Annotated in this window: 34 protein-coding genes and 1 pseudogene (1 of these 35 running past the window's edge); 17 read left to right on the top strand and 18 right to left on the bottom strand. The window is 43.8% G+C overall.

Annotated features, from left to right (window positions below; translation table 11 throughout):
* Positions 1 to 7 precede the first annotated feature (7 nt).
* Positions 8 to 316: pseudogene (locus MSG35_RS24020) on the top strand (hypothetical protein); the annotation flags it as partial.
* A gap of 33 nt (positions 317 to 349) precedes the next feature.
* The gene (locus tag MSG35_RS05415; RefSeq protein ID WP_348983481.1) at positions 350 to 9,805 is read left to right on the top strand and encodes a cadherin-like domain-containing protein; all 9,456 of its coding nucleotides are present in this window, start codon (positions 350 to 352) and stop codon (positions 9,803 to 9,805) included.
* Between the two features lie 75 nt (positions 9,806 to 9,880).
* Here the strand turns inward: MSG35_RS05415 and MSG35_RS05420 are convergent, their stop codons facing one another.
* From MSG35_RS05420 to MSG35_RS05440, 5 genes are all read right to left on the bottom strand, one after another.
* Positions 9,881 to 10,645: a transporter substrate-binding domain-containing protein gene (locus tag MSG35_RS05420; protein WP_248383265.1), complete on the bottom strand. Its 765-nt coding sequence runs from the start codon at positions 10,643 to 10,645 to the stop codon at positions 9,881 to 9,883.
* A gap of 247 nt (positions 10,646 to 10,892) precedes the next feature.
* Complete coding sequence (locus MSG35_RS05425; protein ID WP_048613936.1) at positions 10,893 to 12,659, bottom strand: transporter; 1,767 nt, start codon at positions 12,657 to 12,659, stop codon at positions 10,893 to 10,895.
* Between the two features lie 847 nt (positions 12,660 to 13,506).
* On the bottom strand, positions 13,507 to 14,133 hold the full coding sequence (locus MSG35_RS05430; RefSeq protein ID WP_017069898.1) for a bifunctional 4-hydroxy-2-oxoglutarate aldolase/2-dehydro-3-deoxy-phosphogluconate aldolase: 627 nt from the start codon (positions 14,131 to 14,133) through the stop codon (positions 13,507 to 13,509).
* Positions 14,134 to 14,206: 73 nt separating this feature from the next.
* Positions 14,207 to 15,139, bottom strand: a complete 933-nt coding sequence (locus MSG35_RS05435) for a sugar kinase (protein ID WP_017061485.1) — start codon at positions 15,137 to 15,139, stop codon at positions 14,207 to 14,209.
* A gap of 34 nt (positions 15,140 to 15,173) precedes the next feature.
* The gene (locus MSG35_RS05440; protein ID WP_048607082.1) at positions 15,174 to 15,509 is read right to left on the bottom strand and encodes a cupin domain-containing protein; all 336 of its coding nucleotides are present in this window, start codon (positions 15,507 to 15,509) and stop codon (positions 15,174 to 15,176) included.
* A gap of 333 nt (positions 15,510 to 15,842) precedes the next feature.
* Here MSG35_RS05440 and MSG35_RS05445 point away from each other — a divergent pair, with 333 nt between their 5' ends.
* The 3 genes from MSG35_RS05445 to MSG35_RS05455 all read left to right on the top strand — a co-directional run bounded on the left by MSG35_RS05445 (position 15,843) and on the right by MSG35_RS05455 (position 21,474).
* Complete coding sequence (locus MSG35_RS05445; protein WP_248383267.1) at positions 15,843 to 18,032, top strand: heparinase II/III family protein; 2,190 nt, start codon at positions 15,843 to 15,845, stop codon at positions 18,030 to 18,032.
* A 2-nt stretch (positions 18,033 to 18,034) separates the two neighbouring features.
* Positions 18,035 to 20,188 (top strand): heparinase II/III family protein, encoded by a 2,154-nt coding sequence (locus MSG35_RS05450; RefSeq protein WP_248383268.1) that lies wholly within the window; start codon positions 18,035 to 18,037, stop codon positions 20,186 to 20,188.
* A 488-nt stretch (positions 20,189 to 20,676) separates the two neighbouring features.
* Positions 20,677 to 21,474 (top strand): fumarylacetoacetate hydrolase family protein, encoded by a 798-nt coding sequence (locus tag MSG35_RS05455; protein ID WP_248383897.1) that lies wholly within the window; start codon positions 20,677 to 20,679, stop codon positions 21,472 to 21,474.
* Between the two features lie 104 nt (positions 21,475 to 21,578).
* Here the strand turns inward: MSG35_RS05455 and phnE (MSG35_RS05460) are convergent, their stop codons facing one another.
* The 4 genes from phnE (MSG35_RS05460) to phnD form a co-directional block, all read right to left on the bottom strand.
* Positions 21,579 to 22,409: a phosphonate ABC transporter, permease protein PhnE gene (gene phnE / locus MSG35_RS05460; RefSeq protein WP_048616507.1), complete on the bottom strand. Its 831-nt coding sequence runs from the start codon at positions 22,407 to 22,409 to the stop codon at positions 21,579 to 21,581.
* A gap of 10 nt (positions 22,410 to 22,419) precedes the next feature.
* Positions 22,420 to 23,274, bottom strand: coding sequence for a phosphonate ABC transporter, permease protein PhnE (gene phnE / locus MSG35_RS05465; protein ID WP_052878558.1), 855 nt, complete (start codon positions 23,272 to 23,274; stop codon positions 22,420 to 22,422).
* Positions 23,271 to 24,089: a phosphonate ABC transporter ATP-binding protein gene (gene phnC, locus MSG35_RS05470; RefSeq protein ID WP_248383270.1), complete on the bottom strand. Its 819-nt coding sequence runs from the start codon at positions 24,087 to 24,089 to the stop codon at positions 23,271 to 23,273. Before phnC ends, phnE (MSG35_RS05465) begins: the two co-directional genes overlap by 4 nt.
* A gap of 143 nt (positions 24,090 to 24,232) precedes the next feature.
* Positions 24,233 to 25,189 (bottom strand): phosphate/phosphite/phosphonate ABC transporter substrate-binding protein, encoded by a 957-nt coding sequence (phnD, locus tag MSG35_RS05475; protein ID WP_048607068.1) that lies wholly within the window; start codon positions 25,187 to 25,189, stop codon positions 24,233 to 24,235.
* Between the two features lie 266 nt (positions 25,190 to 25,455).
* Here phnD and MSG35_RS05480 point away from each other — a divergent pair, with 266 nt between their 5' ends.
* From MSG35_RS05480 to MSG35_RS05510, 7 genes are all read left to right on the top strand, one after another.
* Positions 25,456 to 26,175, top strand: coding sequence for a FadR/GntR family transcriptional regulator (locus tag MSG35_RS05480; protein ID WP_248383271.1), 720 nt, complete (start codon positions 25,456 to 25,458; stop codon positions 26,173 to 26,175).
* A gap of 729 nt (positions 26,176 to 26,904) precedes the next feature.
* Complete coding sequence (locus tag MSG35_RS05485) at positions 26,905 to 28,683, top strand: transporter (protein WP_248383273.1); 1,779 nt, start codon at positions 26,905 to 26,907, stop codon at positions 28,681 to 28,683.
* 220 nt (positions 28,684 to 28,903) lie between these two features.
* Positions 28,904 to 30,982: a DUF4962 domain-containing protein gene (locus MSG35_RS05490; protein ID WP_102394655.1), complete on the top strand. Its 2,079-nt coding sequence runs from the start codon at positions 28,904 to 28,906 to the stop codon at positions 30,980 to 30,982.
* Between the two features lie 654 nt (positions 30,983 to 31,636).
* Positions 31,637 to 32,518 carry an NAD(P)-dependent oxidoreductase gene (locus MSG35_RS05495; protein ID WP_048607064.1) on the top strand — a complete coding sequence of 294 codons (882 nt, stop codon included), beginning with the start codon at positions 31,637 to 31,639 and terminating at the stop codon, positions 32,516 to 32,518.
* A 1,052-nt stretch (positions 32,519 to 33,570) separates the two neighbouring features.
* Positions 33,571 to 35,442, top strand: coding sequence for a methyl-accepting chemotaxis protein (locus tag MSG35_RS05500; protein WP_248383898.1), 1,872 nt, complete (start codon positions 33,571 to 33,573; stop codon positions 35,440 to 35,442).
* A gap of 235 nt (positions 35,443 to 35,677) precedes the next feature.
* Complete coding sequence (locus MSG35_RS05505; protein WP_248383275.1) at positions 35,678 to 37,435, top strand: polysaccharide lyase family 7 protein; 1,758 nt, start codon at positions 35,678 to 35,680, stop codon at positions 37,433 to 37,435.
* Positions 37,436 to 37,856: 421 nt separating this feature from the next.
* Positions 37,857 to 39,425 (top strand): polysaccharide lyase family 7 protein, encoded by a 1,569-nt coding sequence (locus tag MSG35_RS05510; protein ID WP_248383277.1) that lies wholly within the window; start codon positions 37,857 to 37,859, stop codon positions 39,423 to 39,425.
* 731 nt (positions 39,426 to 40,156) lie between these two features.
* Here MSG35_RS05510 and MSG35_RS05515 read toward each other — a convergent pair.
* Both MSG35_RS05515 and MSG35_RS05520 read right to left on the bottom strand, forming a co-directional pair.
* Positions 40,157 to 42,028, bottom strand: a complete 1,872-nt coding sequence (locus tag MSG35_RS05515) for a hypothetical protein (protein WP_248383278.1) — start codon at positions 42,026 to 42,028, stop codon at positions 40,157 to 40,159.
* A 190-nt stretch (positions 42,029 to 42,218) separates the two neighbouring features.
* On the bottom strand, positions 42,219 to 43,079 hold the full coding sequence (locus tag MSG35_RS05520) for an oligogalacturonate-specific porin KdgM family protein (RefSeq protein ID WP_248383279.1): 861 nt from the start codon (positions 43,077 to 43,079) through the stop codon (positions 42,219 to 42,221).
* A 538-nt stretch (positions 43,080 to 43,617) separates the two neighbouring features.
* Here MSG35_RS05520 and MSG35_RS05525 point away from each other — a divergent pair.
* Positions 43,618 to 44,655 carry a polysaccharide lyase family 7 protein gene (locus MSG35_RS05525; RefSeq protein WP_243583487.1) on the top strand — a complete coding sequence of 346 codons (1,038 nt, stop codon included), beginning with the start codon at positions 43,618 to 43,620 and terminating at the stop codon, positions 44,653 to 44,655.
* A 109-nt stretch (positions 44,656 to 44,764) separates the two neighbouring features.
* Here MSG35_RS05525 and MSG35_RS05530 read toward each other — a convergent pair whose 3' ends face one another.
* From MSG35_RS05530 to MSG35_RS05545, 4 genes are all read right to left on the bottom strand, one after another.
* Complete coding sequence (locus MSG35_RS05530; RefSeq protein WP_081229686.1) at positions 44,765 to 45,421, bottom strand: nitroreductase family protein; 657 nt, start codon at positions 45,419 to 45,421, stop codon at positions 44,765 to 44,767.
* Positions 45,422 to 45,643: 222 nt separating this feature from the next.
* Positions 45,644 to 47,011 carry an MATE family efflux transporter gene (locus tag MSG35_RS05535; protein ID WP_081090258.1) on the bottom strand — a complete coding sequence of 456 codons (1,368 nt, stop codon included), beginning with the start codon at positions 47,009 to 47,011 and terminating at the stop codon, positions 45,644 to 45,646.
* Between the two features lie 147 nt (positions 47,012 to 47,158).
* Positions 47,159 to 47,881 carry a FadR/GntR family transcriptional regulator gene (locus MSG35_RS05540; protein ID WP_048613964.1) on the bottom strand — a complete coding sequence of 241 codons (723 nt, stop codon included), beginning with the start codon at positions 47,879 to 47,881 and terminating at the stop codon, positions 47,159 to 47,161.
* A 174-nt stretch (positions 47,882 to 48,055) separates the two neighbouring features.
* Complete coding sequence (locus MSG35_RS05545) at positions 48,056 to 48,832, bottom strand: SDR family NAD(P)-dependent oxidoreductase (protein ID WP_248383281.1); 777 nt, start codon at positions 48,830 to 48,832, stop codon at positions 48,056 to 48,058.
* 342 nt (positions 48,833 to 49,174) lie between these two features.
* Here MSG35_RS05545 and MSG35_RS05550 point away from each other — a divergent pair, with 342 nt between their 5' ends.
* The 3 genes from MSG35_RS05550 to MSG35_RS05560 all read left to right on the top strand — a co-directional run bounded on the left by MSG35_RS05550 (position 49,175) and on the right by MSG35_RS05560 (position 52,756).
* Entirely contained in the window at positions 49,175 to 49,894 is a 720-nt protein-coding gene (locus tag MSG35_RS05550; protein ID WP_017072471.1) for a FadR/GntR family transcriptional regulator, read from the top strand.
* 283 nt (positions 49,895 to 50,177) lie between these two features.
* Positions 50,178 to 52,040 (top strand): DUF294 nucleotidyltransferase-like domain-containing protein, encoded by a 1,863-nt coding sequence (locus MSG35_RS05555; RefSeq protein ID WP_017069961.1) that lies wholly within the window; start codon positions 50,178 to 50,180, stop codon positions 52,038 to 52,040.
* Positions 52,040 to 52,756 carry a 3'-5' exonuclease gene (locus MSG35_RS05560; protein ID WP_081229684.1) on the top strand — a complete coding sequence of 239 codons (717 nt, stop codon included), beginning with the start codon at positions 52,040 to 52,042 and terminating at the stop codon, positions 52,754 to 52,756. The genes MSG35_RS05555 and MSG35_RS05560 overlap by 1 nt, the downstream gene beginning before the upstream one ends.
* Positions 52,757 to 52,893: 137 nt before the next feature.
* Here MSG35_RS05560 and MSG35_RS05565 read toward each other — a convergent pair whose 3' ends face one another.
* From MSG35_RS05565 to MSG35_RS05575, 3 genes are all read right to left on the bottom strand, one after another.
* A complete protein-coding gene (locus tag MSG35_RS05565; protein WP_052878547.1) occupies positions 52,894 to 53,619 on the bottom strand; it encodes an oligogalacturonate-specific porin KdgM family protein in 726 nt (241 codons plus the stop codon).
* Between the two features lie 850 nt (positions 53,620 to 54,469).
* Positions 54,470 to 56,023: a methyl-accepting chemotaxis protein gene (locus MSG35_RS05570; RefSeq protein ID WP_248383283.1), complete on the bottom strand. Its 1,554-nt coding sequence runs from the start codon at positions 56,021 to 56,023 to the stop codon at positions 54,470 to 54,472.
* A 430-nt stretch (positions 56,024 to 56,453) separates the two neighbouring features.
* A complete protein-coding gene (locus tag MSG35_RS05575) occupies positions 56,454 to 57,065 on the bottom strand; it encodes a toxin-antitoxin system YwqK family antitoxin (protein ID WP_248383284.1) in 612 nt (203 codons plus the stop codon).
* A gap of 508 nt (positions 57,066 to 57,573) precedes the next feature.
* On the opposite strand from MSG35_RS05575, the gene MSG35_RS05580 reads away from it, so the two are divergent.
* Positions 57,574 to 57,671, top strand: partial view of a transporter gene (locus MSG35_RS05580; protein WP_017061461.1) — the 5' end (the start) only. 1,675 nt of this gene lie beyond the right edge of the window; only the first 98 of its 1,773 coding nucleotides appear in the window; the start codon lies at positions 57,574 to 57,576; its stop codon lies off the right edge, out of view.

The raw sequence follows: 57,671 nt of genomic DNA on the forward strand, positions 1-57,671 counted from the left end.
TACAGAAATCACAGGGGCGGCTAACACAACGACCTATCAAGGTACGACGACAAGTGGAACGCCAATCTTCACGTTGGGATTAGGTGATGATGGCTCTTATAGCTTTACGTTGTTAGGTCCTCTGAACCATCCAACAAGCCCGAACTCCAATACCTTAACGATTCCATTCGATGTCGTTGCCGTTGATGGTGATGGCGATGATTCTAACCAATATGTATTGCCAATCGAGGTGATCGATGACACGCCAGTAATGACGGCGCCAACGGGTGAAGCGGTTGTCGATGAAGACGATCTGACTGGTATTGGTTCAGATCAATCTGAAGACACCATTATTAATGGACTATTCACGATTGATGAAGGTGCCGATGGCGTTGTGAAGTATGAGTTGGTTAATGAAAATTTAGTGATTGCGGGCTTAACCTCTGATGGAGAAAGCTTAGAGTGGCAAGCTGTGTCGCAAAGCGGCACAACATTTACTTACGTTGCTCAAACAGCAGCGAGTAATGAAGCGGTGTTCGAAATTATTTTCGATACCTCAGATAACAGCTATCAATTCGAATTGTTTAAACCACTTAAGCACCTTGATGGCGCGGGTGAAAACGCGATTAACCTTAACTTCTCTGTTGTAGCTGAAGATTTCGACCAAGATAAATCGAATGCGATCGATCTGAAGATCACGGTGACGGATGATGTGCCAACCATCACTGATATTACTGTTGCGAGTACGTTTGTCGTTGATGAAGGCGATTTAGGCTCTATTGTCGCTCAGGCGGCAGGCTCGTTTGTTACCACGGAAGGTGCAGACCAAGTAGAGGTTTACGAACTACGCAATATCTCAACGCTGGAAGCGACGCTATCGTCGGGCAATGAAGGTATTAAGATCACTGAGATCACAGGTGCCGCTAACACGACTACCTACCAAGGGGCAACGGACCCAGGTGGAACGCCAATTTTTACACTAGTACTGACTGATGACGGTGCTTATACGTTTACCTTGCTTGGCCCTCTCAATCACGCTACGACACCAAATAACCTCGATACATTAACAATACCGTTTGATGTTGTTGCTGTTGATGGTGATGGCGATGATTCTAACCAATATGTATTGCCAATTGAGGTGCTCGATGATGCGCCAACGATCACTGATACGACGGTTGCGAGTACATTTGTCGTTGATGAAGACGATTTAGGTTCTGTTGTCGCTCAGGCGACAGGTGCATTTGTTACGACTGAAGGTGCAGACAAAGTTGAGGTTTACGAACTACGCAATATCTCAACTCTAGAAGCGACGCTATCGTCTGGCAATGAAGGTATTAAGATCACCGAGATCACAGGTGCTGCTAACACGACCACCTACCAAGGTGCAACTGACCCAGGCGGAACGCCAATTTTCACATTAGTGCTGACTGATGATGGTACTTACACGTTTACCTTGCTTGGACCTCTCAATCACGCCACGACACCGAGCAACCTCGATACACTAACAATACCGTTTGATGTTGTTGCTGTTGATGGTGATGGTGATGATTCTAACCAATATGTATTGCCAATCGAGGTGCTAGACGATGCGCCAGTAATGAGTGCGCCAACCGGTGAAACGGTTGTCGATGAAGACGATCTTACTGGTATTGGTTCCGATCAATCTGAAGACACCATTATTAATGGACTGTTCTCGGTCGATGAAGGTGCCGATGGCGTTGTTAAGTATGAACTGGTTGATGAAGATTTGGTTCTGACGGGCTTAACCTCCGATGGAGAAAGCTTAGAATGGTTACCTGTTTCTGTATCTGGCAGTACGTTTACTTACGTTGCTCAGACAGGCACAGGTCAAGTGCCTGTTTTCGAGATTATTTTTGATACGTCAAACAACAGCTATCAGTTTGAACTGTTTAAACCTCTCAAGCACCCTGATGGTGCCGATGAAAACAACATCGAACTTGATTTTTCAATCATTGCTGAAGATTTTGACCAAGACCAATCAAACGCAATCGATCTGAAAATCACAGTAACCGATGATGTTCCGTTAGTGACAACTCAGTCTATCACTCGTATTGAAGGTCAGAATTACAATGGTTCTAAAGTCGATATGTTTGCCAATGCGACCGATGTGGGGGCTGATGGCGCGGTACTGAGTCGAATTGAAGGTATCTCAAGTAACGGGGCTGATATTGTTTTTCAACGAGGTAACAATACAGGCTTTAGCGATGGCTTGAATGTTCAAAGTGGACGTCGAACTATCCGTGTTTATGAGCAGACCGATGATGGCAATGGTGGTACTCAGGAAAGGCAGCTGGGTACTTTGCGTATCAACTCAAATGGCGAAATAGAATTTAGAGCTACCAATTATCTCGATCATGATGGTGACTCCATCGACTTCTCGATCAATGTGATTGCGACAGACAGTGATTTGGATACGTCATCTACGCCTTTGAACATCACGATTACGGATGAAGAGTCTTCAGCAATCTCGCTCAAGGTGACTACGTTTGAGGATGCGGGTAGAGACTCTACAATCCCTTACGCAACGGGCGATGCTCCAAACTTAGAGAATACCCAAGATAATCAAAGTGGGTTGCCTGATGCCCCTGCACAAGTTGCGTTACAGGTTAACCTGAAGGACCAAGATAACAACGAGTCCATCGGCCAACTGACGATCCAGAGTAGCAATCACAGAGGGACGTTCTATTACTTTGATGGCGTGGACTATCACAAACTAGTGGCAGAACCAAACGGTGATATCTTGTTTGGTCCTCCTGAAATGCAGCAGAGCTTTGCTCCAAGTACGAATCAACCATTAGACACCATCGCGACAATCGACAACTTGTTCTTTGTCCCAGACCAGAATTTTGGTTCTGGTGAAAATGGGGTTCGAATCAATTATGAGCTCGAAATTGATAATAATGGTTCACTAGACCATACCGTAAACTCAAACTTTAGAATTGAAATTGAAGCGGTTGCCGACATTGCGACTTGGGATGATGCGAATAGCACTTATCAATATCAAGTGAATGAAGATGAGGACAATGTGACGCTGCAGCTGAACGCAGAGTCTCAAGATAACAGCCGTACTGAAACCATTACTTATGAACTTGAGGCGATTCAGGGTGATGGGAAGTTTGAGCTGTTGGATCAAAATGGCAACCTGTTAACGCCCGTTAATGGTGTTTATGTCATCGCATCTGCAGATATCAATAGCACTGAAGTTAACCCAATCGACAACTTCTCTGGACAAATTGAGTTCAAAGCAACGGCAATTACGGAAGAAACACGCAACCCATATGATGATTCAGCCAACGGTGGGGTAGACAAAACGACCGCTCGCTCTGTAGAGCAAAACATCATTATCGATGTGACTGCTGACGCCGACCCTGGAAAACTCAGTGTGAGTCGCATTAGGATCAACGAAGACAACATTGATGATCCTGATTATCTAGGTCCTCTTGATAATAAGGACGCATTCACGTTAGACGAAGTTATCACCATGACGGGATCCGTTGATACTGATGGATCTGAAGAACTCTTCGTTCGTATTAACAATATTACTGAAGGCGCGGTGCTTAGTAGTACTGATAGCAATGTAACCATCAACACAGTGACTATCAATGGCATCGTTTACCAAGAGATTGCTTATGCTGACTTAGCGAAAATTGAAGTTACTCCGACTAAACACAGCAATGTTGATTTTACCTTTGACGTAACCGGTGTGGTTAAAGATACCGCGAACCTATCTACAGGGGCGCAAGTTGATGAAGAAATCCTAGGAACTAAAACGGTTAACGTTGAGGTTAAAGGTGTTGCAGATATTCCTTATGGCGGTACAAACGGTACGGCTTGGACAGCAATCACCGATGGCACAACATCTGGTGTTCAAACCACGATCCAAGAGAGCCAGAATGGAGACAACTATGCCGAGCTTGATTTCACCGTGTTGTCGGGAGAGAGAAGACCTGATCCGGCAGCTGTAGATCAAACCCCATTGCCTGACGACGGTTCAGAATCCATAACTGTTATCCTCTCGGGTATTCCTGATGGCGTTATTCTGGAAGACGGTGACGGTGCCGTTATTGACCTTAACTTTGTCGGTTACGAAACCGGTCCGGGTGGTAGCCCTGATCTGTCTAAACCTATCTACGAAGCTAACATCACTGACGCAGGTAAAACCTCAGGAATTCGCATCAGACCTGTCGATTCTTCAACTGAGAATATTCATATTCAGGGTAAAGTGATCGTGACTGAGAATGACGGTCATACGCTTACGTTTGACCAAGAAGTGCGCGTGCTTGTTATACCTAGAATCGACACATCAGCAACTTATGTCAATACGACTAACGGTGATGAAGATACGGCTATCAACATTGATTGGCACCCCGAAGGTGCAGACTATATTGATTCTGATGAGCATTTCACTTCGATTACGATTTCCGGTATTCCATCGGGTGTCACACCTACCGTAAATGGTGATGTTACTGTTGTAAATGATGGTGCAGGTACGTTAACTATTACTCCTAAAGACGCTAGTCAAACACCGGAGCAATTTACTCAAATTGCATTAGCGAATAACTTCATTCAAATGACGCCTCCGGCTGATTCTAGTGCAGATTTTACGTTGACCACCGAACTTAAAATGGAAGAGCGAGATCATGAGTATACGCCTAGCGGCTTAGAGGATGAAGATGGTGGTTATGTCGAAGCCGATCCAGATATAACCGGAATCATTAACGTTCAAGTGCGACCTGTGGTTGAGCCTGAAGATGCGAGCAACAAGCTTATCGTCGATGATGTGCTGGGTACTGGAGCACTAGCAACCATAGTTGCTGATGCAAACACTGGCGTGCTTAAGTTCACTACCAATAGCGATAATACATCGGTTACGGATGAGTTCGTCATTCGATATCAAGAAACAGATGCTTCGTCCGTTATCGAAGAAGTGGATCAGTTAGTTATTCAATTAACAAATGTGGACGACTCGGCTCTATCAGATGCTGTACTCAATCAACTGCTCGTTATTGGCGCTGCTTATGAAGGCAATGGGCGCTGGGTTGTAACGAATGAAGACATATTTAGCATAAGTGCACCGAACGGCCTTGTTCTTCCTTCAGGAAACAGCGGGCCTGGAGGGTTCAATGACATTAAGATGGACATCTTTAGTACGGTGATAGACCGAGGTGATGGTGCTGAGGTTGAGTCATCTACGGCCGCTCGTAGGGACGGAGAAGTCACTCTGTCATTCCCTCAGGTGGTGGCAGGGAGCAACAAGGTTGCTGCCGATATTGCGATTGTGCAAGACAGTGTGATAGACGCGGTTGAAGATACTCAACTTGATCTCGGCGCGGCACTAAATGGCATTTTGAGCTTTACGGGTCGCGATGATTCTACTGACCAAGTGACGGTGATCATTGATGGTGTTTTGGTTATTGATGCTACTACATCATTCCCCATTAGCCTTTCGGGAAGAAGTGATGTTGACTTTGTGAATGGAAAGTATGTTTATGAGACGACCGTTGAACAGGGTGTAGCTGTCGATTCATCGGGTTTGTTATTGAACCTGCCGCCAAACTACTCAGGTGATTTTAGATTGCCAATGACCATTGTGACCAAAGACATACTCTCAGGTGATGAGAAAACTTTAGTGACCGAAGTCGTCATCAAAGTCGCGCCAGATGCGGAGACGGACCCAACGATTGAGGTGAATGTCGTGGGTTCTCTTGATGATGCCTTTAATCCTGTTGATACCGACGGTCAGGCAGGGCAAGATCCGGTGGGTTATGAAGACACCTATATTCAGCTCGATTTCAATTCGACCATTTCGGATCAGGTTTCCGGTGTCGAAGGTGGCCAAGAAGTGTTTACGTCCATTACTTTGACGTTGGACGAGCCTTCTATAGGTGCATTTTATGACAACACGGGTACTTCATTAGGCACATCAGTTACGTTTAATCAGGCTGAAATCGCGGCGGGGGCGCTCGATAATGTGTTCTTTAGGGCGATAGAAAATTACCCAACGGGTAATGATATTAACCAAGTGCAGGTTAATGTTAGCGGTACAGTCACAGATACTGCAACCTATAACGATTCAGCCTCTCCGGTAGGCACGGCAAGTGACTCCGATACCTTTAATACCAGCGTCAGCTTTGAAGTGATTCCAGTCGTGGACGATGTGCTCGTAACAGGACCGGGTAGCGATCCTGATGTTATCGAGATTACGGGCACTGAAGACCAGCTCATTTCTTTGTCGGGCACAGGACCTGTATCGATTGCACTGACTGACCTTGATGGATCAGAACAGTTTGTGTCGATTAAGTTTACAGATGTCCCTGATGGCTTCCAAATGCGTGCAGACGCAACCTCGGCATACACAGTCAAGAACAACGGTAATGGTGAGTGGAGTGTTCAGCTACCTCAAGCATCAGGGTTATCGTTCGACCTGAGTGAGATTTCGATTTTACCGCCTAAGGACTTCAGTGGTACGGCTGAATTTGGTGTTGCCGTATTTACGCAAGAGTCCTTATTAGGTGTGCCTACCGCAGCCTCAAATCTGCCAAGCTTCAAACTGCATGTGGTACCAGCAGGTGATGATGTCGATACTAACCCAACAGATTCTGTGACAGGTAACGAGGGTCAAAACATTGATATCGAAATTAATGCGACGATTTTGGATAAAGAGCTATCGGCAACGGGCAGCGGTACTTATACCGAGAATGCGCCAGAGACACTTCGAGTAGAAGTTGCTGGTGTGCCTCAAGATGCCTCTATCTACTACCCAGACGGCACGACCTTGGCTAGTTACGATTCAGTTACGCAGATCTGGACACTGGATGTTGCTGCGCAGTCACTTGATAAGATCGTATTCAATTCAGGTGAACACAATAGCGATACGGGTAATGTATTAGGCATCAATGGCCCGCTGCAGATTACCGTTCGCTCTGTGGATACTGACGCCGATAACACCGAATATTTGGGTACGCCAACCAGCTTCGATGTTGATTTGGTGATCGACCCGATCAACGACCAGCCGACGTTTGTGAATGTCACCAACATTGAAACGCAAGAAGACTCAAGTGGTGTGGCGATTGACAACTTTAGTATCTACGATATAGACGCAAGTTTTGATAATCCGGATGCACCGTATACGCTGACGTTGGAAATTGACCAATTATTGCCGGGAGCACAAGGTGTATTTGAGTTTACAAGTTCTCCTGATGTGACGTTTGCATTACAACCTGACGGCTCATTGGTGATTACGGGTAAAGAAGCGGACATTAATACTGCATTGACCAATGGAGCAGTGACGTTCAAGCCAGATCCAGACCAGAACTACCTCAACCAGAGTGGTTTAGTCACGATCAATGCAACGCTCGATGATGGTGGTAATAACGGTCTGATTGATGCTGGAGATCCGAATACTGCTCAAACCAATCAAACGACCTTTACCATTAAGGTGACGGAAGTTAATGATGCGCCTGTCGCGACAGACGTTGATTTAGGCTCGATTGCGGAAGACGGCCAAATCGTGATTGTGGAAGGTGACTTAATTGCGGCAAGTTCTGATATCGAGAATCATAATCTGACCGTAACGGGTGTCACTCTAACTCAAGGGCAAGGTCAACTGCAGCGCTTTGAGAATGCTGGTGGAGCAGACAATGCTACGATTACAGGGCCGTTCTGGCTGTTCGTTGCAGACAGTGATTTCAACGGTGACGTTAAATTCAATTACTCCATTATCGATGATGGTACAACTAATGGTGTGGATGATTTTAAAACCGATAGCGCTGAAATCAGCCTTGTCGTGACAGAAGTGAATGACCAACCCGTTGCGACAGACGTTGATTTAGGTTCGATTGCTGAAGATGGCCAAATCGTCATTGCTGAAGGTGATTTGATTGCAGCAAGCTCAGATCCAGAAAACCACAACTTAACGGTAACAGGTGTAACTCTGACTCAGGGACAAGGCCAACTAACGCGCTTTGAAAATGCAGGAGGCTCCGATAACGCGGCGATTACCGGACCATTCTGGCTATTTGTAGCGGACAACGATTTTAACGGTGACGTTAAATTCAATTACTCAATTACTGATGACGGTACAACTAATGGCGTGGATGATTTCCTAACCGACAGTGCTGAAATTAGTCTTGAAGTAACCGAAATGAATGATCAGCCGGTGGCAACGGACATCGACTTAGGCAACATCCTAGAAGAAGGTCAGCTAATCATCAAAGAGGAAGATCTGATTGGCGCAACGAGTGACCCAGAGAACGACACGATTACCGTGACGAACTTGGTGCTCGATCAAGGACAAGGCACATTACAACGCTTTGAAAACGTGGCCGGTGCGGATGACAACTCGATCACTGGCCCGTACTGGATATTTACGGCGGCTGATGAATACAATGGCAACGTTAAGTTCACCTATACCGTAGAGGATGATGGTACCACCAATGGTGCTAATGACTTCTTGACGGATAGTGCTGAAATCAGTGCTGTAGTCCAAGGTGTCAACGATACGCCTGTTGTTAATGGTGACGGTGTCACTTCTCTTGTCGACGAGGGTGCTGGTCAGCTATTGAGTGGTATCAATGTCAGTGACCCAGATTATGTGGATGCATTTTCGAATGACCTAATGACAGTCACACTGACGGTGGATTACGGCACATTGAACGTAGCACTCCCGGCAGGGACGACGGTGATGGTTAACGGCAACAACACCGGTTCGGTCATCTTAGTCGGTACTCTGAGCGATTTGAACGCACTGATCGATACGCCAACCAGTCCAAATGGTGTTTACCTCGATGCGAGCTTGTCTCCAACCAATAGTATTGGATTAGAAGTTACCGCCAAAGACAGCGGTAACCCTTCTGGTATTGCGATTGAAACTGCGCCAGTGGTTTATAACATCGCAGTGACACCAGTGGCTAACGCGCCAACGTTATCGATTGACCCTGCATCTAACTACGTGAGAAACATTACTGCGAGCCAGTCAGTGAGTGCGAGTGGTATTCCTTTGGTTGGAATTATCGCGGCATTAACAGACATCACAGAAGAGCTAACGCTGCACATCAGTGATGTACCGGCAGGCGCTCAAATCACCAGCGACGTTGGTTCTGTGACTGATCTCGGTGGTGGTGTTTGGGTGGCAACGGCGGATGCGATTGATAGCTTACAGGCGGTCGGCCTTTCTCAAACTCCGGGTAACTACACGCTTAAAGTGGAGGCTGTTTCTGAAGAGACAAACAACGATACGGCGACATCGGCGTCGATTGACCTGAATTTGAACATCGTGTCTGACGCGGTCGATATTAACCTGGCTGCGGAAACCGATGATGTTCAGCTGTTTGCTGGCACCAATGCGACAGACCTAACTGCAGGCTCTGGAAATGACCGACTTGTAGGTGGAGCTGGTGACGATACGCTGGTTGGCGGTGACGGTAACGACACCCTGATTGGCGGCGGAGGCTCAGACATTCTGACTGGTGGTGATGGTATGGACTCGTTCGTATGGCTTAACATCGAAGATGGTGTTGAAGATACGATTACCGACTTTGATTTGTCGGAAGGGGACAGCATTGACTTGAGAGAAGTGTTGCCGGAGCTTAAAAATACATCTCCAGACATGACCGCGTTGCTACAACAGATAGACGCGAAAGTGGACGGGGATGATATTGAGCTTACGATCAACCCGGATGGCTTAGGCACTACGGAACAGGTGATTGTGGTTGAAGACCTTGCGCCACAGCTCACCTTAAGTAGCACCATGCCTTCGGACATTCTGGATGCATTGGTACAGCAGAATGTGATAACTCACGGTTAAAGCGAACCATTGAACCATAACGAAAGAGGCCAGCATTGCTGGCCTCTTTTTTGTTACGGTATAAATTGAAAAGAGTTACTTAAGGGAGTTGTGGATCAGGAACTCTTCTTCAACACCTTTCAATTTCATCTCATCCATAATGAAGTTTACCGTGTTCAACAAACGTTGTTCACCTTTAGGAATAAGATAGCCGAACTGACTGTTGGTGAATGGAGTTTCGCAGCGTGCCGCTTCAAGACGTTCGTCAGTTACTTGATAGAATAGACCTTCAGGCGTTTCTGTCACCATCACATCAACTTTGCCTTCTGCTACTGCTTTCGGTACGTCGAGATTGTTCTCGTAGCGTGTGAAGCTTGCATTCTGCAAGTTCGAGTCGGCAAAGATCTCGTTAGTACCGCCAATGTTCACGCCCACACGAACAGAAGAGAGGTTCACTTTCTCAATGCTGTCGTACTGTTCTGCGGTGCCTTTCGCAACCAAGAAACACTTACCAAAGGTCATGTAGCCTTGAGTTTGTTCCGCGTTTAACTGACGCTGCATTTTACGTGTAATGCCGCCCATTGCGATGTCGTACTTATCGTCGTCTAGATCGGCCAGTAGATCTTTCCATGTGGTACGAACAATCTTCAATTCAACGCCTAATTGCTCCGCGATGTGCTGTGCAACGTCGATATCGTAGCCAGAGTAGCTTTTACCATCGAAGTAAGAGAAAGGCTTGTAGTCGCCAGTAGTACCAACACGAAGCGTGCCTGATTTTTGAATGTCTTCTAGCTGGTCAGCGTGTGCGACGCCAGAAAGTGCCAGAGCAATGGAAGCAAATAATAGTGATGTTTTTTTCATTGTAATTGTCTGTTGTGTTTGTGTTGTCATTCAAAGTAACAGAAACAATCAGAGAAAGAGATCAAACCATTGGAAAGGTTGGAAAAGAAGATGAAACGAGGGCAGGAGATAGGTATTTCTATAGCTTGTGAGCATTGATCGAGATGCGTTTCATATTCCGTCTTGATAAACCGAAGACAAACAAAAAGCCCATGTTATCGAATAACATGGGCTTCATTTTGGTTTAACTTGTTAGCTGCTTATTTAGCTATTTGGCAACAGACTCGTTGTTCATCTTAGCCGGAGCTTTAGATGCGTTAACCAGTAGGATGCCAACGGTTAGTACCATCGAACCACATAGTAGGAACAATAAGCGTCCTGTTGGTTCGTTTGGAATCAGAGCCATTGCTAGGATACCGAAACCTGCTGTGCTGATAAGCTTACCAAGCATTGAACGCTGTTTAGTATCTAGGTTTTGTTGCTCTTCACCTTCCGCTACAAGCGGCGTGTTCCAGTTAGTGAATAGTTGGTCAACTTCTTTCTCACGCTCTGGCGATAGGCCTTTGTAGAAGCGAGAAGTCATGATGAAGTAACCACCTGTGAACACTACGTGAGCAGCTAAGCTAAGACCGACTTTCAAGTCGCTCCATTCACGGCCTGTAAGGGCTGTTTCTAGACCAAATAGGTTCTCGATGTCTTCTGCCTGTAGAGAGATACCGAAGATGTAAGAAACGAAACCACCAACCACTAGAGTAGACCAACCAGCCCAGTCAGGAGTCTTACGAATCCACATACCTAGTAGTACAGGGATAAGCATTGGGAAGCCAATCAACGCACCTACGTTCATTACGATATCGAACAAGCTTAAGTGACGCAGAGAGTTAATGAATAGACCAATCGCGATGATGATAATACCCATCATGATAGTCGTTAGCTTACTTACAATAACCAGCTCTTTCTGAGTCGCATTTTGACGAAGAATCGGGCTGTAGAAGTTCATTACAAAGATACCAGCGTTACGGTTCAAACCTGAATCCATAGAAGACATCGTTGCAGCGAACATTGCTGACATAAGAAGACCAACCATACCTGCTGGCATTACGTTTTGTACGAATGCTAGGTAAGCAGCATCACCGGCTTTGTCGCCCATTGATGTGTATTGCTCAGCGAACTCAGGCATGAATGCACTAACGTACCAAGGTGGTAGGAACCAAATTAGTGGACCAACAACCATAAGGATACATGCTAGGCCTGCCGCTTTACGTGCGTTTTCACTGTCTTTTGCACATAGGTAACGGTAAGCGTTGATGCTGTTGTTCATTACACCGAACTGCTTCACGAAGATGAATACAACCCAAAGGATGAAGATGCTCATGTAGTTTAGGTTGTTACCTAACATGAAGTCGCCGTCGAAGTTAGCAACGATGTTAGTTAAGCCGCCACCGTGGAAGTAAGCTGCTACCGCACAAGTGATTGTCACGGCCATGATTACAAGCATTTGCATGAAGTCAGAAGCAACAACCGCCCAAGAGCCGCCCGTTACTGCCATCAATACTAGAACCATACCCGTTACCACAATGGTAGCTTCCATTGGGATGTTGAATACTGCTGCTACAAAGATCGCTAGACCGTTTAGCCAGATGCCTGCAGAGATAAGGCTGTCCGGCATACCTGCCCATGTGAAGAACTGTTCAGACGTTTTACCAAAGCGCTGACGAATAGCTTCGATCGCCGTTACCACACGAAGTTGGCGGAACTTTGGAGCGAAGTACATATAGTTCATGAAGTAGCCAAAAGCATTGGCTAAGAATAGGATTACAATAACGAAACCGTCATTGAACGCGCGTCCTGCGGCACCTGTAAACGTCCATGCTGAAAATTGTGTCATGAAGGCAGTTGCACCAACCATCCACCACAACATTTTGCCGCCCCCTCTGAAGTAATCACTTGTAGAGGTGGTGAACTTACGGAACATCCAACCAATCGCGATTAAAAAGAAGAAGTAGGCGAGAACAACAAAAGTATCAATAGTCATCTTTTCAGCCTTTTAAATATCATAATTAACTGGGCTTAGATTAACGCGTCCCAAGGTTTATTTGTACTACAATATGTCTTTAGTATGATCTGGGTCGCATTGATTTTTCGGGCTCTAATGTGTTTTAATGTAAGTATTTGTTTTTATTGAATTTAAATGTGCGTGTATTTTGTTTGAGATTTAAAATAAATTGAGGCTTAAATGTTTATATGTATTACAATATAAACAAAAGCACTTACTTTGCCGTATCTATAAGATTTTAATTATAACCGTAACAAATGTGCTACAAATTGGTGTGTTGTGCGACGACATTCACGTTAATTTGGAACCCTATACTGAAAACTTTTGTATTGAGATTTCAAGTGTAGCTCATTGTTTTCACTTCGCTATTTTCTGTTTATCTACGGCTATGAAGCCTTTCTATGCTATTTATTCATTTTTTCGTGCCATAGAGGTGCGTATTTGGAATTTTTGTCACTGAGTGGGCGTTAAACTGGGCGACGAGACACATTTTGCGGCTCACTTTGTCTATTGTGGTCTTCAGTGCATGCGATGAGAGATGCTTGATGACGTATCGAAAAGGAACATTGCTGGATAAGAAGCTGGATAGGCGACAGGGGGCACCAGTAACGCTTCGTTAGATGCGTGCTGAAGTCGATTGAAAGCTTACATTACTTGTTATTGCCTGTCTTAGTCGCGGAGCTGTGCGAACCCATAGAGAGAAAGGCGATAAGGTGTGGGGAAACAGAACGTTGATTGAGCGTGTTTTACGGTTAGTCAGCGCAATAAACGCCAGATAACAAAAAGCCCCACCGAGGTGAGGCTTCATCACTAAATCTAAAATAGATTAAGCGTTAACGTGATCAACTGCGTCACGAACCAGCTTGCCTAGCTCGTCCCACTTACCTTCGTCGATAAGGTTAGTTGGAACCATCCAAGTACCGCCACACGCAAGTACAGAAGGGATCGATAGGTATTCATCAACATTCTTCAAGCTTACGCCACCAGTAGGCATAAATTTAACAGGGTAAACCGCTGTTAGTGCTTTAAGCATGCCAGTACCGCCAGAAGGCTCAGCAGGGAAGAACTTCAACGTGCGAAGGCCCATTTCCATTGCTTGCTCAACTAGGCTTGGGTTGTTAACACCCGGTACGATTGCAACACCCTTATCGATACAGTATTGAACAGTGCGCGGGTTGAAACCTGGGCTTACGATGAAATCAACGCCAGCTTCGATAGATGCGTCAACTTGCTCGTTAGTCAGTACAGTACCTGAACCGATTAGCATGTCTGGAAATTCTTTACGCATGATGCGAATCGCTTCGATTGCACATTCTGTACGTAGCGTGATTTCTGCACATGGCATGCCGTTTTCAACAAGTGCTTTACCTAGAGGGATAGCGTCTTCAGCACGGTTGATAGCGATTACAGGAATTACTTTTAGGTTTGCTAGTTGTTCATTTAATGTAGTCATGAATTCTTTCTCACGTTAAATGTGGGCTTGCTTTCAACTAAGCAAACCCTTGATTAATAGTTAAAGTGCGTAATTATAGAGACAGATCAGGCGTCGCTTCTAGAGGAATGATAGCACCTGGATGCTGAATCACAGTCCCTGCCACAATATGACCAGCTAACGCTGCATCACGTGCATTGCCACCGCTTAAGCGCTTAGCTAGGAAGCCCGCGCTGAACGAGTCGCCAGCCGCTGTAGTATCAACAATGTTGTCTACTGGGTTTGGAGCAACGTACTGAGCGCTTTGGCTCTCAACCACTAGGCAGTCTTTAGCACCACGTTTAATGATGATCTCTTTCACACCAGATTCAGACGTACGTGCAATACACTGTTCAATGCTTTCGTCGCCATACAACTCTTGCTCGTCATCGAACGTCAGTAGAGCCGTGTCTGTGTACTTAAGCATCTTCAAGTACCAAGAGATCGCTTCTTGTTGGCTTTCCCAAAGTTTTGGACGGAAGTTATTGTCGAAGAATACTTGGCCGCCTTGCGCTTTAAATTTGTCTAAGAAGTTGAATAGCTGCGTGCGTCCATTCTCTGTCAAGATAGCAAGCGTAATACCACTTAGGTAAACCGCATCAAAAGAGAATAACTTATCAAGTAGAGCAGGCGTGTCTTCCTGGTCAAACATGAACTTTGCTGCAGCATCATTACGCCAGTAGTGGAAACTGCGTTCACCAGTTTCATCGGTCTCGATGTAGTAAAGCCCTGGTTGTTTGTGATCAAGCTGAGCAATTAAGCTAGTGTCGATACCTTCCGCTTGCCACTTTTCTAACATGTCGGTACTGAATGGGTCAGTGCCTAGTGCTGTTACGTAGCTCGTGTTGATATCTTGCTCTTTTGTTAAGCGAGACAAGTAAAGTGCAGTATTTAGTGTATCGCCACCGAAACTTTGCTTAAGCCCGTCTTGTTTCTTTTGTAGCTCAACCATGCACTCGCCAATGACCGCGATGTTTAATGATTTCATATGCTTACCTTAGCAACTGAGGTTGCGCTAGTTATTATTTTAGGAAATCTTCACGCGCAGGGTTGAAGATATCAAGAAGGATGCTGTCTTGCTCTAGTGCAACAGCACCGTGCATCATGTGTTTACGAGCGAAGTAAGCATCGCCTTCTTTAAGGACTCTCTTTTCGCCTTCAATCTCAGCTTCGAAGCTGCCACGAACTACGTAACCGATTTGGTCATGGATTTCGTGAGTATGAGGGTGGCCAATCGCGCCCTTGTCAAAACATAGGTGTACTGCCATTAGATCGTCAGTGTAAGCAACGATTTTACGCTTAATGCCGCCACCAAGTTCTTCCCATGGGTTTTCATCTAGGATAAAGAAAGAGTTCATTGTGTATCTCCTAATCTGTTTAAATCTTTTAAGTGTTACTTAACTTGCATCCATCATAAGGGAATGAGCCTAATTGTAATACAATATATCTAAATTTGTGTGATATTGATCAAGCGATACTTTATATAGCGCAAATAAATCAACAACTTAATAAATGGCCAATATTTACCATTAGTCAGCTACATCAATGACTTATGGCTAATTGTGTGACTCTACTCATCATTTAGCGACGAATAGGTATGATTAAAGTTCATATTGTATTACTTTATATGGAGTTTGAAAATTTAATCAAAGTTTAAGCAGATAAACTCTTTATTGAGGGTGACAAAGAATATGACGACTAAACCAGTATTGTTGACTGAAGCAGAAATCGAGCAGCTTCATCTTGAAGTGGGCCGTTCTAGCTTAATGGGAAAAACCATTGCAGCGAACGCGAAAGATCTAGAAGCATTCATGCGTTTACCTATTGATGTCCCAGGTCATGGTGAAGCTGGGGGTTACGAACACAACCGCCATAAGCAAAATTACACGTACATGAATCTAGCTGGTCGCATGTTCTTGATCACTAAAGAGCAAAAGTACGCTGACTTTGTTACAGAATTACTAGAAGAGTACGCAGACAAATACCTAACGTTTGATTACCACGTACAGAAAAACACTAACCCTACCGGTCGTTTGTTCCACCAAATCCTGAACGAACACTGCTGGTTAATGTTCTCAAGCTTGGCTTACTCTTGTGTTGCTTCAACTCTGACACAAGAACAACGCGACAATATTGAGTCTCGCATTTTTGAACCAATGCTAGAAATGTTCACGGTTAAATACGCACACGACTTCGACCGAATTCACAATCACGGTATTTGGGCAGTAGCAGCTGTCGGTATTTGTGGTCTTGCTCTTGGCAAGCGTGAGTACCTTGAGATGTCTGTGTACGGCATTGACCGTAACGACACTGGCGGCTTCCTAGCGCAAGTTTCTCAGCTGTTTGCACCTTCTGGCTACTACATGGAAGGTCCTTATTACCACCGTTATGCGATTCGTCCAACGTGTGTGTTCGCTGAAGTGATCCACCGTCATATGCCTGAAGTTGATATCTACAACTACAAAGGCGGCGTGATTGGTAACACAGTACAAGCGATGCTTGCGACGGCTTACCCGAACGGTGAGTTCCCGGCTTTGAATGATGCTTCTCGTACTATGGGTATCACAGACATGGGTGTTCAGGTTGCGGTAAGTGTTTACAGCAAACATTACTCTTCTGAAAACGGCGTAGACCAAAATATTCTTGGTATGGCGAAGATTCAAGACGCGGTATGGATGCATCCATGTGGTCTTGAGCTATCTAAAGCCTACGAAGCAGCTTCTGCTGAGAAAGAAATCGGCATGCCTTTCTGGCCAAGTGTTGAGTTGAACGAAGGCCCTCAAGGTCACAACGGCGCGCAAGGCTTTATCCGTATGCAGGATAAGAAAGGCGACGTTTCTCAACTTGTTATGAACTACGGCCAACACGGCATGGGTCATGGCAACTTTGATACGCTGGGTATTTCTTTCTTCAACCGCGGTCAAGAAGTACTGCGTGAATACGGCTTCTGTCGTTGGGTTAACGTTGAGCCTAAATTCGGCGGCCGTTACCTAGACGAAAACAAATCTTACGCCCGTCAAACAATTGCACACAACGCAGTAACGATTGATGAAAAATGTCAGAACTACTTTGACGTTGAGCGCGCGGATGCAGTACACGGCTTACCACACTTCTTCAAAGTAGAAGACGAGCAAATCAATGGCATGAGCGCATTTGCTAACGATCATTACGAAGGTTTTGACATGCAACGCAGCGTGTTCATGCTAAACCTTGAAGAATTAGAATCTCCGCTACTATTAGACCTTTACCGTTTAGATTCTGAGAAAGGCGGCGAAGGTGAGCATCAGTACGACTACTCACACCAATATCAAGGTCAGATTGTTCGCACTAACTTTGAATACCAAGCAAACAAAGAGCTGAACACGCTAGGTGAAGACTTCGGTTACCAACATCTATGGAACGTGGCAAGCGGTGATGTGAAGGGCACAGCACTGGTTAGCTGGCTACAGAACAACACCTACTACACGTGGCTAGGTGCAACGTCTAACGACAATGCTGAAGTTATCTTTACTCGCACTGGCGCTAACGACCCAAGCTTCAACCTACGTTCTGAGCCTGCGTTCATTCTACGTAGCAAAGATGAAACAACATTGTTTGCTTCTGTTGTTGAAACGCACGGTTACTTCAACGAAGAATTCGAGCAATCAGTTAATGCTCGTGGTGTTGTGAAAGACATCAAAGTAGTGGCTCACACGGATATCGGTTCGGTAGTTGAGATCACCACAGAGAAATCAAACGTGACAGTGATGATCAGCAACCAACTTGGCGCGACTGACAGCACTGAACACAAAGTAGAGCTGAACGGCAAAGTATACAGCTGGACAGGCTTCTACTCAGTAGAAACAACTTTAAACCCAGAATTAGCAGAGCAGGGGAAATAATAATGAGCTATCAACCACTTTTACTTAACTTTGATGAAGCAGCAGAGCTTCGTAAAGAACTTGGCAAGGATAGCCTTTTAGGTAACGCACTGACTCGCGACATTAAACAAACTGACGCTTACATGGCGGAAGTTGGCATTGAAGTACCGGGTCACGGTGAAGGCGGCGGTTACGAGCACAACCGTCACAAGCAAAACTACATCCATATGGATCTAGCGGGTCGTTTGTTCCTTATCACTGAGGAAACAAAGTACCGTGATTACATCGTTGATATGCTAACAGCGTACGCGACGGTATACCCAACACTTGAAAGCAACGTGAGCCGTGACTCTAACCCTCCGGGTAAGCTGTTCCACCAAACGTTGAACGAGAACATGTGGATGCTTTACGCTTCTTGTGCGTACAGCTGCATTTACCACACTATCTCTGAAGAGCAGAAGCGCCTTATCGAAGACGATCTTCTTAAGCAAATGATCGAAATGTTCGTTGTTACTTACGCACACGACTTCGATATCGTACACAACCACGGCCTATGGGCAGTGGCAGCGGTAGGTATCTGTGGTTATGCGATCAACGATCAAGAGTCTGTAGATAAAGCACTTTACGGCCTGAAATTGGACAAAGTAAGCGGCGGTTTCTTAGCACAACTTGACCAACTGTTTTCGCCAGACGGCTACTACATGGAAGGTCCTTACTACCACCGTTTCTCGCTACGTCCAATCTACCTGTTCGCAGAAGCAATTGAACGTCGTCAGCCTGAAGTTGGTATCTATGAATTCAACGACTCAGTGATCAAGACAACGTCGTACTCTGTATTCAAAACAGCATTCCCAGACGGCACATTGCCAGCTCTGAACGATTCATCGAAGACAATCTCTATCAACGATGAAGGCGTTATCATGGCAACGTCTGTGTGTTACCACCGTTACGAGCAGACAGAAACTCTGCTTGGCATGGCTGATCACCAACAAAACGTTTGGGTTCATGCTTCAGGTAAAACACTGTCTGATGCGGTTGATGCAGCAGATGACATCAAAGCATTCAACTGGGGTAGCCTGTTTGTAACGGACGGCCCTGAAGGCGAAAAAGGCGGCGTAAGCATCCTTCGTCACCGTGACGAGCAAGACGACGACACAATGGCGTTGATCTGGTTTGGTCAGCACGGCTCTGACCACCAGTATCACTCTGCGCTAGACCACGGTCACTACGATGGCTTACACCTAAGCGTATTCAACCGTGGCCACGAAGTGCTGCACGATTACGGCTTCGGTCGTTGGGTAAACGTGGAGCCTAAGTTTGGCGGTCGTTACATCCCAGAGAACAAGTCTTACTGTAAGCAGACGGTTGCTCACAACACAGTAACAGTTGATCAGAAAACGCAGAACAACTTCAACACAGCATTGGCTGAGTCTAAGTTTGGTCAGAAGCACTTCTTCGTAGCAGGCGACCAGTCTCTGCAAGGTATGAGCGGCACGATTTCTGAGTACTACACTGGCGTAGACATGCAGCGCAGCGTGATTCTTGCTGAGCTTCCTGAGTTCGAGAAGCCACTAGTGATTGATGTTTACCGCATCGAAGCTGACGCAGAGCATCAGTACGACTTACCTGTTCACCACTCAGGTCAAATCATTCGTACTGACTTCGATTACGACATGGAAAAAACGCTTAAGCCATTAGGTGAAGATAACGGTTACCAACACCTATGGAACGTGGCTTCAGGTAAAGTGAACGAAGAAGGTTCTCTAGTAAGTTGGCTACATGACAGCAGCTACTACAGCCTAGTAACCAGCGCTAATGCGGGCAGCGAAGTTATCTTTGTTCGCACTGGTGCTAACGATCCAGACTTCAACCTTAAGAGTGAGCCTGCGTTCATCTTACGTCAGTCTGGTCAAAACCACGTGTTTGCTTCTGTATTGGAAACTCATGGTTACTTTAACGAGTCTATCGAAGCCTCTGTAGGCGCTCGTGGTCTGGTTAAATCAGTGTCTGTTGTGGGCCATAACAGTGTCGGGACTGTTGTTCGCATTCAGACTACTTCTGGTAACACTTACCACTACGGTATCTCAAACCAAGCTGAAGACACGCAGCAAGAAACTCACACTGTTGAGTTCGCGGGCGAGACATACTCGTGGGAAGGATCATTTGCTCAACTGTAAATGATTAATACCAATCACAGTAAGTAAGTGAGCAGAAATAGCGCAGGAAAAAAGCTTGAGAACAAGGCAGAATTTTTCGATAAGTAGTTATTCTACAATCAAAAATTCTAACGAAGTTATCGAGCTTTTTAACAAGCTAGGGTGGCCAGTTATTTACTACGATTGGTATCACACGCAAGTTATTTAACGATGGCTTGTATTGATGTGGTGCTTTGCGGGAACGAAGCATCACATTGAATTCAGTCGTGATTGCAAAATCGTTCGTTGAAACCAACAACGACTGAATACATCGGGAATAAGTCAAACCGAGTAACTCACTGCGAGTTGCTCGGTTTTTTTTATGCGTGCTGCTTTTATAAGAAGTGGGAGAGAGGATGGGGCAACGGAGCTTCCCTTTTCCTTCGAATCTTACAGAGTGGGCTAAAGTATAATTTAGGATTTAAAAATGAAGGGATTCAAGGATGAAATGGTTATTGGCAATAGTTGCGATGTCTGGCGTCGCATTGGCGGCAGAAAATAACAGTGTTGAGGTAAGCAGTGAGCATTTTGTCCGTTATCAATACCAAGATAAAGTCAGCTATGGAAAGCTAGACAATGACGTTGTGTTACCGATCAGCGGCGATATCTTTGGCGAATATTCGATAGCGAAAACTTCGATCCCGTTAGAGTCGGTTGAGATGTTACTGCCGACAAAACCAGAGAAAGTCTTCGCCGTCGGCATGAACTTCGTTAGCCACTTAGCCTCACCTGCCGATGCACCACCGCCGATGTTTCTTAAACTTCCTTCTTCTTTGATTCTCACGGGCGAAGTGATTCAAGTGCCACCAAAAGCAAGAAATGTTCATTTTGAAGGCGAGCTGGTGGTTGTGATTGGTAAAGAGCTCAGCCAAGCCAGTGAAGAAGAAGCCGAGCAAGCGATTTTTGGTGTCACAGTGGGCAACGATATTACGGAAAGAAGTTGGCAAGGCGCCGATTTACAGTGGCTCCGAGCGAAAGCTTCCGATGGTTTTGGCCCGGTTGGCAACACAATTGTGCGCGGCATTGATTACAACAATGTTGAATTAACGACTCGTGTTAACGGTAAAGTGGTTCAACAAGAAAATACTTCGTTCATGATTCACAAGCCACGAAAAGTCGTGAGCTATTTGAGCCACTATTTTACCCTCAAGCCGGGCGACCTTATTTTCATGGGCACGCCAGGTAGAACCTATGCTCTGTCCGACAAAGATCAAGTGAGTGTCACGATTGAAGGGGTAGGGACTGTGGTCAACGAAGTGCGGTTCTGATGGTGAAAAATGTTTATTACGTTTCAACAAACGAAAAGCCTACTCAGTGAGTAGGCTTTGATCTTATTACTAGCTAACCGTCTATTTGACGTTGTTTTTAGTATTTAGATAAGTGCTTTTCTTGCTTTCGCAGCCAACCATTCAGAGAAGATGACCGTTACTAGAATCGCACAGAAAATCACAGTCACTTGAGGCCATGCCAGCATCGCCATCGACTCTTGCAGTTTCAAACCAATACCGCCGGCGCCTACTAATCCTAATACTGTAGATTCACGAATATTGATATCCCAGCGGAACAAGCTCGTGCCGATGAAACTTGGCATCACCTGCGGAAGAATGCCGTAGTTCAATACTTGCAGCGGAGAAGCTCCGGTCGATTGGATTGCAGACATCTGTGTTGCATTCACTTCTTCAATCGCTTCATACATTAACTTCGCCACGAAGCCAATTGAACGTAGAGCGATCGCAATGATACCGGCCAACAAGCCTGGGCCGATGATTGCTACCAACAATAAAGCCCAAATTAGCGAGTTAATTGAACGACTTGCCGCGATGATGAACAGCGCGATAGGTCTGATAAACGTCATGCTTGGCGTTGTATTACGTGCAGCTAAGAACGCAACTGGAAACGCGAGTACGATCCCTAACAGTGTGCCAAGTGTCGCGATGTTAATGGTGTCCCACAACGGACTCCAAAGAGACTCTAAGTAGCTCCATCTTGGTGGCCACATACGTGAAGAGATATCAGCAAATTGATTCGGTGAGTCAGTCACAAAGTACCAAATCGTATCTTTGTTCATGACTTGCCATGCGAATACTGTCAAAGCAACAAAGCAAAGCCAGCCTAGCCAAAGCATGAGGCTCTGTTTACTGTCGTAACGCTGCCATTGGGTACGATTGATGGCGCTTGTCGGTGTTTCATTTAGCGTGCTCATTGGTCGTTCCTTACTGCACATGCTTACGGATGATGGTTGATAGGTATTCACACAACATCACAATCACGATAATAATCAATAGAATAGCGGCTGCTGCGCTGTATTCGTAACGGTCCATTGCTGTGTTTAACGTTGCGCCGATACCACCTGCGCCAACAATGCCAATCACAGCAGACTCACGGAAGTTGATGTCGAGTCGGTACATCGAAAGTCCGATAAAGCGCGGCATTACCTGCGCTTGAATCGCGTAATTCACCTGTTGTAACCAACTCGCGCCCGTTGCACGCATTGCGGTCAGTGGTGCTGGGTCAATGGCTTCAATTTCATCGGCAAACAGTTTTGCGAGAAAGCCGATGGTCGCGAAGGTGAGCGTGACAAAGCCCGCAAACGTACCAAAGCCAAATAGAGCGACACACAGAATCGCTACGATGATTTCTTGTAAGCTACGCGCAACCGAAATAAACGCACGACAGAACAGGTAAACAGGCGTAGGGGCAAGGTTTTTCGCTGCGCCTAATCCGAATGGAATTGAAAGAAGGACACCCGCCACGGTCGATGTCAGGGTCATGGTTAAACTCTCAATCAAACCTTGTGAGATGTTGTTCCAACGGCCACCAAAATCTGGGTTCATGAAAGCCAAAATGAACTGCCAGCCGCGTTCGCTGCCTTCGTAAATTCGAGTCCAGTTGACGTGTACCGATTGAGTCGCAAGGTACAAGTAAACCGCGACAATGATGATTAAGCTCCAGCGTAGCCATGGGCTAGAAATCAGTGGCGGCTTTGTCCACTGTGTCGGGTATTGTTTGGAATTCTGTTTTCCTGACTTTAAATGCTGCTGAACTTGATTTGGATATGGTTGAGTCATATTGTTGCCTCAGACAGGCGAGGGCTTGTGATGATAAGGTCATCGGCCTCTTCTTCTGCTTGTTGACTCCAGTCTTCTTCACCGTAGATTTGCGTTAAAACATCTTCAGTGAGCAGGTTTGGTTTGTCATCAAATACGACACAACCTGCATTCAAGCCGACAACACGGTCAACAAACTGCTTTGCTAATTGAACATCGTGAATATTGATGATGGCAGGGAGCTGTTGCTCGGAACAAATCTCACTGATCAGTCGCATGATCTGGCGCGCAGTACGTGGATCAAGTGCGGCCGTTGGTTCATCAATCAACAGTAATTTCGGTTTCTGAGCAAGTGCACGTGCAATACCAACACGTTGACGCTGACCACCCGACAGAGCATCGGCCCTTTTATTGGCGTGTTCTAACAATCCAACACGGTCGAGTAGCGCATAAGCGGCTTGGAGATCCGATTCCGGGAAACGACGAGTAAAGCTTTGCCAGAAATTCACGTAACCCAAACGTCCTGAAAGTACGTTTTCCATCACCGTCAAACGCTCAATCAGCGCGTACTCTTGGAAAATCATCCCGATTTCACGGCGTGATTGTCTCAATTGTCGCTTAGACAGCGTTTCTAGATTGGTATTGGAAAAGATCACTTCGCCGCTGGTGGGTTCGGTGAGCCGATTAATACAACGGATAAGCGTTGATTTACCCGCACCAGATGGACCAATTAAACCAACCACTTCACCGGCATTGACCGACAAGCTAACGTTGGTAAGGGCTTTATCAGAACTGGAGTAGTGCTTGGTAAGCCCTTTAAGGGTAAGAGTAGACATAGAATTCCTATAAGAGCGGTGTACTAAGAGTTCGCCTGAGACAGGCATGGAAAGTAAACCGGAAAGAGTGGTGAATAACTGCAGGCGATTACACCTGCAGTTAGTTTTATCGGTGTGTGATTGGCTTTTTAGTTCGGTTGAACTTAGCTACACGTGTAAGAGACTTTGTTTGCCGTATCGATAGTGCGGATCACTTCCCAGTGCTCTTTGTAAGTAATAGGAACGAACTGCGCTTCGCCGTTACGTTCAAATTCTTCTTGAAGCTTTGTGCCTTCCCAATCGAAAGTGAAGAACGCTTTTTGAATCTTCTCTTGCAGCTCTGGCGTCAGGTTGTGCGCTGTGCCGTAAGCGGTAGTCGGGAAGGTTTGAGATTTGTAGATGCTCTTGATTTGGTCTTCTTTCACAACATCGCGTGAAAGCATGCGGTTCAATACTGAGTTAGCGACTGCCGCAGCATCGTAATCTTTGTGCGCCACACCCAAAATAGAGTTGTCGTGTGCGCCAGAGAATGCTGGTTTGAAATCTCGGTCAGGTTGAAGTTGGTATTCAGCGTCCAAAATCGCAGAAGGTGCTTTGAAGCCAGAGTTAGACGTTTGTGATGTGAACGCTAGGTTCTTATCTTTTAGGTCTTCTACTTTCTCAATGCCAGAACCTGGGTAAGTGATGATTTCCATTTCATAGCCGAAAGAGCCATCTTCTGCAGCCATCATTGTGAATGGGGCAAAGCCTGCACAGTTAACCGCTAGTGGTGTAGAACCTGTGTTGAAACCTGCGATATGTAGGCGACCTGAACGCATTGCTTCGATTTGAGCAGCGTTATTTTGAACAGGGAAGAAACGAACCGTCTTTTCCGTTGTTTTTTCAAGGTGGCTCAAAAACTCGCTCCACACATCAGCGTATACTGCAGGATCTTCAACTGGCGTATAAGCAAAAATTAGCGTGTTTGGGTCAACCCATTGTGATTCATCTTGAGGAACATCAGCAACCAAGTTGCCAGAGCGATCTTCGTATCGTGTATCCATTGCTAATGCAGAACCAGAAAAAATCAGCGCAGCAGTAATAGCGCTCTTAAGCGTGAGATTTGTTTTTGTCGGTTTCATTATTTCAGTCCAATTGAGTGATGTCTTGGGAAGGGAGTATAGAAATCGAGGATGACAGAACCGATGCGTTGTGATGACGGATTTATGAATGGTGTAACATAATATTTCTAGCTGTGCGGAATTGGATGCTTTGTAAGTGTTTGATTCATTGAATAAATTAATAGAGCACGACTGGTTGCTATTTTACTCAATTGGCGCAAGGTTGAAATCCTGTTATAGTAATCCTTAAATAATACATAAACATAACATATAAAATAAGTGAACTTATGGTTAGCACTTTTAATTCAATCTCGGGCTCGAAGCGCAGCCTGCACGTGCAAGTAGCGCGTGAAATCGCTCGTGGAATCTTGTCTGGTGAACTGCCGCAAGGTTCTATTATTCCTGGTGAAATGGCGCTGTGTGAACAGTTTGGTATCAGCCGTACGGCACTTCGTGAAGCAGTTAAACTACTGACTTCTAAAGGTCTGTTAGAGTCCCGCCCGAAAATCGGTACTCGTGTAGTGGATCGCGCATACTGGAACTTTCTTGATCCTCAACTGATTGAATGGATGGATGGTCTAACCGACATAGACCAATTCTGTTCTCAGTTTTTAGGCCTTCGCCGTGCGATTGAGCCCGAAGCATGTGCACTAGCAGCAAGATTTGCAACGGCAGAGCAACGTATCGAGCTTTCAGAGATCTTCCAAAAGATGGTTGAAGTGGATGATGCAGAAGTGTTTGATCAAGAACGTTGGACAGACATCGATATTCGTTTCCATAGCTTGATCTTTAATGCGACAGGCAACGACTTCTACCTGCCATTTGGCAATATTCTGACTACCATGTTCGTTAACTTCATCGTGCACTCTTCTGAAGAGGGCAGCACATGTATCAATGAACACCGCAGAATCTATGAAGCGATTATGGCTGGCGACAGTGAAAAAGCACGCACAATGTCAGCGGCTCACTTGCAAGACGCTAACCACCGTTTAGCCACTGCAAGCTAAACACGGTTTTCAACTTCATTTGAACCAGTCAAAAAGGTATGCCAAGTGCATGCCTTTTTTTGTTTTTAGAAAGCGTGTTGCACCATGTGTGGCACTGTTTTGGTTCACCCCCGCTTAACCCTTTCTTAAGTTAATTCCTTCTTGTATACGATCTAGCGATCGTTCTCTTTACCATCATAATAAAAACAATATTACGCTCGATATTCGTTTTTAAGACATTCGAGCTCCCCCAAATAATTATGCGTCATCCATGATTTTTCATTTTTGTATATTTTGAATCTACCATCGTTTGAACTGGATATGCCTCTTCTATATTGATTAATTTAAGTAGAATTCTAATGAAATTATCCACTCTCAATAGATAAAAACACTGGTTATTGTGTGATAAATGAGGGCGATTTAGCTCTGATTTGGCTTTTATTATTTTTGAGGATTTTATATTTATATGTGTTTGGTTGTATTTGTTAATAAGTGTGCAAAGTCTCACTTTTTTGTAAGTCTTTGATTTTAATGGGTGTGATGTTCTTTGGCCTTGGTTTTTTGAGTTTTTACCTCAAACACCAGTAATTGCCTTAATGGATTGGCCATATTCCATCCTATGTCATATATATAATTAACTTAATCAATCAAAATAAGATCGCCATCACTTATTTGGATTATTGTACTACAAATAAAGTTTGAGATTTCCTATAGTCCTCGTAACAAAATACAACGGACAAAGGATACACGATGGAACTCAACACGATTATTGTCGGCATTTATTTCCTATTCTTGATTGCGATAGGTTGGATGTTTAGAACATTTACAAGTACCACCAGTGACTACTTCCGCGGGGGCGGTAACATGTTGTGGTGGATGGTTGGTGCAACCGCCTTTATGACCCAGTTTAGTGCATGGACATTCACCGGTGCGGCAGGTAAAGCGTATAACGATGGTTTTGCAGTAGCGGTTATCTTCATAGCTAACGCATTTGGTTACTTCATGAACTTCGCATACTTTGCTCCAAAGTTCCGTCAACTACGTGTAGTAACGGTAATCGAAGCAATTCGTATGCGTTTCGGTGCGACTAACGAACAAGTATTCACTTGGTCTTCAATGCCAAACAGTGTTGTTTCTGCCGGTGTATGGTTAAACGCACTAGCAATCATCGCTTCTGGTATCTTCGGTTTCGACATGACAGCAACTATCTGGATTACCGGTTTGGTTGTATTGGCAATGTCTGTAACGGGTGGCTCATGGGCGGTAATCGCATCTGACTTTATGCAGATGGTTATCATCATGGCAGTAACCGTGACATGTGCTGTTGTTGCTGTTGTTCAAGGTGGCGGTGTTGGTGAAATCGTGAATAACTTCCCAGTAGCGGAAGGCGGTTCTTTCCTTTCTGGTAACAACATTAACTACTTAAGCATCTTCAGCATTTGGGCATTCTTCATCTTCGTGAAGCAGTTCTCTATTACTAACAACATGCTTAACTCTTACCGTTACCTAGCGGCTAAAGACTCAAAGAACGCGAAGAAAGCGGCGCTACTAGCGTGTGTGCTAATGCTTTGTGGTGTATTCATCTGGTTCATGCCTTCTTGGTACATTGCAGGTCAAGGTGTCGACCTAGCAGCAGCTTACCCAGAAGCAGGTAAGAAAGCGGGTGACTTTGCTTACCTATACTTTGTACAAGAGTACATGCCAGCAGGTATGGTTGGCCTTCTAGTTGCGGCGATGTTTGCAGCGACAATGTCTTCAATGGACTCTGGCCTAAACCGTAACTCAGGTATCTTTGTTAAGAACTTCTATGAACCAATCGTTCGTAAAGGTACGGCTAGCGAAAAAGAACTAGTAACGGTTTCTAAGATTACTTCTGCTGTGTTTGGTATTGCTATCATCCTTATTGCACAGTTCATCAACTCGCTTAAAGGTTTGAGCCTGTTCGATACCATGATGTATGTAGGCGCACTTATCGGCTTCCCAATGACAATTCCTGCATTCCTTGGCTTCTTTATTAAGAAGACTCCGGACTGGGCTGGTTGGGGTACGCTAGTGGTTGGTGGTATGGTTTCTTACTACGTAGGTTTCGTTGTTAACGCTGAAATGGTGTCTTCAGTCTTCGGTCTAGAAGAGCTAACAAGCCGTGAATGGTCTGATGTTAAGGTAGCTATCGGTCTGATTGCTCACATTACGCTGACAGGTGGTTTCTTCATCCTATCAACTCTGTTCTACAAGCCATTAACTGAGAAGCGTCAAGCAGACGTTGATAAGTTCTTCGGTAACCTGTCTACTCCATTAGTTGCGGAGTCAGCAGAACAGAAAGTACTGGATAACAAACAGCGTGAAATGCTTGGTAAACTGATTGCGGTAGCGGGTGTCGGTATCATGCTAATGGCTCTACTCACTAACCCAATGTGGGGGCGCCTAGTCTTCATCCTTTGTGGTGTGATTGTTGGTGGTGTTGGTGTGCTATTGGTTAAAGCGGTCGATGACGGCGGCAAGCAAGCGAAAGCAGTAACTGAAAGCTAATACATAGAAAACGATTATAATAGAATGCGACGACTCGAAAGGGCGTCGCATTTTTTTTGCTCTGCGAAACGGAAAAACTGTCAGGTGGAAGATATCTGACCTAAATCACGAAAACTGTACAAAATGGTTCAATCGAACCGAAATAGATTCAATTGTACTACAATAAGACGTATATTGTTGCTAATTCCTTTCAATCAACTTGAAAAATAAGTGAGTTAGAATGAGCGACCAAAAATCTCTTGATGCAATCAGGAAGATGAAGCTGGAGAATGATACTTCAGCAGGTAATCTTGTAGACCTACTCCCTATCGAAGTCCAAACACGTGACTTCGACCTATCATTCCTAGACAACTTGAGCGAAGCACGTCCACGTCTTCTTGTTCAAGCAGATCAGTTAGAAGAATTCAAAGCGAAAGTGAAAGCTGATGAAGCTCACTGCATGTTTGATGATTTCTACAATAACTCGACAGTTAAGTTCCTTGAGACTGCTCCTTTCGAAGAGCCTCAAGCGTACCCAGCTGAGACGGTAGGTAAGGCTTCTCTATGGCGTCCTTACTGGCGTCAAATGTACGTTGATTGCCAAATGGCACTGAACGCGACACGTAACCTAGCAATTGCTGGTGTTGTGAAAGAAGACGAAGCGCTAATTGCTAAAGCAAAAGCTTGGACTCTAAAACTGTCTACGTACGATCCAGAAGGTGTGACTTCTCGTGGCTATAACGATGAAGCAGCTTTCCGTGTTATCGCGGCTATGGCTTGGGGTTACGACTGGCTACACGGCTACTTCACAGATGAAGAACGTCAGCAAGTTCAAGATGCTTTGATTGAGCGTCTAGACGAAATCATGCACCACCTGAAAGTGACGGTTGATCTATTGAACAACCCACTGAACAGCCACGGTGTTCGTTCTATCTCTTCTGCTATCATCCCAACGTGTATCGCGCTTTACCACGATCACCCGAAAGCAGGCGAGTACATTGCATACGCTCTAGAATACTACGCAGTACACTACCCACCATGGGGCGGTGTAGACGGCGGTTGGGCTGAAGGTCCGGACTACTGGAACACTCAAACTGCATTCCTAGGCGAAGCATTCGATCTATTGAAAGCATACTGTGGCGTAGACATGTTTAACAAAACATTCTACGAAAACACAGGTGATTTCCCGCTTTACTGCATGCCTGTTCACTCTAAGCGCGCGAGCTTCTGTGACCAGTCTTCAATCGGTGATTTCCCAGGTCTAAAACTGGCTTACAACATCAAGCACTACGCAGGTGTTAACCAGAAGCCTGAGTATGTTTGGTACTACAACCAACTGAAAGGCCGTGATACTGAAGCACACACCAAATTCTACAACTTCGGTTGGTGGGACTTCGGTTACGACGATCTTCGCTTTAACTTCCTTTGGGATGCACCTGAAGAGAAAGCACCATCGAATGATCCACTGTTGAAAGTATTCCCAATCACGGGTTGGGCTGCATTCCACAACAAGATGACTGAGCGTGATAACCATATTCACATGGTATTCAAATGTTCTCCGTTTGGCTCAATCAGCCACTCTCACGGTGACCAAAACGCATTCACCTTGCATGCATTCGGTGAAACGTTAGCGTCAATCACTGGCTACTACGGTGGTTTCGGTGTTGATATGCACACGAAATGGCGTCGTCAAACGTTCTCTAAGAACCTTCCACTATTTGGCGGTAAAGGTCAGTACGGCGAGAACAAGAACACAGGCTACGAAAACCACCAAGATCGCTTCTGTATCGAAGCGGGCGGGAACATCTCTGATTTCGACACTGAATCTGATGTGAAGATGGTTGAAGGTGATGCAACAGCGTCTTACAAGTACTTCGTTCCTGAAATTGAATCTTACAAGCGTAAGGTCTGGTTTGTTCAAGGTAAAGTATTCGTAATGCAAGACAAGGCAACGCTTTCTGAAGAGAAAGACATGACTTGGCTAATGCACACAACTTTCGCAAACGACGTGGCAGACAAGTCTTTCACTATCCGTGGCGAAGTTGCGCACCTAGACGTAAACTTCATCAACGAGTCTGCTGACAACATCACTTCAGTTAAGAATGTTGAAGGTTTTGGCGAAGTTGACCCATACGAGTTCAAAGATCTTGAAATCCACCGTCACGTTGAAGTGGAATTCAAGCCATCGAAAGAGCACAACATCCTTACGCTTCTTGTTCCTAATAAGAACGAAGGCGAGCAAGTTGAAGTGTCTCACAAACTTGAAGGCAACACGCTAATGCTAAATGTCGACGGTGAAACGGTTTCAATCGAACTGTAATTCGCTGAAGCAACAGAAGCTAGATATTAAAAACTCCGAGTGAAAGCTCGGAGTTTTTTTGTTTGGCTAGTTAGTAAGTTGTATTAGTCAGTTAAGTTGTATTAGTTGGCAAAGTTGGAAACCCGGCAGGTTGAAACGAAACTAATTGGCCCAGAGAGCAAATCGCTTCTCGATGCCAAGTCAGTAGATCGAGGGCTAAACCTGGAAGTTGATACACACAAAGACTGTGTATGTACTTAGCCACGATGTTCAATGAAAGGTGCAGGAGTAGTATACGAGACCTACATTTATCACTCTGTTAAAAGAATAGGGCGCCAACCCCTTTTTCGTAAAAACTGATATGACTTACTTCTGCGTGAACAGTCTAATCACTGGCTGAGTAGGGGAGTCGTGAACTATACATAGGTAAAGGCGTAGCTTGTGCTTACTAATCGTATGACATTTAACGTATGTTATTTCATCAATAGACGGTTTTTAAAGTGGCAAATAGTTCCTGTAAGTACAAAGCGTGACCCATATTTTCTCGTAAAGTGAACCCCCGTCACAACTTACGTCTAACCATTAAATCAATGCCCTAAAACTATTGCGTAACGAGAAAGACGTAGTTATTATAATGAGCATATAATCATACAATACTATATTTGGAGTTTGAACATGACTAAACCTGTAATCGGTTTCATTGGCCTAGGTCTTATGGGCGGCAACATGGTTGAAAACCTGCAAAAGCGCGGCTACCACGTAAACGTAATGGATCTAAGCGCTGAAGCTGTTGCTCGCGTTACAGATCGCGGCAACGCAACTGCATTCACTTCTGCTAAAGAACTAGCTGCTGCAAGTGATATCGTTCAGTTTTGTCTTACAACTTCTGCTGTTGTTGAAAAAATCGTTTACGGCGAAGACGGCGTTCTAGCGGGCATCAAAGAAGGTGCAGTACTAGTAGACTTCGGTACTTCTATCCCTGCTTCTACTAAGCAAATCGGCGCAGCTCTTGCTGAAAAAGGCGCGGGCATGATCGACGCACCTCTAGGTCGTACTCCTGCACACGCTAAAGATGGTCTTCTGAACATCATGGCTGCTGGCGACATGGAAACTTTCAACAAAGTTAAACCTGTTCTTGAAGAGCAAGGCGAAAACGTATTCCACCTAGGCGCTCTAGGTTCTGGTCACGTGACTAAGCTTGTAAACAACTTCATGGGTATGACAACTGTTGCGACTATGTCTCAAGCTTTCGCTGTTGCTCAACGCGCTGGTGTTGATGGCCAACAACTGTTTGACATTATGTCTGCAGGTCCATCTAACTCTCCGTTCATGCAATTCTGTAAGTTCTACGCAGTAGACGGCGAAGAGAAGCTAGGTTTCTCTGTTGCTAACGCAAACAAAGACCTTGGTTACTTCCTTGCTCTTTGTGAAGAGCTAGGTACTGAGTCTCTAATCGCTCAAGGTACTGCAACAAGCCTACAAGCTGCTGTTGATGCAGGCATGGGTAACAACGACGTACCAGTAATCTTCGACTACTTCGCTAAACTAGAGAAGTAATCGACGTACGACCTCGCTAGGGTATTGCCTGTCCTTTTAGGCGGCGATACCTCAGCGAGGTTCGTTTTTATCTGCCATACCCAACCCTTTGTTTCCTCGTTAAACTCTTCTACTTCTACTTCTACTTCTACTTCTACTTCCTCAGCTACACCTACTCAAAACTCTGTTTGACTATTTTACTGCCTCAATTCCTATTTTTTCTATATCTACTTGTAAATTCAAAGCCGTCTAGCATCCACTCGTTCACTTACTTTTCTACGTAAACTTAAAACCAGTGCACTTACAGGATTGTTGGTGATGACTTAACACCGCTCGTGTATCGGGCCTGAAAAGAAAGTAAAAAAAAGCCCACACAGCTGGTGACTGTATGGGCATGTTCGGACGAGCCGTCTGGAAAAACAAATGATCAGTAGCAAGTGAAAAAACGAATAACGAGATCCCCCGACAGTTTCTACGTTAAACGCGTTCAATGACCTTAAAGCGGCTGCTTCAATTATCACTTTGAACTGAACAAAAGCATCCAAAAAGAACTTAAGTTATGATTCAAATACACCATAACTTAAGGCTTATTGTATTACAAATAAATTTTAAGATTGAATGCCTTTAGTGAATGGTTAGTTGGTGGAAGTGTGAGTTAAGACTCATTTTTTACTCTACTGGGTGAGGAGAAGAAGAAGAGTTTCCGAAAAGGTATTATCGGAGAAATGATGAGCTAATTATCCAAAAATCGATCTATTTGAATGCGTTATGCGTCAATGTTTAACTTCGAACAAAATCCAAACTCATAAATGATACCTATGTCACAGGGCGGTTTTAGCCAGTTTTAATATATCAAGATCGCTCACAGAATGGTCGGTCAATTAAACATACAATATTAATTAAATTGATGGTTGTGACGATGGATCGGCATGAACAAGTTTCGCTTTCCGTATCTTCGAGAATGTAAAAAACGACCATTTCATTCGGATGAAAATAATAGACATAGGTTGATATGGATGATGAGTTTTATGAATTCAAAATTGTCTCTAGGGTTTAAAGGAAAATTGATTTTAATGGTAGCGATTGTCAGTTCCAGTGCTTTGGCATTTACGAACTGGTTTACGCTTAACTTGGCCACTGAACAGGTAAACCAAACGATTTATAACGAGATTGATCACTCACTTACGATAGAAATTAATCAAATAGAAAATACCGTTCAGCGCACTATCGATACCGTTAACTCTGTTGCACAAGAGTTCATGAAATCCCCATACCAAGTGCCGAATGAAGCACTCATGCATTATGCTGCAAAGCTCGGTGGCATTGACAAGATTGTGGTGGGTTTTGACGACGGCCGTTCTTATACTTCTCGCCCTTCAGAGTCTTTCCCTAACGGTGTTGGGATAAAAGAAAAGTACAATCCAACCACTCGACCTTGGTATCAACAAGCGAAATTGAAATCAGGCTTATCTTTTAGTGACCTGTTTTTCACTAAGAGTACTCAAGTGCCTATGATCGGCGTGACCTACTCATACCAAGATCGTGTCATCATGGCCGACATACGTTTTGATGATTTGGAAACTCAGCTTGAACAGCTGGACAGCATCTACGAAGCCAAAGGCATTATCATCGACGAGAAGGGGATGGTGGTCGCTTCAACAATCGAAAACGTGCTTCCGCAAACCAATATATCTTCTGCAGATACTCAAATGAAACTCAACAGTGCCATTGAACAGCCTGATCAATTCATTGAGGGTGTGATTGATGGCAACCAGAGAATTTTGATGGCCAAGAAAGTGGATATTGGCAGCCAGAAAGAGTGGTACATGATCTCTAGTATTGACCCTGAACTCGCGCTCAATCAGTTGAATGGCGTGATGTCGAGTGCGCGCATTCTTATTGTGGCTTGTGTACTTGGCTCGGTGATATTGATGATTTTACTTCTAAATCGCTTCTACCGCCCAATCGTGTCACTGCGCAAAATCGTCCACGATCTATCTCAAGGTAACGGAGACCTGACTCAAAGGCTTGCTGAGAAGGGGAATGATGACTTAGGGCATATCGCCAAAGACATCAACTTGTTCATTATCGGCTTACAAGAGATGGTTAAGGACGTCAAATTTAAGAACTCGGATCTCGATAGTAAGGTACTGAGTATTCGTGAAGGTTGTAAAGAAACCAGCGATGTACTGAAAGTTCACACTGATGAAACGGTTCAAGTGGTCTCTGCAATTAACGGCTTGTCTGAAGCATCAAACGAAGTCGAGAAGAGCTCTCAGTCGGCGGCACAAGCAGCAAGAGAGGCCGCTGTGTTCAGTGATGAGACGAAACAGATTAACACGGTGACGGAAACCTATATCAGTGATCTTGAGAAGCAAGTCTGTACCACTTCTGATGACATTCGCTCAATGGCCAATGAAACGCAGAGCATCCAGTCTATCGTGTCTGTGATTGGCGGAATTGCGGAACAAACTAATTTGTTGGCATTGAATGCGTCAATTGAAGCGGCGAGAGCGGGTGAGCATGGTCGAGGTTTCGCGGTAGTTGCTGATGAAGTCCGTGCGTTAGCCAACCGAACTCAAATCAGTACCTCTGAAATTGATGAAGCGCTGTCTGGCTTGCAGTCTAAATCAGATGGTTTGGTTAAATCGATTGAGTTGACCAAAAGCAACTGTGAAATGACGCGTGCTCAAGTGGTTCAAGCGGTAAATATGTTGGCGAAGCTAACGGAACAGATGGAAACTGTGAGTCGTTTTAACAATGACATTTCGGGTTCGTCTGTTGAGCAAAACGCTTTAATTCAAAGCATCGCTAAGAACATGCATAAGATTGAAAGCTTTGTTGAGGAGCTTAATAAGCTAAGCCAAGATCAGTTGACTGAATCAGCAGAAATCAAAACACTTAATGGCAGCGTTAGTGAGTTGATGGGCAGCTTTAAGGTTTAATTTTTCTAATATTTATATAAAAATCAACACACTAAGTTTAGTTGTTGATCTGAGAGCCACTCAATAACTTGCGAGTTTAGAGTGGCCTTTCTGCGTTGTCTTTGAGTCTAACTCTACGTAATATCCGTTCATTCCTCTTCATTTGCCGCATCTCACATTCTGATAAATAGACAATTGACATAAAATAGTACAAATATACATTGTCACTCAACTCTTATGGATAAGTGAGATAAATGTGAATAAGCCAATCTTCATCGTAGTACTTGCTTCGCTTACGTATGGCTGCGGTGGAAGCAGCTCCAGTGACTCAAGTGACAGTAGTGACCCTTCTGATAGCAATAACCCAGGAACGTCTTATGGTGTTGTTGCTCCCTATGATATTGCCAAGTATCAAAACATCCTTTCCAGTTCAGATCTTCAGGTCTCTGATCCTAATGGAGTGGAGGGCAATAAAACCTCTGAAGTCAAAGATGGTAACTTCGATGGTTATGTCAGTGATTATTTTTATGCTGACGAAGAGACGGAGAATCTTATCTTCAAAATGGCGAACTACAAGATGCGCTCTGAAGTTCGTGAGGGAGAAAACTTCGATATAAATGAAGCTGGCGTAAGACGCAGTCTACATGCGGAAACAAGCCTGCCTGATATTGAGCATGCCATGGCGAGTTCTCCCGCTGATCACGATGAAGTGACCGTGCTACAGATCCACAATAAAGGTACGGACGAGAGTGGTACGGGTTATATCCCTCATCCACTATTGCGTGTGGTTTGGGAGCAAGAACGAGATGGCCTCACAGGTCACTATTGGGCAGTCATGAAAAACAATGCCATTGACTGTAGCAGTGCCGCTGACTCTTCAGATTGTTATGCTACTTCATATAATCGCTACGATTTGGGAGAGGCGGATCTCGATAGCTTCACCAAGTTTGATCTTTCTGTTTATGAAAACACCCTTTCGATCAAAGTGAACGATGAAGTTAAAGTCGACGAAGACATCACCTACTGGCAGCACCTACTGAGTTACTTTAAAGCGGGTATCTATAATCAATTTGAAAATGGTGAAGCCACGGCCCACTTTCAGGCACTGCGATACACCACCACACAGGTCAACGGCTCAAACGATTGGGATATTAACGATTGGAAGTTGACGATTCCGGCGAGCAAAGACACTTGGTATGGAAGTGGCGGTGACAGTGCTGCTGAACTAGAACCTGAGCGATGCGAATCGAGCAAAGACCTTCTCGCCAACGACAGTGATGTCTACGACAGCGATATTGGTCTTTCTTATTTCAATACCGATGAAGGAAGAATGCACTTTAGAGCTGATATGGGTTATGGCACTAGTACACAAAACTCTAACTATATTCGCTCTGAGTTAAGGGAGTTGTATCAAAGCAGTACTCAACCGGACTGCAGCACCAGCGATGAAGATACAAGTTGGTACTTGAACGACACACGAACCAATAAAACCAACCATCAGCTCACCGCTACCTTGCGAGTTGAAGATTACCCGAACATCAGCAATCAAGATCCAAAAGTGGTACTTGGACAAATCCATGGTTGGAAGATCAATCAAGCATTGGTGAAACTATTATGGGAAGGCGAGAGTAAGCCAGTAAGAGTGATACTTAACTCTGATTTTGAGCGCAACAACCAAGACTGTAATCATTGTGACCCGTTCAGTGTCGAGTTAGGTACTTATTCGGCAAGTGAGGAGTGGCGATATACGATTCGTGTCAATCAAGACGGTGTCTACTTAGCGACTCATGATTTAGATGGAACCAACACCGTTTTTCATTTAATCCCTTGGGGACAAGATTACACAGATAAAAATGGGGACACGGTTTCGTTAACATCAGATTGGACATCGACAGACATCGCTTTCTATTTCAAAGCGGGCATCTACCCACAATTTAAGCCTGATAGCGACTATGCGGGTGAAGTGTTTGATGTGAGCTTTAGTTCTCTTAGAGCTGAACACTATTTGAATTAGCTAACGTTTGAGTAACAACAATGACTGCTTTAAAGACCATATTGATTCCTAACAATGTGGTCTTTTTTTAACTGCTGCGACACTGTTAAATGAGATGTTCTGAACGACAAATGCTCTGCTCGAGTGATGCAAATTCTCACCATTACCGCTCGGGTTTTTCGCCCTTGATAGCCCATTTCGCATTCTAAATTTTTATATATTGTCTTTTATCAATAGGAAGTGTGATCCAGTTAAAGTATGGAAAAAGCGGAAAGTGTTCCCAGTCTCATTTATTCAACGAAGTGTTTTATTTGTATTATAAGATTACGTAATATTTTTATGTTGTCGCAAATACTGAGAGAAGAAACGCCTTATAGCTCGTGTTTGCCAATTTTGCTTTCACTTACAAACGCTGCCTTTGTAATATAATAATGGATTAAATATGAAACAAATCACTCTAAAAACCTTACTCGCTTCTTCTATCCTACTTGCGGTTGGTTGTGCGAGCACGAGCACGCCTACTGCTGATTTTCCAAATAACAAAGAAACTGGTGAAGCGCTTCTAACGCCAGTTGCGGTTACCGCTAGTAGCCATGATGGCAACGGCCCTGATCGTCTCGTTGACCAAGACCTTACAACACGTTGGTCATCTGCGGGTGACGGTGAGTGGGCAACGCTAGACTATGGTTCAGTGCAAGAATTTGATGCGGTTCAAGCATCTTTCAGCAAAGGTAACGAGCGCCAATCTAAATTTGATATTCAAGTGAGTGTCGATGGCGAAAGCTGGACAACCGTACTTGAAAATCAACTGAGCTCAGGTAAAGCGATTGGCCTAGAGCGTTTCCAATTTGAGCCAGCAGTGCAAGCACGCTACGTAAGATACGTTGGTCACGGTAACACCAAAAATGGTTGGAACAGTGTGACCGGGTTAGCTGCGGTTAACTGTAACATTAACGCTTGTCCTGCTAGCCATATAATTACTTCAGACGTGGTCGCTGCAGAAGCGGCAATGATCGCTGAAATGAAAGCGGCGGAAAAAGCACGTAAAGATGCGCGTAAAGATCTTCGTTCTGGTAACTTCGGTGTAGCAGCGGTTTACCCTTGTGATACTACAGTTGAATGTGATACACGTAGTGCATTACCAGTTCCGACAGGCCTACCAGCGACACCAGTTGCAGGTAACGCGCCAAGCGAAAACTTTGACATGACGCATTGGTACCTATCTCAACCATTTGACCATGACAAAAATGGCAAACCTGATGACGTTTCTGAGTGGAACCTTGCAAACGGTTACCAACACCCTGAAATCTTCTACACAGCTGATGACGGCGGCCTGGTATTCAAAGCTTACGTGAAAGGTGTACGTACATCTAAAAACACTAAGTACGCGCGTACAGAGCTTCGTGAAATGATGCGTCGTGGTGATCAGTCTATTAGCACTAAAGGTGTTAACAAGAACAACTGGGTATTCTCAAGCGCACCTGAATCTGACTTAGAAGCAGCTGCTGGTATTGATGGCGTTTTAGAAGCAACGTTGAAAATCGATCACGCAACAACGACAGGCAATGCGAACGAAGTAGGTCGCTTTATCATTGGTCAGATTCACGATCAAAACGATGAGCCAATTCGTTTGTACTATCGTAAACTGCCAAACCAAGCAACGGGTGCGGTTTACTTCGCACACGAAAGCCAAGATGCAACTAAAGAGGACTTCTACCCTCTAGTGGGCGACATGACGGCTGAAGTGGGTGACGAAGGTATCGCACTTGGCGAAGTGTTCAGCTATCGTATTGACGTTAAAGGCAACACGATGACTGTAACGTTAATGCGTGAAGGCAAAGACGACGTTGTACAAGTGGTTGATATGAGCAACAGCGGCTATGACGTAGGCGGCAAGTACATGTACTTCAAAGCCGGTGTTTACAACCAAAACATCAGCGGCGACCTAGACGATTACTCACAAGCGACTTTCTACCAACTAGACGTATCGCACGATCAATACAAAAAGTAATCTGGTCGAATAACACTTAATATTAAAGCTATCGCAATAGCCTCCAGCCTCAGGGTTTGGAGGCTTTTTTGTGCCTGTTATTTGGGTAAGGTAAATAACAGGCTGCTAAATAGTTCAAGTAAAGGGCTGATGGTTAGCCTTGCTTCTAACTTCTAACTTCTAACTTCTAACTTCTAACTTCTAAGTTCTAAGTTCTAAGTTCTAAGTTCTAAGTTCTAAGTTCTAAGTTCTAAGCTTTGTGGCTTACCCCTGACTCAATCTTCAACACAGCTTCCCATCAGCCTCACGTGCCTGTCTTAGTAAATAGCGGTTACAAGCAATGTTACTGGGAAAGATTGGCTTAGGTTGTCTTGGGTGTGATTAAACCAACAGATGAATTGGCATCAATACTCATGAAAGTTTCCTCATATTTAGAGATGAATTTACAGGCTGTGGATGCTTTGTGCGAACGAAGACTCTTGGGGGAGAGCGGGAGAGACTTGAAAATATCAATTGCTTTCACATAGCTTTATTCAAGCGAAAAAATTATACGGGGTGGCTAATACACAGAGAATATTTTGAATCGATAGAGAATCAGTAATATGTGGAAGATAATCGCGTAGATTCGTATAGAAAAATAAAATGACGTTAGTTATAGAAAATAATGCAAGCTACTGTTCTCACCTTTGTCATAAGGCTTAAGTCGTAAAAAGGAGGCTCAATGAGCCTCCTTTTAAGTCAATGGTACAAATTTAGAACAAGTCGGAATTTAAATCATCAAAATAACTATACGTGTCCACGTTTGCGGTGTCTCCTACATAAACTGCAAATAACGTGGGAGCTCCAGTATCATTTTCTGCTTTCAACGGTATTGCTGAATCTGCATCCTGATAAGAAACGTACTCTTGACCATCTATATCGATGGTAATGTCATAAGTGTCATCAGAACCGTTTGGAGCCCAAGTTAACGTTACATCAATCCAAGTATCTTGTGCATAATTTGCAAGCGTTTTTTGGTCACCAGATTCGTTCCTGAACTTAATCTCTGTTGAGCCAAACGCTATTTCTGTAAACCTTTTGCTCGATGAAGCACTGTCAGAAGTACCAAGGAACAAGTACGATGATTTATTGTAACCAGCGTCAGGGATATAGACAGATATGGATACTGAACCACTCTCAGCAGGACCTGCGGAAAATTCGCGAGATACAACAGGTTTACCAGTATTAGAATTATCGTGTAAGAGAAGTGAGCTAGTGCCTGAGTTTGCAAAATCAGCACTTACATTGGCTATAATTGTGTTGCTATCCGCCCCGGGTACGTTATAAGCGGAATTAGCTACATCAATTTGCTCACCAACAGTATAACTTTCAAAATCATCAGTGACTTCGCCGGGCTCTGGATCTGGGTCTGGCTCGGGTTCTGGCTCAGTACTGCCACCGTCAACAATAACAGTCGCTTCCGCTGTGTTGTTGTTATATGGATTTCCTGACAAAACCTGACCATTCGGGTAATTATTGAAGTTGTCTTCAAATACTAACTCGTCAGTAGTCGTGTCATTTGAATAAACTTTAAAGTTATCAGCGTTCAATTCGTAATGTGTTGTGTTGGAAGTATCACCAAGCTTTAATGATACGATAGTCACGGCAGTTTTGTCGAAAGCTTCAAAGCCGTTGCCGCTATTGTCGTATACGGTGTCATTGACCTTGAATGTGTAGTAACCGTCAGCCCAACTGATTTCAACAGCGAGATCCTCGCCTAAAGTGTATGTGCCTACAGGCTCATCAGGAATTTGAGGCTTACCACTACTATCGGTAACCGTAGAGCGGTAGAAAATTTCTCCAGAGTTAAAAATGACTTCGCCGTGCAGGTTCGTATTAGATGTACCTGAAGCGTAGAGACTAATATAAGCGTTGTTACCTGACGTGTTAGCTTCTTCTTCTGAGTCTTCATCCACTTGGTAGACCAAGTCAACGGTCACTTTACCTGACTCAATGCTATCAACAGTCGCACCTGTACTGCTATCCGATAGCTTTAAGCGTAGTTCCCCTACATCTTTATCTACACCGTCATAACCCGTACCAAAGTTAGTATCTAAAATCTGAACATAGCCGTTGATACCACTTGCTTCATTGGCCTGACTGATCGCGTCTTGTACGCTGTCGGTAGCGGTTTGATCTGAACCTGAATAATTGATACCGGTAGATTCATCAGAAATACTCAGTACACCTGCGTCATCGAATGAAAAAACACCATCTAAGATTTCAAGAGTCGATGATCCCGTTTCATAATAAGTAAAAGAAACAGTGCCAGCTTCTTCATCATAGTTATTGGTAGAAGCACTTGCATCTTTAATGGTGTATGTACCTAAGTCGTCGTCGTCGTCATAGTACTTATGATTACCGTCTTCTTGGAAAACATACACATTTGGAAGATCTGCGTTTGATGACGCGGATATTGAAGCGGAGTTACCATCACTGATTTGCCAGTAACCCGTAGTTAATGCTGAAGGTTGGCTACCTGGGTCAGTAGAACCATCCGTCGGAATAGGTAAACCATCACTGTTACAACCGAATAATAAACCTGTCGAAAGAGCGACAGCTGTAGCGACTTTAGAAATCTGCATAAAATATTCTCTTTATGATATTAAATCCATATGTAAATCACATAAGAAATAGATAATGAATAGTCGTTAAATATTTATTAGGATGAAGCTAATTCTGATTAGAACATCCTATTATTTAAAATAAAGTAATTAAAATATGCCCAAATAAGTTACAAGAGGAGAGGGCTATTCTATATTTTGACTATTTTTATTAGAATGAGTAAGCAATACCAACACGGTATTTAGCTTCACGATCTTTTGAAGATGAACTGATATCAGACGACCAGATCTCAGCAAAAGGTTTCCAAGAACCGAACTTGTAGTTTACCTTTAAGCCAGCATCCCATTCCCAGTCATCACTATTATAAAGAAGTACGTTATCTAAAGATTTTACATAGTTTGCTTCGTAAGAAAGGCCAAGCTTCGGTAGAGATTCTACTTTGTAAGAACCCGTTAGTGTGACTTTAGACTTTTGAGCTGATTCTAAACGTTCACCAGTTTCAGAGTCTTTGTCACCAAATTGTGTATGGTTACGGAAATCAGCATATTCATGACGGTAACGAATAGCAGTTGTTAAACCCATGTCTGCTTTATAGCCAACGCGAAACTGAGGTTTAAACGTAACCTTTTTCATCTTCCAGTCGCCATCGTTAGCATTAGGCTCATCCCAATCCCAAGCAATAGGCATACCCATTTGTAGATACCAATTATTGTCTATTTTGTATGTCGCAGTGTTATCGATCTCCATACCATAGATGTACCAATTGCCATCGTAAAAACTCTGGCTGTTTGCTGATTTAACAGAACCTGAATCTTCATCATAGTAAGAGTCATCACCGTGGAACTTAAGTTCTAGACCAGTAGAGTGCTTCCACTTGTCTGACAGCTTAAAGCTTTCACCTAGCTTAACTCGGTGTTGATGGCGAGCGTCTACGTGAGCCGTATCACCATTAGTCTTTGTATAATCCGTCGCAGCACGATACTCGTAACGATAATCAAGAGATGCACCAGCAGCTGTGCCCGCTAAAAGAGTACATGCAACAGCTGCAGCAATTTTTGTAACAGAATTCATACCTTTGTCTCACTATTATTTTTTTATTTTGGATACATCCAATGTACCCCTGACTCACAAACCAATACCTTACATGGTATTAAATTAATGTATGACAAATATGGTATTTATTCCTAGGGTAGATTTCTGTGAGATCTATCAAAAGTTCCGACTAATGGCCTATTTATATAGCTAAATGTTATGAATATCTCAATTTAAGGCTTACCAATCAAATCAATCATGACTCAGTTCTCATATTAACAAACCTTGTAAGCTCAGTTGGTTGTATGTGTTAAAATAATACAAATATAAGAGTATTCCCACGCTTTCATATCGATGTTCTAGTTGTTGTGGTTTAAACATAACGGGGCATGTTGAGGGATATAGATATAAACCACCGTCAAATGTTTGGTAAACGTTAAAAGATGGCGAAATGTAAATTCTATTTATTGGTTGGTTTATTTAAGTCGAAGAGAAAATATTTAGTACTAATTCGTGTTCAAAAGTAGTTTCTGTGCTGAGAGTGTATTCAGTATCTGTTAACAATAAAGGATGAGTCATGTTTAAGAAAAACATATTAGCAGTGGCGTTATTAGCGACTGTGCCAATGGTTACTTTCGCAAATAACGGTGTTTCTTACCCCGTACCTGCCGATAAATTCGATATGCATAATTGGAAAATAACCATACCTTCAGATATTAATGAAGATGGTCGCGTTGATGAAATCGAAGGGGTCGCTATGATGAGTTACTCACATAGTGATTTCTTCCATCTTGACAAAGACGGCAACCTTGTATTTGAAGTGCAGAACCAAGCGATTACGACGAAAAACTCGAAGAATGCGCGTTCTGAGTTACGCCAGATGCCAAGAGGCGCAGATTTCTCTATCGATACGGCTGATAAAGGAAACCAGTGGGCACTGTCGAGTCACCCAGCGGTTAGTGAATACAGTGCTGTTGGCGGAACATTAGAAGCGACATTAAAAGTTAATCACGTCTCAGTTAACGCTAAGTTCCCAGAAAAATACCCAGCGCATTCTGTTGTGGTTGGTCAGATTCATGCTAAAAAACACAATGAGCTAATCAAAGCTGGAACCGGTTATGGGCATGGTAATGAACCACTAAAGATCTTCTATAAGAAGTTTCCTGACCAAGAAATGGGTTCAGTATTCTGGAACTATGAACGTAACCTAGAGAAAAAAGATCCTAACCGTGCCGATATCGCTTATCCAGTGTGGGGTAACACGTGGGAAAACCCAGCGGAACCGGGTGAAGCAGGCATTGCTCTTGGTGAAGAGTTTAGCTACAAAGTGGAAGTGAAAGGCACCATGATGTACCTAACGTTTGAAACAGAACGTCACGATACGGTTAAGTATGAAATCGATCTGAGCAAGGGTATTGATGAGCTTGATTCACCAACGGGTTATGCTGAAGATGATTTCTATTACAAAGCGGGCGCATACGGCCAATGTAGTGTGAGCGATTCTCACCCTGTATGGGGGCCAGGTTGTGGCGGTACTGGCGATTTCGCTGTCGATAAAAAGAATGGCGACTACAACAGTGTGACTTTCTCGGCACTTAAGTTGAACGGCAAATAGTACATAAGGCTAGTTAGATACAGGGCTTAAGGAATGTTTACGAAGACCACTTAACCAAATGTTGAGTGGTCTTTTTGTTTCTTTAAAAGCTCGGGGATCGAAGTGCTTGTTATATGACTTTAAATATTTCATCCAGAGGGAGTCGTGCTTTTGGTAGCCCGTGGTTGTAGTCTTCGCCCTCTAAGAAGTAACCCATTGCCAACGCAACTTCACAGATGTGCCCATCAAGCTCTTCGCTAAATTCTTGTCCGATTAAGTCCATATCGACTCCTTCCATCGGTGTAGAACCTATCTCAAGCCTCGCAAGAACGTGTAGGGCGTTACCTAGCGCTAGGTAAAGTTGCGCTTTGGTCCAGTTACCATTAAAGCCGTTATCATCAGTATTGAGGTCTGCAAAAGCGTAACCGCCATTGAGCATGTTGTCGTACATTTCTGCAGGTAAGTGACCAGATTCAACTTCAACATCCACGCGGTGAGCGTATTTGTCTTTGGTGTAGTTTGGGTCGTAGGCAAAAAGAATGATGTGCGATGACTCAATGGCGTGATGTTGATTGAACTGGAACTTGATAGCGAAAGTGTCGTGGAAGCGTTGCTTGGCTTCTTCGCTCTCTATCAGAATGAATTTCCACGGTTGTGAATTAATAGAAGAAGCAGAAAGGCGGATAGCTTCTTTGATGATCTCTATTTTTTCAGAAGAAATGCGTTTGCTAGGATCGTATTTTTTGACGGTGTAGCGCTTGTGAAGATCTTGAATAATGTCATGCATAGTGTGTTCACCCAATTCTCTTAACGATTAATCAAGCTGGATTGATGAGTCTTTTGTTGCTTGAGGTGTGTTAGCCACTGACCCAATAAATGCCTACCTTCAAAGTAGTACAACCTTGCCAAAGGACAAGGTTATATTTTGGAGGTTTTGTGCGAACTCTCTTTATTTCAAAAGCTTAGTGTTAAATGTGAATGTCTGGACTCATCCAAAATGATTTTGGACTTAGTCATACATCAACTCTTTGGCTTTGTCGGCATCAAACTCTTTAAGAGACTTTCGAGCTAAGTGACGGAATGGGAAAGCTTTAACGACTTCTTCGAATGGTTGGATAGCAAAAGCCCAAAAGATAGAGCCATCTAAACCAAAGATGATCAATGCACACAATGGAATTGAAATTACCCATTGACCAGTAAAGTTGATTTTGAAGACTGCGGTCGTTTTTCCTAGTGCTCTTAGTACATTCCCATGAACCGTGTTGTAGCCACGAACAATTGGCAAGAAAATGTAGAGTGGGGCGATAACGGCCAATGCTTGATAGGTAGACTCATCCAAGTTCGGGTAAATGTCACCAATGACCAGACTTAATCCTGCGAACAAGAGTGCACAAACGAAAGAAATGACGACTGCAATATCGATACTGGTATCGACGTTTTTGACTAGGTCATCCATCTTTTTGGAGCCAATCGCTTGGCTGATAGTAATCGCGGAAGAGTGAGCCCAAGCGGTAATAAATTGAGAGACAGCCCTGATCCAAGGCATCACCAAAGTAATCGCTACGTAAGCGTTGATGTTAAGTTGCGAATACAACAATTGATATATCGTTGCGCCAATCAAAAGCATGGTCACGTTCGCTGCTACGGGGAATATTTCGATAAAGTGACGGCGAACGTTAGTAAAGAATTCAGATCGCTGAGCATCTAATTTGAGTGAAATCGCTGAGCTTAAATACACGCACAAAACCAGATACAGCAAGCGGATCGTTATTGCAATGATGCTGCCTAATGCGGCACCTTGTACACCAATGCCTTCAAAATTAGAAAAACCATGAATCAGCACATATGAGAGTACAGCATTGATAGGCAGTTCAATTAAGTAACCTTTGAATGGGACTTTAGTTCTGCCTAGTGCATTAAATAAAGCAATGATCACTTGCGTCAGTGCTGTGAAAATGACGATGTATTTCGAGATATCTAGATAGCGGCTGATTTCTAAGTGAAGGGAAGCGTCGTCTGTTAATGCTTGAATCAAGGGTTGTTCGAAAAAAGTAAGTAGAAGCCAAAACAGTGTTGCTACGCCAAGGTTGATAAATAACCCTGCCCAAAATGCTTTAGATAATGACGCGGCGATGCCAGAGCCCACTGCGCGGCTTAATACTAACTGAGTACCGTTTGCCAGCGCCATTTGAATTCCCAGTACAAAGGCAACGATAGTCGTCGCAATCCCCATTGCAGCTAAAGGGATTTCACCAAGAGGAGAAACCAGCAACGTGTCGATCATCAACATCGACTGCATCAAGATACCGTTTAAGGCGAGGGGCCAGGCGAGAGAGAAATTTTTCCTTACGTACGATTGCGAAGACACAAACAACACCTTATGTGTATAACCGTAAGCTTTCTCTGAGTGACGGAGTAGAGCGTTTAAAGAAGAAAACACTACGGTAGTTGATGGTTAAAAAATGGGTGCTAAAACAAGACTGACTTGTGTCTTTGAAACACAAGTCAGTGTGGTTAATCTCGGTTATGCGATGGCTAATTCAACCCTAGATAGCTTTTGGTTCTCATCGTCTAGCAGGACTTGAGAAGCAATTCGAGCTTGCTTGGCATCGCCTGACATTATCGCGTCGTAAATCGCTTTGTGTTCTTCTAAACAGAAGCGACCGCCTTCAGCGGAGTGGTCGATAAACTGCTTGAAGATAGTCGACAGAATATTCGCGAATGGAATGTAAAACTGATTACCTGTCGATAAGAAAATCGTTTGGTGAAACAGGTGATCGTTGGTCGTCCACTCTTCATAATCGAAGTTATTTGCCGCGATAGTCATCTTCTGGAAAAGAATCGAAAGCTCTTTGCGTTGCTCAACGGTTGCATTGGTTGCAGCGAGTGCACACGCTTCCGGGTCAATCGCTTTTCTTAAGCCTAAGAATTGAGACAAGAACGGCTTGGTATCTTCTAAATCTTGAATCCAGTACAGCAATTGCGGGTCTAAGAAGTGCCACTGTGTTCTCGGTTTGATACGAGTGCCCACTTTTGGCTTCGACTCGATTAAACCTTTTGCCGAAAGTAGCTTAGTTGATTCTCGAAGGGCAGTTCTGCTCACTCCAAAGATATCGCACAGCTCCATTTCGCTGGGTAACTTTTGATTTTCTTCTAACTCGCCTGACAAGATCTTGCGAGCAATTTGTCTCGCCACTTGAACATGAATTCGGCGGCTTGAATCTTCCACCAATGTAAATATTGACATTTAAACCACCTGAAATTGAAACTTTGAAAACACTAAAAGCCAGACGAATCTGGCGTTTAGTGTCAGTGTATACGTCGAATTTAGTGTGAGGTTTTCCCTCATCTACTCTGGTCTGTTGACCTTATATAGTGTGGCGAACTTAAATCGCTGAGTGAGCTTATATAAACCAGCTAACTAAGGCGTTATTTGTCCGCCATTAACATCTAGGATTTGACCTGTGATGTAACCGCTGCAAGCGTGCGATGCAAAGAAAGCAAATGAAGGAGCAACTTCATTAATATTGCCAAAGCGTCCCATTGGGATATTGCTAACAATATTCGATTTTAGCTCGTCGCTTTTACCATCGTGAAATGCGGTATCGATAGTGCCCGGTGAAACAATGTTGAAACGGATATTATCTTGCGCGAACTCTTTCACCCAATTACGGTGAATGTCGTGTAACCAAGCTTTAGACGCGGCATAGATGCCTGCACCAACACCACCGCCTTCACGAGCGGCAATAGAGCCCGTGCTAATCACACAAGATGTTTGCCCGGACTCAGCAGCAGAGGCGCGTAAGTGCGGGATAGAAAACTTAGTTGTCATCAGCGCAGAGCGAACATTAAGGTTCATTACACGCTCATAAAACTCATCATCGATATTTTCTAGATTGGCGCGACCACCAAGGCCACCGGCGTTGTTAATCAACACGTCCATGCCACCAAAATGATCAGTAAACTCTTTGACTAACCTTTCGCACTCTAATGTGTCCATTAGGTTTGCAGGGAAAAAAGCAACATCGCCACCCAATGCGGTAAGTTCAGATAGAACGTCATCGACTTTTGGGCTGAAAGCACGACTATTGATGCCGATTTTTGCGCCGTATTTTGCAAAGACACGTGCGGTAGCTAAACCCATACCGGCAGTAGAGCCAGTAATTAGAATGCGTTTGCCTTTTAAATCGTTAAACATCAGAGCCGCCTATATTGTAGATTATTTACATCAATAAATCATACAATAACACTTGCTATATTCAAGGGTGTTCATCTAAAAACGGGTTATTACCGACATAAATAGTGAGAGTAAGGGTGGTTTTGTGAGTTCACGCATGCATTGAAATTGTAAATGAGAACTATTTGTATGAATTAATGGGTTGAATTGGTTTTATAAACCTAAAGATGAGCAGGTTTGTGAAATATTGCTCCAGCCTTTATTGGTAGTGACCTCACGTTATTCTGATGCTGTGTTGGTGAAGATATAAATCAGTGCTATAGTCCGGGTTAAATAATACATATCTAATAAGTAAGTAGACACATGGCTGGCTCTTTCAATTCTATTTCAGGCTCTAAGCGAAGCCTTCATGTGCAAGTTGCACGTGAAATCGCTCGTGGTATTTTGTCGGGCAATTTGCCTCAAGGTTCTATTATCCCTGGTGAAATGGCTCTGTGTGAGCAATTTGGTATCAGTAGAACAGCATTAAGAGAAGCGGTTAAGCTTCTGACTTCAAAAGGCCTATTAGAATCTCGTCCTAAGATCGGTACTCGCGTTGTTGACCGTGCATTCTGGAACTTCTTAGATCCACAATTGATCGAATGGATGGACGGTTTGGCCGATACAGACCAATTCTGTCATCAGTTCTTGGGATTACGCCGCGCGATTGAACCAGAAGCGTGTGCTTTAGCTGCTCAGTTCGCGAGTGCAGAACAACGCATTGAGCTCTCTGGTATTTTCCAACAAATGGTAGAAATCTCTAGCGAAGAAACGCTTGATCAAGAGCGTTGGCTAGATATCGATATGAAGTTCCATAGCCTGATCTTCAATGCAACAGGTAACGACTTCTATCTTCCATTTGGTAACATCTTAACGACCATGTTTGTTAACTTTATTTCTCACTCTTCTGAAGAGGGAAGTACTTGTATTAACGAACACCGCCAGATTTATGAAGCAATCATGGCCGGTAATAGTGACAAAGCACGCCACGCGTCAGCAAGTCACCTGTTAGAAACAAACCACAGATTACCAGCCGCTAGTTAATTGTTTTCACTGTTATTTTAGCTTTGATCGTTTTGCATTATCGACGAGAGGTCATTCTCGTAAAACTAGGGTAGTCAAAGTTAAAATTACGGTTATTCAAAAGCTAATTTCAGCAGTGACCTCTAAAAAGCACGTTTGATACGTGCTTTTTTTGCATCCAAATTTGATGAAAACCTGACTGGTGTCCAATATTTAATCTATTATTTGCTGTTTCGTTAAAAGCACTAGTAACCAGTATTTTAAGTTATATAATAATACTAATTAAATTATTGTGAGTGTGATTATGCCCCAGTCTCTACTGCCAAATATTCTTCAATTCATAGGTCAAATCGACCCATTCGATAAGATCCCTAAACAAGCACTTCGCGAACTTGCCTCTAACGTTCAAATTACTTATCTCGGCAAGGGAGATGTGGTTGATTTGTGTGAGTCGGGGAAGGAAAAATCGCTCTATATCATTCGAACGGGCTCTATGGAGCAACGAAAATCTGATGGTGTGCTTCGTGCTCGCCTAGGCAGTGAAGATTTGTTCGGCTTTACGTTCTTAGATTCTGAAGTCAACGATGAAAAAGGCTACAGAGCTGTCGCAATAGAAAACACCTTACTTTATGTGATTCCACACTCGGCACTTCAAACGCTTTTCAAAGCCTTTCCAAGTTGCGCAGAACACTTTGCTTCACAGGCGCAGGTTCGCTTGAAGTCGGCACTGGATGTGGTTTGGTCAAATAAAGAGAAAGGCCTATTCATTCGTAAAGTCGAAGAAGTAGCAAGCGGGCAGGTTGCGATTGTTAAGTCTGAGCAAACCATCCAGTCGGTTGCGGTTGAAATGCTTCATCAACGCTCACCTTGTGCCGTGATCTATGAAGGTGAAACCATTGTTGGTCTGATCACCGACCGAGACATGACGAAGCGAGTGATCGCCCACGGCGTGAGTACTGATAGTTTGATCTCTGAGGTCATGACGCACTCTCCACTTACGGTAAAACCGGATGATTTAGTGCTGCATGCGGCGTCAATCATGATGCAATTCAATATCCGTAACTTGCCCGTTGTGAAAGAGAATAAGGTTGTAGGTCTTCTTACTACATCTCATTTGGTTCAAAACCACCGTGTTCAAGCGATATTCTTGATCGAGAAAATCAAATACGCAGGCAGCGTGAAAACCATGTCTTCGTTCACCTCAGAGCGCCAAGCTATTTTTGAAGCGCTGGTGGAAGGTAAAGTAGCGCCTGAAACCGTCGGCAAGGTAATGACCATGATTATGGACGCCTACACCCGTCGATTGATTCAAATAGCGATTGATAAGTTAGGCCCACCACCGTGTGATTTCTCTTGGATCGTAGCGGGATCGCACGCGCGTAATGAAGTGCACATGCTATCAGACCAAGACAGCGCGATTGTACTAGCTGACGATGCAACCGACAGTGACCGTATTTACTTCAAACACTTAGCGATGATGGTGACCAACGGCTTAGCAAGCTGCCACTACCCATTATGTCCAGGTAAATTCATGGCCGCGACGCCAAAATGGTGCCAGCCACTCAGCGTTTGGAAGCATTACTACAAGAAGTGGGTGGCTAACCCAGAGTACGAACGCTTGCTTAACATCAGTGTGTTCCTAGAAATTCGTACTATCTACGGCAACAGTGAGTTCGAAGGCATTCTTCGCGATGAGCTGCATAGCAATATTCGCGGTAACCGTGAGTTTTTAAGCACCCTAGTGAAAGACGCGGTCAATACCAACCCGCCACTTGGCATCTTCAATAGCTTAGTGCTAGAGAAGTCAGGTGAGAATAAGAAAACGCTGAACGTGAAGAAGTACGCGATCAACTTGATTATCGACTTAGCCCGTATTTATGGCCTTGCTGTGGAGTGCGATTTGTCGGCGACTGACGAACGTTTCGCTGCTGCCAATGAAAAAGGCATGCTGAGCGACGATGCATTCAAGAACATTCTGGGTGCTTACCAGTTCATTCTCTCTTTCCGTTTTGGTCATCAACTTGAAGCGTTGAAGAACGGGGATGTGCCTGACAACAACATCAACCCAGATAGCTTTGGTAGCTTTGAGCGTAAACACTTGAAAGATGCCTTTAGGATCATTGCTGACCTTCAAGAAGCGGCGAAAATTCGTTTCGGAGCGCGTTAATGAAAGCCTTGTTAAACTATTTTCACCCGCTTGAGCGAATTAAACGTAAACGCAAGCAATATTTGGGAACGGTTAAGTTGCCAGAGGCGTTACATGATCTCGTACAACAGCCTTGTCCTGAAATGACGGACTTGGCCAAAGACAGCGAATACATTATTTTAGATCTCGAAACCACGGGCTTAGACAGCGAGCAAGACCTTATCTTATCTATGGGGTGGGTCGATGTGGTTAAAGGGAGAATCGATTTAGCATCAGCCAAGCATATTTATCTGAATAACGATTCTCAGATCAACGCTGAAACCGCTGTTATCAACCATATTACGCCGCAAATGTTGGAAGAGGGCGCGTCTATTCATGATGCGATGCTGACGTTTTTCGAAGCAGCAAAAGGCAAGATCATTGTCGCGCACGCTTGTGTGGTCGAAGAGAAGTTCATTAGCCAATACCTTCTTCGCTGCTACGGTTTACGAGCGATTCCTCTGCTTTGGCTTGATACCTTGTGTATTGAGAAAAGCATGGAGAAAGCGATCAGCAATCATGAAGAAGTCGATTTAACCTTGGCAGGGACTCGCGAAAGGTACGGGCTTCCTGAGTACAACAGCCACAATGCATTAGCCGATGCCGTTTCGACAGCGGAATTGTTTTTGGCTCAGCAGAAGCGAGTTGTCCCTAACGATGATGTGACCGTTGCATTCCTTTATCGGATCAGTCGCTAGGTAAAGGGCTTCAAATGCGCGGCTCTATTTTACTGAACTGATTTAAAAGGAAAAAAAGCCAGCGATTAAGCTGGCTTTTGTTTAGGTCTTAGAAAATTAGGACAGTAATTATCTTAGATCATTCATATAGCTATCGATTAGAAGCTGTAAGTTAGACCAACACGGCTACGCAGTTCACGAGTCGCTTTAGTTGATGAAGTGCTCACATCACCAAACTCTACATATGGTGCCCATTGACCCATAATATGGCGAATGCTTGCGTTTAACTCGTAGTTAGTATCATCGTTGTCGTAGATATCGTAGCCATCAGCTTTGTAGTAGTTACCTTCAAAACCAAAGCGCCAGTTGTCCATTGAGTAGTTAACGTTTGCCGTTAGACGGTGACGACGTTGGTTTTCAATGTTTTTCTCAACACCGACAATTTCACCATCACCGTCGATCTCGTACTCAGTTGTGCTAGTGTTCTGTCTCATATCGTAACGGTAACGAGCACTTAGGCTTAGGCCATCAACGCTATCCACTTTGTATGTTGCACGAACTTGAGGCTTGTATGTAACGCCAGATTCACGACCTTCAATTGGCATACCGTAAGTCATTGTCCAGTTATCGTTTAGCACATGACGGTAATTTAGACCAAGCTCCCAACCATTGTTCTTCAGATCTTCCATGAATTTACCGTCTTCTCCCTTGAATTTCGCTTCGATATCTACAAGGAAGTTGCCAATGCTATCGCCAAGTTTTACACGAGTAGCGTGTTGATCTGTATGACTCTTGTATTCGTGTCTCATATCGAAAGACGCAGCAGATACAGAGCCAGCAGCGAGTACAGATGCCACAGCAATCACGATTTTAGTTTTATTCATGGTATTAGTTCCATATTTATAGGTTGAGTATTGGCCATAATTACAAGCCAAATAGAGTAGTTCTTGTCTTCAATGCATTTTGTTTTTGAAATTATTTCTTGGTTATTTCAAATTTGTTTTGCATTTAAATAATACAAATATGCTAACGATTTGAAGGCGTATGATCTGTGAATTGGATCGTGTTGTAGGGATAAAACCACTATTTACAAAGGGTTACAAAGTCAATGTATATCGTTAAGTTTATGATTTTTAGTGGTTTATTCGTCTTTTGATAATGATTTTTAAGGGTTTTGTTCGTCAATAAATGTGCGCTACAGCAAAAAATTGAACCTTTAGATATCATTTTTATTTGTAATACATTATTATTTACTAACTTTCTGTAGCAACACATAACTTTGCTGTGTTGATTGCATTAACTGACGGTGTGAAGCCGAATAAGTAAGAATGGTCTTGAAGCTAAATGGAAAATCCACCGCTTTAAGAACATGAGGCATTTACTTGAGGTGATTTAAAGCTCAATCAGAGAAGGTTTGAAATGTAGTAGGCAAGGCTGTGACATAGCCTGCTATATAAGTACGAACTTGATAGGAATGAACAGGGTTCGAATAGTTACCCGTTGTTCTCATCGGTGACAAAGAAGAAATCGTTGAAGTGCTTGCGAAAGCATTTTGATTATTGCTCCCAACTATTCTAATTATAACTTCTGCTTTCGTTTAGAAAGGTAGGAGATGGTAGTCGAAGATCTGCCCTTGCGCTCATGTTGATACAGGCAACATGAGCGTTTTTTTATCTGAAATTTGAGTAGAGAGTCGTTTGAGGCTCAATAAGCGTGTAAACCACGGCTTAATAGCTAGGCTTTTAGGTTGATGACAGCACGTTCAAGTGAGTCTGTTTGCTCTACTACTGAAGTTGCAGAAGCTGCGTTTTTTGAAGCACTTTTCACATTGGTCATTGTTAGTTGTTTGATGGCATCAACGTTTTCGATGATCTCTGATGTGACCTCACTTTGCTCCTTCATGGCATTGGATACCTCTAAACTGTTATTTAGAATGGTTTCCATGTCTGCGATAACCGATGTGATTCTAGAATGTGCCTTCTCACAAGAGTCGACACTGGTATTCCCTTTCTCACAACAATTTTGAATCGTGTTAACCACCATTTGGGTTTGGTCTTGAACCCCTTGAATAATGGTTGAGATCTCTTCGGTTGAAAGTTGTGTTCTGCCTGCCAAGGTTCTTACCTCATCCGCAACAACCGCAAAACCACGACCTTGTTCTCCAGCGCGCGCTGCTTCAATGGCGGCATTCAAAGCGAGTAGGTTGGTTTGTTCAGCAATGTCTTTAATCACCTCTAGCACGGTATTGATCTTCTCGGAATGAACAGAAAGACGATTCACTTCTTCACTAGCGCTCACGAGATCGGTTGAAAGGGTATTGATTGTGTCTCTGGTGAAGGCTACGTCGTTCAGGCCATCATTCGCGGTGGCGAAACTGGTTTGCGCATTTGATGATGCGTTTTCACTATTGGTAGCCACATTTTGGATATTGCTGCCCATCTGGTTTATCGCGGTCGCAATATTTTCTGTTTGTTGTTGCTGCTTATTCAACGCGCCTTCCACTTCGATACCGTCGTGTTGCAACTGGTTGGAAATGTTGCCCAGCTCCTGAATCGACCGCTGCACTTGACCAACAAGTTGGCGAATGTCTTCTAGTACGGTGTTAAACGACTTGGCAATCTCAGCAATTTCATCTGAGCCGCTGTCTTCTGCTGTCACGGTAAAGTCACGTTGTTGGGAGACGAGCAACATGGTTGCGTTCAATGAGGCTATCTTCTTTGCGACACGCGATGAGATCCCAAAGGATAAGGCCATCAGCAATACCGTGACGGCAATTACTGAGCTCACAATAAACGTGGTAATGGTTTGTTGAATCGATTCGACCTGTTGTTCTAAACGGACTTCAACGCCGGTGAATATAGAGATGATATCTTCAAACAGCATTTTCATTTCTGATTTCAGTTCACTGACCTTTTCTGGGTTGCGGTCTATCGCGTCTACCATCAAGGAAAAGTCTTTGTTGTATTGCTTCACTTCTCGATTGAGCTTATCTAACTCAGGCACCGCTATGTCTGACTCTTCAAGTAAAATAGAGAAGCTACTCATCAACTGTTGGAAGTGTGAATACTCTTTGGCGAATTCAGGCTTGAGGGTTTTGTCGTGACTGATCAGAAACTCTAGTTCTGCTCGATTCAGTTGAAGCATAGAAACTTCAAGCGACTTCACCTTGATCAGGGTTTTCTCTAGTTTGATCAGCTTTAGATTGGCGATTTCAGTAAATGAAACGACAACCAATAAAGAGCCAATGGATAAACAAGCAAGGCTAAAAAGGGAGGTTTTAATTTTCATAGGCGGGCACCAAAGCAAAACAATATGACTCAACAACGTATTTAGAATCGTGTTTCTCTTATTTGCGTGTAGATAGCTTATGAGGTCGGTAATTGAGATCTGACTCGCAACGGAAACGTTTGCTTACAGTATTTTATGGAAAGGTTATGCGCAAGTTAAATATTTATTATTTTCAATGACTATTGGTGATTGCTTTATCACTAGATAGATTACTGTAAATAACAATGAAGGGAGATAGGCAAAGTTGGAAGGAAGTGACGAGGGAAGAGGTCGTGAAAAGAGAAAGTGATAATAGCCACGAACATTCACGCTTAGTCGCATGAATGTTCGTTTCTCTTCTCTTGTCTCTTAGTTGCAGACGTGCAGCTGAAAACTTTAACAGCAGGCGTTTAGCTATATCAAAGAGCTCCGTGAGAGCCGTTCTTGAGGCTTAGCTTTCTGTAGGCATCCACACCTGTTTAGAGGTGACTTTGTGATCTTTAAAGGTCAGTTCTTCAACTTTGTCACCGTTAGTATTCCAGCGAGTAAGTTTTCCGTTCGCGACTTTACCTTCATCAAACTTCGCTTGGCTGGCCTTATTACCGTTCGGGTAGTAGTCAGTTACCAATCCATCTTTTTGTCCGTCGTTGTATTCAGCTGTCAGGCTTTGTTCCCCATTGGGATACCAGCGAGAGGCGGTGCCCGATAGTTCATTGTCTTTATAATTGAGTTCTGCTTTTTTCTGTCCGTTTGGATACCAGGTTTCGGCTTTGCCTTGCAGTTCACCTTTTACGTAATTCACTTTAGAAGCGACCTGGCCATTCGGATACCAGTTAGTTTCTAGCCCAAGTTCTAAGCCATCGGCAAACTGAGCTTGGGTCGCGACTTGGCCGTTATCGAACTTCTCTTCAAATTGACCAGTAAAGGGTTTTGAATGGTTTACTTGGTAAGCCACGCCTTTACGCATCTGTAAGTAGTCAACAGCATCTTCACGCGGTGTTGCTGCATAGCTCATAGAAGATACCGTACTAAGAGCAATTAAGATTGGAACGTATTTCTTCATAATGACACCTTTTTATTGGACGGGGAAAGTGTAACGGGTGTGTTAAAAGCATTTCACTTCCGTGTATCCCTGTCAGTATCTAATAGTGGTTTTCAAGTTTTCATTATTGGCTGCCTAATATAGGGAACTTTTAAAAGCAAATTCTTAATCTTATTTGTACTACAAATGTGTTGATTTGATTCATTTTTATAAATTATATCTAACGATATTTTTGCTGTTCTTCTTTGATCTTTGATCGTCACGAATAATAGTTTTTAACGATGACTCTTCGATTTTTAGAGACTTTGTTCATGTTTTTCGGGGTTTTGGTCGAAATTTAGTGCGGATAACTGCCTGACTTGAGGAATTGCGCTCCTAGGTGGTGCAACTTTGAACTCGATCACTTGTATGATTAATTGACTGTCAGACTGTAAGATCACTGTCACGCATTTGGATTATTGTAGTACAAATATACTTGCCATCTATCTATAGTGACCTCAACAAAAAAACATAAATAAAAGGTCTAACGATGGAACTCAATACCCTGATAGTTGGCATCTACTTCCTATTCTTAATTGCGATAGGGTGGATGTTCCGAACGTTTACAAGTACGACAAGTGATTACTT

This window comes from Vibrio sp. 1CM23M, from assembly GCF_023161755.1.
Classification (GTDB): domain Bacteria; phylum Pseudomonadota; class Gammaproteobacteria; order Enterobacterales; family Vibrionaceae; genus Vibrio; species Vibrio coralliirubri.

What these genes read in the sequence shown, in the direction of transcription:
- MSG35_RS05420 (WP_248383265.1), bottom strand. Translation starts at nt 10,645, where the DNA reads ATGAAAAAAACATCACTATTATTTGCTTCCATTGCTCTGGCACTTTCT.
- MSG35_RS05425 (WP_048613936.1), bottom strand. Translation starts at nt 12,659, where the DNA reads ATGACTATTGATACTTTTGTTGTTCTCGCCTACTTCTTCTTTTTAATC.
- MSG35_RS05430 (WP_017069898.1), bottom strand. Translation starts at nt 14,133, where the DNA reads ATGACTACATTAAATGAACAACTAGCAAACCTAAAAGTAATTCCTGTA.
- MSG35_RS05435 (WP_017061485.1), bottom strand. Translation starts at nt 15,139, where the DNA reads ATGAAATCATTAAACATCGCGGTCATTGGCGAGTGCATGGTTGAGCTA.
- MSG35_RS05440 (WP_048607082.1), bottom strand. Translation starts at nt 15,509, where the DNA reads ATGAACTCTTTCTTTATCCTAGATGAAAACCCATGGGAAGAACTTGGT.
- MSG35_RS05445 (WP_248383267.1), top strand. Translation starts at nt 15,843, where the DNA reads ATGACGACTAAACCAGTATTGTTGACTGAAGCAGAAATCGAGCAGCTT.
- MSG35_RS05450 (WP_248383268.1), top strand. Translation starts at nt 18,035, where the DNA reads ATGAGCTATCAACCACTTTTACTTAACTTTGATGAAGCAGCAGAGCTT.
- MSG35_RS05455 (WP_248383897.1), top strand. Translation starts at nt 20,677, where the DNA reads ATGTCTGGCGTCGCATTGGCGGCAGAAAATAACAGTGTTGAGGTAAGC.
- phnE (WP_048616507.1), bottom strand. Translation starts at nt 22,409, where the DNA reads ATGAGCACGCTAAATGAAACACCGACAAGCGCCATCAATCGTACCCAA.
- phnE (WP_052878558.1), bottom strand. Translation starts at nt 23,274, where the DNA reads ATGACTCAACCATATCCAAATCAAGTTCAGCAGCATTTAAAGTCAGGA.
- phnC (WP_248383270.1), bottom strand. Translation starts at nt 24,089, where the DNA reads ATGTCTACTCTTACCCTTAAAGGGCTTACCAAGCACTACTCCAGTTCT.
- phnD (WP_048607068.1), bottom strand. Translation starts at nt 25,189, where the DNA reads ATGAAACCGACAAAAACAAATCTCACGCTTAAGAGCGCTATTACTGCT.
- MSG35_RS05480 (WP_248383271.1), top strand. Translation starts at nt 25,456, where the DNA reads ATGGTTAGCACTTTTAATTCAATCTCGGGCTCGAAGCGCAGCCTGCAC.
- MSG35_RS05485 (WP_248383273.1), top strand. Translation starts at nt 26,905, where the DNA reads ATGGAACTCAACACGATTATTGTCGGCATTTATTTCCTATTCTTGATT.
- MSG35_RS05490 (WP_102394655.1), top strand. Translation starts at nt 28,904, where the DNA reads ATGAGCGACCAAAAATCTCTTGATGCAATCAGGAAGATGAAGCTGGAG.
- MSG35_RS05495 (WP_048607064.1), top strand. Translation starts at nt 31,637, where the DNA reads ATGACTAAACCTGTAATCGGTTTCATTGGCCTAGGTCTTATGGGCGGC.
- MSG35_RS05500 (WP_248383898.1), top strand. Translation starts at nt 33,571, where the DNA reads ATGGTAGCGATTGTCAGTTCCAGTGCTTTGGCATTTACGAACTGGTTT.
- MSG35_RS05510 (WP_248383277.1), top strand. Translation starts at nt 37,857, where the DNA reads ATGAAACAAATCACTCTAAAAACCTTACTCGCTTCTTCTATCCTACTT.
- MSG35_RS05515 (WP_248383278.1), bottom strand. Translation starts at nt 42,028, where the DNA reads ATGCAGATTTCTAAAGTCGCTACAGCTGTCGCTCTTTCGACAGGTTTA.
- MSG35_RS05520 (WP_248383279.1), bottom strand. Translation starts at nt 43,079, where the DNA reads ATGAATTCTGTTACAAAAATTGCTGCAGCTGTTGCATGTACTCTTTTA.
- MSG35_RS05525 (WP_243583487.1), top strand. Translation starts at nt 43,618, where the DNA reads ATGTTTAAGAAAAACATATTAGCAGTGGCGTTATTAGCGACTGTGCCA.
- MSG35_RS05530 (WP_081229686.1), bottom strand. Translation starts at nt 45,421, where the DNA reads ATGCATGACATTATTCAAGATCTTCACAAGCGCTACACCGTCAAAAAA.
- MSG35_RS05540 (WP_048613964.1), bottom strand. Translation starts at nt 47,881, where the DNA reads ATGTCAATATTTACATTGGTGGAAGATTCAAGCCGCCGAATTCATGTT.
- MSG35_RS05545 (WP_248383281.1), bottom strand. Translation starts at nt 48,832, where the DNA reads ATGTTTAACGATTTAAAAGGCAAACGCATTCTAATTACTGGCTCTACT.
- MSG35_RS05550 (WP_017072471.1), top strand. Translation starts at nt 49,175, where the DNA reads ATGGCTGGCTCTTTCAATTCTATTTCAGGCTCTAAGCGAAGCCTTCAT.
- MSG35_RS05555 (WP_017069961.1), top strand. Translation starts at nt 50,178, where the DNA reads ATGCCCCAGTCTCTACTGCCAAATATTCTTCAATTCATAGGTCAAATC.
- MSG35_RS05560 (WP_081229684.1), top strand. Translation starts at nt 52,040, where the DNA reads ATGAAAGCCTTGTTAAACTATTTTCACCCGCTTGAGCGAATTAAACGT.
- MSG35_RS05565 (WP_052878547.1), bottom strand. Translation starts at nt 53,619, where the DNA reads ATGAATAAAACTAAAATCGTGATTGCTGTGGCATCTGTACTCGCTGCT.
- MSG35_RS05570 (WP_248383283.1), bottom strand. Translation starts at nt 56,023, where the DNA reads ATGAAAATTAAAACCTCCCTTTTTAGCCTTGCTTGTTTATCCATTGGC.
- MSG35_RS05575 (WP_248383284.1), bottom strand. Translation starts at nt 57,065, where the DNA reads ATGAAGAAATACGTTCCAATCTTAATTGCTCTTAGTACGGTATCTTCT.